This window comes from Aeromonas sp. 5HA1 (genome assembly GCF_029237245.1).
Classification (GTDB): domain Bacteria; phylum Pseudomonadota; class Gammaproteobacteria; order Enterobacterales; family Aeromonadaceae; genus Aeromonas; species Aeromonas salmonicida.
Window position 1 is genome coordinate 1 of sequence record NZ_JAACFW010000025.1, and the last position, 57671, is coordinate 57671.

Genomic DNA, 57671 nt, shown 5'->3' on the forward strand with positions numbered 1-57671 from the left:
TGCTGGCGTGAAGGAAGTCGAGGGCCTGTTCGATACGCATAAAAAATCCGAAACCAAATCAACAGGTTTCGGATTTTTACACATCAGCAGGATCGGTCAATGGATCCTTAACTGATCGGCATTAGCCCATTGGGCTCCTTCGTTTTTGGGGGTGGCAATTCCCCTGTCCGCTGTCTCTTGGTCCATCCCTCTCAAGTTGGCGGTTAGCTCACCGCCAAAGGTCGGGCGGTGAGCCTCGCGGAACTGCCATGGGGCTACCCTGGCCCTGTCTCCCCGAGTCTGGGATTGAGGGAGAGGATGCGGGTCTTGCTGACTCTGTGGCGATAGATCTCCCGCAGATAGAGCAGTGCCTTTTTCACCGACTCGCGGCTGAGGCGAATGTCGTTGATGGAGACGAACTTCTCTTTCTCGCGGATAAGCTCCCGGTACTTCTTCTCGTACATGGGCTTGATGGCGTACCAGTTGGTATCGAGGATCTTGGCCGGGTTTTCGAACTCGTTGAGCATGCTGTCGAGCAGCTCTTCGTTCCACTCCTCGTTGCAGATCATCTCGATCACCACCTTGTCGAGGTGATCGTCGAAGCGATAGTGATCCTTGGCAAAGCAGCGCTTGATAAAGGCCACTATCAGGGTCAGGAAGTCATCGCTCAGGCAGGGGCTCTTGACGATCAGGGTGGTGAGGGAGATGTTGGCCGACGCACCTATGACCAGGGCATAACGCTTGAGGGTGGTATTGGGAAAGAGCCCGTTGAGGTGAGACTTGAGCCGGTTGAGATCCATATAGGAGAGCTTGTACTCCTTGGGCAGGGAGATGATCGACACCACAGAGGAGCAGTTCTTGAAGAAGTGCAGCTCGTTGAGGTGGGCCGGGTCATGGCCGCTTTTCACATAGTCGTCCAGATACTCCCGATAGTTGCCCGCTTCGATGGGCAGCAGGCTGATCCCCTCTATGGCCTGGGTCATCTTGTTGAAGTGGGGCAGCTCGATGGATCGAATGAAGAGGTCGTCCACATTGAGCCCGCCCTCCTTGTCAAACATGCCGCCGGGGGGCGAGATAGACTCGGCATAAGCCACCGCCACCGGCCCCGCCAGACTCATGAAGAGGTCATTGGCATCGAGGCGAATGGTCTCGCTGATGTCGATGCCCGCCCGGCGAAAGTAGTTCTCGTCGTAGTCGGTGGTGACGGCCTGGGCGGTGAGAATGTTGAAGATCTGCTGGGAGATGTACTGGTTGGCGTACTTCTCCATGGTGTTGACGTCAACATGCTGGATCTCGCCATCGTCGCTCTCTTCGGCGTAGCGCATGATGTCGTTGGAGATCAGCATCATGGCATTCCAGGGTCTGATCCGCTTGAGCATGCTGGCATCGCACGCCTGCTCGTTGTCGAAGTGATAGGAGAAGTCCCACTCCTCGGCCAGGTATTTGCACAACAGGCGCCCGGCGTTGATGTGCAGCGCTTCTGAAATCTCGATGCCCCGATCACAGATATTGGGCAGTATGCAGATGCCGCTGGTGAAGATGGGATCGAACATGAAGTGCTCCCCGAGGGAGAGGTGTTCCTCCTCTTCTGACGGGGGCGAAAAGGTCTTGCTCATGTAGGAGTACTGCTGGGCCAGCCCGAATTCGGAGGCCATGCCGGAGCCGGTGCCGCCCCCGGCACTGAAGATGTAGAAATAGAGGCGTGACTGGTTGGCCTTGATGCCGCAGGAGTCCACCAGATAGGTATGGATCGCCTGCCACTCGGAGTTGGCGAAGTAGTGGGGGCTCTTGTTGAGAATGATCTTGGCCAGATACTGACCCAGGATGGGGGCGTTCCCCGCACCCCCGGCATGGATCTCCGACAAGTCCATCACCCGCATCTTGGCGTAGTCGCGCAAGGAGCCACCTTCGCCGCTGCGATTGGAGTGGCGGATGCGGCCATCTATGTCCTTGTCCAGGTCTCCCAGCATCACCATGGGTTCGATCAGAAAGACAGGGCGGGCGCCATTGCTGGGCAGTCGCAGGTTGCGGCGGATCCAGCTCAAGGGGCCAAACTCTTTCTCCCGCTTGCGCTGCTCCTCGCTGTTGAACTCGTTCATGTAAAAGCTGCGGGCGTTGTAAACCAGCGAGGCCACATCCTGGGCGATGTTGGAGCCGCAGCGCCCCAGCCCCACCAGGCAGACGGACGGAAAATTATGCGGCACTGTGGTGCCGGTTTCGTTATCCCCCGGGGCGGTGGGGAATACAGCACTGCGAAGCTGCTCAAGATTGTCGAGAATGCGGGCCAGGTCCCCCTCTGTGTAGTAGAGATAGCGGTTGCCGGCGCTTTGCTCATCATCCGTGCTGGTGGGCAGCAGATCAGTATGCTCTGTCATGAAACAAGATCCCTCTTTGGCGGCGAATGTATATAAATCAGCAGCTTTTGCACTGCCTGGTAACTCTAGATGATAAAAAGCGAGGGGGCGGTGAGAGGGTAGTGAGAGTTGTCACTGTGTGATCATGGGCACAGCAACTGGCCGCAAATCCGTCAGTTCATTTGCCAAGCGTGCAGCAAGGGTTGGGCTGACTGGGAGAGTGACCTGCCATCCATCGGCTGGTAACAACTGCAGATTGGGCCACAGCGCAGCCAGTGTCTGAAAATGGTGGCAACAGCGCTCAACTGCGCGCCAGTAGCGCACCAGATAGCCCCGCTCGGCGGGGTGGTCTGTCTCACCATGACGATGGCAGCATCTGTATGCTGTTTTAACTCGCTGTAAAGTCCCACGTTGACCTTGTCGTACCGAACAACCAAACGTGTACGAAGTTGTACTTTTGATGCTCTTGGTGCTGGTTGCGATAGAAAGGTGTAGAGGGGTTCACTTTTAGGGGGATTGATCATTTTGGGCGTTGTTTCCCAAATCGATGCTGCTGAGTGGAACTAATTGAAGGGATGGTGATCTGATCACCACCATCCCCTTCAAGTCTGCATCATGGGCAAGTCGCTTCACCCCATCACCCACTAGCCTCAATACACAAGCATCTGATTAACCGTGGCTCTCTCACCTTCTGGGTTGATGCAGATGCCATGGACAACTGGTTCTACCACGACCATCACGGGCGACGGGGCTGCGGCCAGCTCTAGGCTGCGTTCTTAAAGTGATGAAGATATAATCTCACATCTTCTCAACAGCTTAAGACCTATGCAGTGTCCCGTCGTTACCAGTTGACCGATGCACAATGGGGGCTTATCGAGCCCCTTTTTCCATACCACCGCATAAGCGGACGCCCTACTCGTGAGCCACGCCAAGTGCTTGATGGCATTCTCTGGATACTTCACACCGGTGCACCTTGGCGAGATCTGCCAGAACGTTTCGGCCCATGGAACTCGGTCTACAACTCCTTTCGACGTTGGCAAAGCACAGGCCGCATCGATGCCATCCTTGCGGCGCTGCAACTGCATCTCAATGAGGAAGGGCTTATCGACTTCGACCTGTGGTGCATTGACGGCTCCAATGTCAGGGCATCCAAAGATGCTGCCGGAGCGCGTAAAAAACACTCTTGTGAATCAAGCGCTTGGTCGCTCGCGTGGAGGTTTTGGCAGCAAAATTCACTTGGTCACTGATGGTAATGGTTTACCGCTGGGGTTCTGCCTTTCACCGGGGCAATCAGCGGAAATCAGATATGCGACAAGTGCGCTGGCCATGGCAAGGATACCGACCTCATCAGGCCGTTATCGCACGCGTCCAGCGCATCTTGCCGCAGATAAGGCCTATAGCAGCAGGGCTTTGCGGGCCGAACTCCGGCGCAGAAGGATAAAAGCAGTCATCCCGCAGCGCAGCGACCAGCAGCGGCACCATAAGGGACGTCCTCTGGTATTAGACAAAGCTCGTTATCGCAGGCGAAATGTGGTCGAGCGGTGCTTCGGATGGCTGAAGAAGTTTCGCCGATTCTCAACGAGATATGAAAAGCTGGCGGGAAGTTTTGCTGCTTTTATCAAGCTGGCTTTCTGCCTTCGTTACTTACGGGAGCTATTGGTGGACAGAAAACCAGCATTTTGAGAACACAGCCTAGACCATCTCTACCTTCATGATACTCAAAGGGATTCTCAGCCTCACGCTGCGAGTAACTCAGGGGCTACTTGATTCCCTGTTCGAGCTGATGAATGTGCGCGCCGGACTATAGCTGTGTCAGCAAGCGGGCCCGCACTGTGAAGGTGGCCTATCGGCAGCAACCGAAAGGGAGTATCACCGACCTGGTTATCAACTCGACGGGTCTGAAGGTGTTTGGCGAAGGAGAGTGGAAATACCCTCATTCAGCACATTAGTAATCATAGATACAGTAAATACGCTCGAATTTTCCTAAAGCTAAATCGTCTCGATGAATAATATAATTTAACTCACTATGGCGGACTTTAAGCAGTACCAGATAATATTCGGTATTGCCACCTAAAGCAGAAGCAGCATGGAATTCGGGGGCTTCATGCTGACTAAAACCATAGTCATTAATACTAGCAAACCCATCATAATAGGGCAGTGGCTGTTCGGGGATGACCAATCTCTGCCTGTTGGATAACGACTTATTGGATAATGCCGCCCATTGTGCTTGAGTGACAATCTGACCGGGGATCAACCCCAAATTACACATTTCCATTTTGTCAGGGAAGTAAAACTGATCCTGCCACTCGGGTGCCAATCCGTCATATCCCATATCCTCGATGGTTTCTATCACCATAGCTTGTTGTGGCTGTGACAGCCCTTGCAAACGAGTCTCAACTAACCGTAATAAATGCGGGTTTTGGCTGCTAATCATGTGAGGGGCAATCATCTTTATGCTTTCAACCCCTTGAAGCTGATAGCGGTCTCGTAGTTCTCACACATATGAGCATCAAACTTAAGCTTGGGCATAGTTTGTCCAGTGTTAAGTTTCTGATCTTCAGTGACATAATAGACATGACCTTTCAGCACTTCCGAAAAACGCCACTGTTCCAAAAAGAAAAGTAATCGTCCCTCTCGAGGTAAGTAGGATTGTAACTCCTTCAGTTCACTACAATTGAGCTGCGCAATAAATTGCATGGGAACATGAAAGGATTGCGCTGCCTCATCCCAATGGTAATCCTCTTCAGCCCAATCTTCCCGCCAACAGTTTAAGATATGTTCACGCTCGAATTCCTCAGCGTAAACATCAAGCATCTCCTCCCGTCCGACCAGAGTGATAGGATAATCCATTCCCACCGGTAAATCCGGCAACCCACCCAGCCGACTGTTGCCTAACTGCGCATAGTCTTCGACGACACAGGGATAGAGATCGATACTACTGCGAATAAACGCCGATAGGGCGTGGGCAAGGTTGCGGTCTTTAAACTGCGCTAGCTTTTTCTCTAATTGTTGCCGACGGATGGGGTAGCTTTCTGCTAGTAAGATATCCATCTTTATTTCATTATTCCAAATATTTATATTGTGTCTGTCAATTACGTGGTGTTGTTAAAAATAGATGGTTGCCAAGTTATCTTGTGTCATGAAGTATAGGCTTCAATGCTGAGCACTGATTATTGCAACAAAGACACCGGATTGAGGCCGGTGTCAGGTGATAGTCAGAGCTATATAGCTGGTTTCTTCCAAGACCTAAAGTGAAGGATGGTTCATTTCTGCAACATCCCACCCGAAGTAATTGCAGCGTTTCAGTTCGGTAATGCCATATAACCGCCCCATGATTCGCGATGGGCCTTGAATGGAATATTCAGTGGTGTAGAAAATATATACTGCCAATAGATAGTCGTTGATCAGCTCATCCAGCGAAGAAAACTGCTCCTGTACATGAGTACACAGGGTTTTCTTCAGTTCATCCCATTCTTGCATCGTTAAAAATCCGCAGGAAATGCCACTTCTCATCAGCATGGCCGCACGCTGTAGATTAAATGCAGCTGAGATATTAACTGATTTTTTGGAGGCAAATAACTCTATACCGCACCGCTTGGTCAGTGCTGACAGGTGGTCCAGTTGCGAGGCATAGAGCGTTGCGTCTTCACGGCCAAAGTTTCTTGGATCAAGGAGTTCAATTAATGTACTGTCAAGGTCTTTTTTGTTATCTATGTTATAGCTGACACTCAATGAGATTTTCAGAGAATCTATCATCTCTGAATTATGGATGTCGTACTCCTCGATACCATTGATATAGTTTTTACCCGTTTTTTTTCCATTACCAACATCCGAAATAGAATATAGACCGCCAAGCTTAACCAGCAAAATATCCATTTCATCTCTGCAGGGATGTGCTATTTTGTGGTTGATGCTGTCTTTAATATTATTGTCATATGCCTTGGCCGTTGAGAGCGCTCGCTGCTTTAGAAGAGTTCTCCCAAGGGCAAAGATGCCAAGAAATAAAACAAAGCCAACAAATATATTTCCAACCAGTGCCATGCTCATCACAGCATCATAAACATCTCGGCTTGTATGGGCTTTCAATAGACCAGGCAGGAAAATCCAGATAATTATTACCACAGAGATCAGCGCAAACGTGCGTAGAAGCACTTCAATATCTTTATAGAAAAACTTTATCATTATTGTATCCCATGATTTTATTCTTGTTGCCTTAAGCATCAAGTGCTGGCTTATTAATATAAGAGTCTGATAAGAATTTTTATAATGTGTCATTACTCAGCAAGGCTTCTTTTGAAGCCGCGTGGCTTATAATACTCAATCTAGGTTAATAATGTCAATGAAGCTTGTTTGATACCCTTAGTGACTTGAACACAGGGGGCGATTCCGTGGACTAGCCAATGATCTGAGTAGGTTGTCCTTTTGACTGAAGGGGTGTAGTGGTCAACTAAATCCAGACACTTGGTTAGGCCGATCCTCGGCTTTTGCTGGCGGTATCCCGTCATTGTGTTGATGTGGACGCCGCCAGTTGTAGTAATCCATCAGGTAATAACTGATATCCCGCTTCGCTTCCCGCAGGCTCATGTATCCCGTTGCCGGGAGCCACTCTGACTTCAGGCTTCTGAACAACCGCTCCATCGGGGCGTTATCCCAGCAGTTACCGCGCCGACCATGCTCTGGGTCATGCGATAGCGCCACAGTCGTTGCCGAAATGCCCTGCTGCCATATTGACTGCCCTGGTCGGAGTGAAACAGCACACCAGAGGGGCAACCCCGCTGCTGATAGGCCATCTCCAGTGCTTTGATTGCCAGCTCTGCATCAGGCTTGTCAGACATCGCCCAGCCCACGACTCGCCGGGTATGAAGGTCAAGCACCACTGCTAAGTAATGCCAACGAGCACTTGTCCAGACGTAGGTGATATCGCCACACCACACCTGATTGGGTTGCGGAACATCAAATTCGCGGGCCAGCAGATTCGGAATATCCGGTCGTTCAGAGCATGCAACTTTATAACGGTGTGCGCCCGGCTGTTTGGACGCCAGCCCAGCTTCCTTCATCAGGTTACGGACTTTGAATCGGCCAATCTGATACCCCAGCTCTCGCATCATCGACATCAAGGCGCGGCTGCCTGCGGAATCCCGGCTCTCTTTGAACAAACGGCGCAACTCGCTTCGTTGTTTCATCCGCTCACGGTTAATCGTCCGCTTGCGGGCTAAATAGTCGTAAAAACAGGACTTGGGAACATCAAAAGCGCAGCAGACCAGGGTGATGGGGGCTTGCTCCCTTAATCGGTCTATCAGCGCGTACGTGTGAACTCGTCCGCCATCAAGAGAGCAGTAGCCTTTTTTAGTATGTCCTTTTCGCGCTCGAGCCGGTTGATACGGGCTTCCAGCTCCTGGATTTTCTGCTGCTCCGGAGTCAGCGCTTTGCTGATTGGGGTAGTGCCACAGCGTTCGGATTGAAGCTGCTGAACCCAGCGGCGAAGTACGGTTTCACCGACATCCAGCGAACGGCTTGCTTCGGGAACAGAATACCCCTGGTCGAGCACCAAGGATGCGGCTTCGAGTTTGAATTCGGCAGTAAATGAGCAACGTAATCTTGTCATTGAACACCTCAGGTCATGGTGGCGACTGTACCACCTAAAATGGTGTCCGGGATGATTAGACCACTACAAAGATGCCGGGAGCGGCAGCAAGCAGGAAAGAGAAAGGGAGCCGGTCAGGCTCCCTTTGATGCGGCGATGCAACGATGGCTGCTATGCGTAAGGCGGATACGCAGCCGGATCACTCACGGCTAATGGCATGTGACCCATGCCGCCCCTTATCGATTGGTCGCCGCCTTCATCCCTTCCACAAACTCTTTCAGACGAGTGAGCATATGCTCAGGGTTCTTGTGGTGGGTCTCGATGATCTTGACCACGGCGGAGCCGGAGATGGCACCGGCGGCGCCAGCGGCGATCGCTTCACGCACCTGAGCCGGTTCGCTGATGCCAAAGCCGAGCAGGGCGGGGGGGGCCTTGAACTCGCGCAGGGTATTGATCAGGCCATCCACCGGCATACCGGCCTTGGTCTCGGCACCGGTGACGCCAGCGCGGCTCACCAGATAGGTGTAACCACTGCCCAGCTCCGCCACCTGTTTCAGGGTCTCGGCGTCGCCATTGGGCGGGGCGATAAAGATGCTGTCGATACCAAACTTGTCGGCGGCCGCCTTGTAGGGGGCGCACATCTGCACCGGCACGTCGGCGACCAGCACCGAATCCACGCCCGCCTGCTGGCACTTCTCATAAAAACCGTCGATCTGGCGCACATAGACCAGATTGGCGTAAACCAGCAGGCCAATGGGCAGTTGCGGGTACTTGGCGCGGATGCGGCCGAGCAGCTCGAAGCAGTCGTCAGGGGTGGTGTGGCTCTCGAAGGTGCGCAGGGCGGCGCCCTGAATGGTGGGGCCGTCCGCTACCGGATCGGAGAAGGGAATGCCGAGTTCGAGGGCATCAGCGCCCCCTGCGACCAGCGCATCGACGATGGCCAGGGAGAGTTCGGGGGTGGGGTCACCCAGCATCACGAACGGCACAAAGGCGCCCTGATTGACCGCATCCAGACGGGAGAAAAGTTGTGCGTAACGGTTCATGACAAGGTTCCTTCTTTCTCGAAAATGTCAGCGACGGTGAAGATATCTTTGTCGCCACGGCCGGAGAGGTTGACGATGAGCACCTGCTCTTTCTCCGGTTCACTGCGGGCCATCTTGAGGGCGTGAGCCAGGGCGTGGGAGGACTCCAGCGCCGGGATAATCCCCTCTGATTTGGCCAGCTCCTGGAAGGCGTCCAGCGCCTCCTTGTCGGTGATGGAGACATACTCGGCGCGGCCGATGGAGGCCAGATGGGCGTGCTGCGGGCCGACGGAGGGGAAGTCGAGCCCCGCCGAAACGGAGTAGGACTCCTGAATTTGGCCCTGCTTGTCCTGCATCAGGTAGGAGTGCATACCAAAGAAGACCCCCTTGCTGCCGTGACCCAGCGGCGCACCGTGCTCGCCGCTCTCGATGCCATGACCACCCGGCTCGACCCCGATCAGGCGCACCTCTTTGTTGTCGATAAAGTCGGCAAACATGCCGATGGCGTTGGAGCCGCCGCCGACGCAGGCGATCACCGCATCAGGCAGCCGCTCCTCTTTCTTGAAGCACTGGGCCTTGGCCTCTTCGCCGATCATCTTCTGGAACTCCCGCACGATAGTGGGGAAGGGGTGCGGACCGGCGGCGGTGCCCAGCAGGTAGTGGGCGGAGTCGTAGTTGGCAGCCCAGTCACGCAGCGCCTCGTTGCAGGCATCTTTGAGGGTGGATGAGCCGGAGTGCACCGGGATCACGGTGGCCCCCATCAACTTCATGCGAAATACGTTGGGCTTCTGGCGCTCGCAATCCTTGGCACCCATGTAGACCCGGCACTTGAGGCCGAGCAGGGCACAGGCCAGTGCGGTGGCGACGCCATGTTGACCGGCGCCGGTCTCGGCGATGATCTCGGTTTTGCCCATCCGCTTGGCCAGCAGCGCCTGACCCAGCACCTGATTGGTCTTGTGGGCGCCGCCGTGCAGCAGGTCTTCACGCTTGAGGTAGAGGCGGGTCTTGGTGCCCTTGGTCAAATTGCGGGTCAGGGTGAGCGGGGTCGGGCGACCGGCATACTCGGTCAGCAGCTCCTGAAATTCGGCGATAAAGGCCGGGTCTTCCTGGGCATCGACGAAGGCTTTTTCCAGCTGAAGCAGGGCGGGGATGAGGATTTGGGGCACATACATGCCGCCAAATTCACCAAAAAACGGGTTGAGCAGGGTCATGGTTTCTTCCTTATACCTTGAGTCAAAAACGGAATATCAAAAACGATACAGAGATCCAGTGGCCGCCTTAGAGCGCGCGCAGGGCGGCGAAGGCGGCGGCGAGTTTGTGGCCATCTTTCTGGCCCGGGGCACTCTCTACCCCGGAGTTGAAATCAAGGCCGAGGCAGCCGACCTCTGCCGCCTGCAGGGCGTTATCGGGGTTCAGGCCGCCCGCCAGCATCAGTTTGCTCTTGTCGAGCGTGGCCAGCATGCGCCAGTCGAACGCCTGACCTGTGCCGCCGCTCTGGCTGCCTACTTTCGTATCGAGCAGCAGCCGATCCGCCGGATAGTCGAGGGCGGGCAGCGGCTCGCCACTTGTGATGCCGACTGCCTTCCAGACTTGGCAGGTCGCCGGCAACAGCGGACGCAGGTTGTCGATATAGGCGGCATCTTCATCCCCATGCAGTTGCACCGCGGCCAGTCCCAGCGCCTCCACCGTTTTGGCGATGGTCTCTTGCTGGGCATTGCGAAACACCCCCACATAGGAGAGCGGCGCACCCGCCATCACGGTACGGGCGGTGGGAATGTCCACGTAGCGCGGGCTTTTGGAAACAAAGATCAGGCCGCCAAACACGGCGCCTGCCTGATGGGCAGCGGCGGCATCGTCGGCGCGGGTTAGGCCGCATACCTTGTTCTGGCCCAGTACCAGCTTGCGTACCGCGGCCTCCAGATCGGCTTCCTCCATCAGGGAGGAGCCCACCAGGAAGCCCTTGGCATGGTGGCGAAGGTCGGCGACCTGGGGGCGATCCTTGATGCCCGATTCGCTGATCACTACCCGATCGGCGGGAATGTCTCTGGCAAGCTGCTTGGTGCGGTTGAGATCCACGCTGAGGTCGCGCAGATCCCGGTTGTTGATGCCGATCACTGGCGCGCCAAGAGCGATGGCGCGGGCCAGCTCCTCTTCATTGCTCACCTCGGTCAGTACCCCGAGGCCCAACTCCTTGGCCACCGCAAACAGGGCGCGATAGCCCTCGTCGGTGAGTACCGAGAGCATCAACAGGATGGCATCCGCCTGATAGTGGCGGGCCAGATAGAGCTGATAGGGGTCAATCATGAAATCCTTGCAGAGCACCGGCTGCTGAACGCGGCTGCGCACGCGCGGCAAAAAGGCGAAATCCCCCTGAAAGAATTTCTCGTCGGTCAGCACAGAGATGGCGGTGGCGTATTTGCCATAGATATCGGCGATGGCCTCCGGGCTGAAATCGTCGCGGATCAGTCCCTTGGAGGGGGAGGCCTTCTTGCACTCCAGAATAAAGCGGGTGGAACCGGCCTTGAGCGCACCGACAAAATCCCGATCGCTTGCTACCAGTTCACTCTGGAAGCTCTCCAGCGGCTGAGCCAGCTTGCGGGCGGCGACCCATTCCTGCTTGGCCGCCACTATCTTGCCGAGAATGGTCTGGTTGATGGAGGCCATGTTCAGGAAGGCATGGGGGGCAATAAGGTCTGACATCTCGTTATCCTTGCGAAACTGGGTACTGCCCTGCGGGCGATCTGAGCTAGTGCCTGAGTGAGTGCCGTGCTGGTTAGTGGCTGACATCATGCCTCCTGATGGCTCAGGGTAGCGAGGCGAGCGGCGAGCTCGGCTGCCTTGCCGCTCGCCAGCACCGCCAGCACCTGGGCCGCCGCGCTCTTGAGATCGGCGGCTTTGCCCGCCATCAGCAGCAGGGGGGCCACATTGGCTGCGATGGCAGCGTTGTGCGCTGGAGTGCCTTGTCCTGCCAGAATGGCGGCGGTGATGGCGCGGTTCTCTTCGGGCTCGCCCCCCTGAATGGAGCTCACCGGATAGGTCTCGAGGCCAAAGTCAGCCGGGGTGATCATGAATTCGCGGATCTCGCCGTCACGGATCTGGGCCACCTGGGTCGGGCCGTGGATGGCAATCTCGTCGAGCCCGGCGCCGTGAACCACCATACCGGTTTTCAGCCCCAGTGCCAGCAGGGTTTCTGCGATGGGGCGCACCAGCTCGGGGGCATAGACCCCCATCAGCTGATAGGTTGGGCGAGCGGGGTTGATGAGCGGCCCCAGCACGTTGAACAGGGTGCGGGTCTTGAGGGCCTGACGCACCGGCATGGCGTGGCGCACGCCAGCGTGGTACTGGGGGGCGAACAGGAAGCAGATGCCAAGCTCGTCCAGGCAATGGCGTGCTTGCGCCGGGCTCATGTCGAGCTTGATGCCCATCTTGTCGAGCAGATCGCTTGAACCCGACTTGCTCGATACCGAACGGTTGCCGTGCTTGGCCACTTTCAGGCCGCAGGCGGCGGCGACCAGCGCCGAGGTGGTGGAGACGTTGATGGTGTTGAGGCCATCGCCACCGGTACCGACTATGTCGCAGAACTCATAATCCGGACGCGGGAAGTCGCGCGCCTCCGCCAGCAGGGCTTCGGCGGCGCCAGCGATCTCCTCCGGTGTCTCCCCCTTGATCTTGAGGGCGGTCAATAAACTGGCGAGCACTATGGGATCCACTTCGCCACGAACCACTTGCCCGAAGGCGTCACGGGTGCTTTCACGGCTCAGAGACTGACCCTGATAGAGGGTGTTGAGATGATGATGCATAGGGTCTTCCTTACCGCACACTGCTAACTGGACGGGTGATATGGGCGAGCGCCTGGGTCAGCAGACGGGCCCCTTCCGAGGTCATGATGGATTCCGGGTGGAACTGGAAGCCCAGCACCCTGTCGTCCTGCTGCTCTATGGCCATGGGCATGCCCTGATAGTGGGCAATCACAGTCAGCTCTTCCGGCACATAGGTGGCGACCAGCGAGTGGTAGCGGGCCACCGGCAGCGGGCTCGGCAGACCGGCAAAGGCGCCGAGGCCGTTGTGCTCGATGAGCGAGCGCTTGCCGTGGACGATTTCACCCGCCGCCCCGACGGTGCCGCCGTAGGCTTCGCACAGGGCCTGATGGCCGAGGCAGATGCCGAGGATGGGCACCTGACCGCGGGCCAGCTTGATCAGATCAATCAGGCAACCCGCCTCGTGGGGGGCACCCGGCCCTGGGGAGAGCACCAGCACCGCATCCCCTTCGCAGGCGGCAATTTCGCTCATGATGCGGCTCGCCGGCAGGCTGTTGCGGTAGATCCGCACCGGATAGCCGAGGGAGCGGAACTGATCCACGAGGTTGTAGGTAAAGGAATCGAAGTTATCGAGCAAGAAGATGTTAGTCATGATGCTGCTCCTTCGAAGTGCGGAACTGATCGGCCGGGGCGCTGTAGGTAAAAGAGTCGAAGTTATCGAGCAGGAAAATGTTAGTCATGGCTCACGTCCTTATGTTGCTCCTGCTGGGCGCTCAGGGCTTGCAATGAGGTGCCATGGCTGGCGGCGATGGCGGCCAGCACGGCGGCCGCCTTGGCGCGGGTTTCATCCGCTTCGGCCTGGGGTTTGGAGTCGTAGACCACACCGGCACCGGCCTGCACATGAGCCACGCCATCTTTGACAAAGGCCGAGCGAATGACGATGCAGGTATCCATCTCCCCCGCGCCATTGATGTAGCCGACGGCGCCGCCGTAGCTGCCGCGGCGCTTGCCCTCCACCATGCGAATGAGCTCGCTGGCGCGGATCTTGGGGGCGCCGGTGAGGGTGCCCATGTTCATGCAGGCCTGATAGGCGTGCAGGGCATCAAGGTCGGAGCGCAATGTGCCTACCACCTTGGAGACCAGGTGCATCACGTGGCTGTAGCGATCCACCTTGAGCAGCTCCTTGACGTAGCGGGTGCCGGGCTCCGAGATGCGGGCTATGTCGTTGCGGCCCAGATCCACCAGCATCAGGTGTTCGGCCACCTCTTTTTCATCCTGGCGCAGCTCCAGCTCGATGCGGCCATCCAGATCCCGGTTGATGCTGCCATCCGGGTTGAAGCCGCGGCGGCGGGTACCGGCGATGGGGTACATCTCGACGTCGCGGCTGGCGGCGCAGAACTTGACCGCGCTCTCCGGCGAGGCGCCAAACAGGGTGAAGTTCTTATCCTGCACGTAGAACATGTAGGGGCTGGGGTTGGTCTGCTTGAGGCGGCGATAGGCGGCCAGCGGGCTCGGGCAGGGCAGCGAGAAGCAGCGGGACGGCACCACCTGGAAGATGTCGCCACGGCGGATAAAGCCCTTGAGCTTCTCCACCTCGGCGCAGAACTGTTTGTCGCTCTTGTCCACACTCATGCCGCCGGTCAGGGCCGCAGTGGTTTGCGCCGGGATCCGGGCTTGCTGGCAGGCCAGTTTGAAGTCGGTGAGTCGCTCGGTGAGACGGGCATATCTGTCGTCCACATGGCTCTCGTCACTGTCGCCGCCAAAGATGCAGGCCAGCAGCTGGGTAGAGCGCTCGATATGGTCGATGGTGATCAGGGTCTCGGCCACATAGAAGCAGTAGTCGGGGCAGTTGTTGCTCCCCTCCGGCACCTCTGGCAGATCCTCGAAAGAGGCGATCAGGTCGTAGGCGAAGCTGCCCGCCATAAACAGTGCTTCTTTACCCAGCTGGCACTGCAGCTCCTGTTGCAGGGTGCGCAGCACGTCCAGCACGCTAGTCCCCTTGAGGCGGCTGTCTTCATCCAGTGCCCGATCGGAGGCGGGGAAGTCGAGCTGCAACTCGCCATCCACCAGCGTCTGGCTGATGACGGCGGGCAGACGCTCGGCCAGCAGGCTCTGCAACTGGGTGCCGTTGTCGTTCAGGGTGCGAACCCGCACGGTACGGCCACGGCATTCGATGCGCAGGCAGGCATCGACCAGCAGCAGGCTCTGCTTGCCGGCCTTGGAGTCGATCTCGACCGATTCCAGCAGCAGGTTGTTGGGGCGCCCCTGGCAGAGCTGGGTATAGAGCGCCAGCGGGTCAGCCACATAGGGGGCATTGAGCTTGAGGGTATCGAATTCACCCAGGGGCAAGCGAGTCGTATTGACGGTCATAGTGCGTTCCCTTGCGTGTGATGCGTTTTACCGATGTTCATGACATTGAATTCCTTGAAAATTAAATTGGTTTAGGCGGTTTCAGTAGGGTTGCCATCGCCATGTCAGTGTTCTTGTCTGAATTCTCGGTTTCATCACAGGTCCATTTGCCGGATAATAAAAAAGCCCGCTGGGGTCAGCGGGCTTTTTCTTTGGGTTCTTAATTTGCTGTCAGATTACAGATACAGCAACGACCACACGCCCGCATGTCAGGGAGTGTGCCACCACCAGATGGTCAGGATGGAAGTCGTTTGCATGATAAAGTCCTGTAAAAAGATGTTTGCAATGAAGTGCCTACAGAAAACGATAAAGCCGCGGCCAAGTCAAGTCGCTTTTTTGCCTATCTATCCCGATGGGGACCTGACCATGAGAGCGGAATAACCTGATGAGATTCGATCTTCACTGCCATACCACTGCCTCCGACGGTGTGCTGAGCCCCGCCGATCTGGTGCGTCGTGCCGCCGAAAAACAGGTCGAGGTGTTAGCAGTTACTGACCACGATACCCTTGACGGGCTTGATGAAGTGCGTCGTACCATCGAAGCCGAGCAACTGCCGCTGCGACTGGTGAGCGGGGTCGAGATCTCCACCGGCTGGGAGCACCACGAGATCCATGTGGTGGCGCTGGGGGTGGATGAAAAAAATCCGCAGCTGGTGGCGTTTTTGGCGGGTCAACGGGCTCGCCGCGAGACGCGCGCACTGGAAATAGGGCGCCGTCTGGAGAAGTGCCTCATCCCCGGCACCTATGAAGAGGCCAAGGCACTGGCCGGTGATGCTGCCGTGACCCGGGCCCATTTTGCCCGTGTGCTGGTGGCGCGCGGTGTGGCAGACAACATGCAGAAGGTATTCAAAAAGTACCTGAGCCGTGGCAATAAAGGGTATGCCCCGGCCGAATGGCCCGAGATGAGCGAGGCCATCACCGCCATTCACGCTGCCGGTGGGTTGGCGGTACTGGCTCACCCCAGCCGTTACGATCTCACCGCCAAGTGGATCAAGCGGCTGCTGGTGGCCTTCAAGGCGGCCGGTGGCGATGCCATGGAGGTGTCACTTCCCCAGCAGAGTCCGCAGGAGCGGGCCAACCTGGGCCAGTGGGCCAAGGATCACGACCTCTATATTTCGGTGGGGTCTGATTTTCATTTTCCGTCCAGCTGGACCGAGCTGGGCCGCCACCTCTGGCTGCCAAAAGAAGGCATGCCGCTCTGGCTGGCCTATCCGGACCACTTTGGTCTCACCACCGATCAGCACGCCGCCCTGCTAGCCAGTCGCTAGCACGGGGGCTGCCGGCTGGCCCTCTCTTGCATGGGAGGGTAAACCGGCGTCAAACAGGTTAAGGTCGCGTCATGGGTCTGGAACCCGTGACCATACGAGCGGGCAGGCATTGCCGCCCCCATTGCGAGAACGAGCTATGAGTCAGCATTTTTACGTACACCCGGAAAACCCCCAGGCCCGCCTGATCGGTCAGGCGGTGCAGATCATCCAGAACGGCGGCGTCATTGCCTATCCGACTGATTCCGGCTATGCGCTCGGTTGCCAGATGGGTGACAAGGGCGCGCTGGAGCGCATCTGCCGCATCCGTCGCATTGACCCCACCCACGATTTCACCCTGGTGTGCCGGGATCTCTCCGAGATCTCTACCTATGCTAAGGTGGACAACACGGCGTTTCGTCTGGTCAAGGGCAACACCCCTGGGCCCTACACCTTCATTTTCAAGGCGACCAAGGAAGTGCCGCGCCGCCTGATGAACGAGAAGAAGAAGACCATCGGCATCCGGGTGCCGGCCAACAACATAGCGCTGGCCCTGCTGGAAGTGCTCGGTGAGCCGCTGCTCTCCACCACCCTGATACTGCCGGGTTCAGAGATGGCGGAGTTTGATCCGGAAGAGATCTTCGACAAGCTGGGCAAACAGCTGGATCTGGTGGTCAACGGTGGCTATCTGGGCGAGCAGCCCACAACCGTGGTGGACTTCTCCGACGACGAGACAGTGCTGCGTCGTCGCGGTGCCGGGGATCCCACGCCGTTTGAGTGATACTGCCGACCCGGCACCTGTGATGGCCACGCCAGCACAGGTCACCATGGGGGAGGGGCTTGCCCCATCCCCCATCGCGAAAGTGCTGGGGCAGCCCTACCATGAGCTGCCCCAGGATTTGTTTATTCCGCCCGATGCGCTGGAAGTGTTTCTCGATACCTTCGAAGGGCCCCTCGATCTGCTGCTCTATCTCATTCGGCGCCAGCAGCTGGATATCCTGAACCTGCCCATCCTGCAGATCACCGCCCAGTACATGGACTACGTGGAGCTGATGCAGGGGCTCAATCTGGAGCTGGCGGCTGAATATCTGCTGATGGCGGCCTGGCTCGCGGAGATCAAATCCCGTCTTTTGCTGCCCAAGGCCCCCGAGCTTGAGGACGAAGAGGAGGGAGAAGATCCCCGCGTCACCCTTATTCGTCGACTGCAAGAATATGAGCGCTTCAAGGTGGGGGGCGAGCGCCTCAATGCCTTGCCACGAGTGGAGCGGGAGATTTATATCGCCGCCGCCCTGCCGCCGGATTTCGGCTCTCTCAAGCCACTGACTCCCGATGTTTCACTGGTTGAGCTCGCCCTTTACATGCAAAGTGTGGTAAAACGCGCGACTCATTTCGAACATCACCAGATCCGCCGTGAGCAGATCCCGACCCGGGTGCGCATGGCGGAGATCTTGGCCATGCTCTCTCTGGGCCAGACATTGCGGCTGGAACAGGTACTCAAAATGGAAGAGGGACGCATGGGGGTGCTGGTGACGTTTCTGGCGCTGCTGGAGCTGTGCAAGGAGTCCCTGATCTGGATCCTGCAGGCTGAACCCCTGGGTCCTATCCATTTTGCCCTGGCGAGCCAAGAGGAGACCGGGGAGCGTGAACATGCGCACTGAGTTGTTTTCTTTGTCATTTCCTCGCAGCCAACTTGCCGGGGGTTGCGTGCATTTCCCGTTGCCCAGCCAGCCCGACGTCGTGAGCAAGGAGGGCAACCGTGGCGCTGCCTGCTGAACGACTCAAGACGCTGGTCGAAGCTGCGATTTTTATTGCCGGGCGCCCCTTGACCGTGAGCGAGCTGAAAAGCGGTGTGCTGGCGGATTACCCCGTCACCGGCCGCTATATTCAGCTGCTGCTGGCCGAATTGCGACAGGATTACAGCGAGCGGGGAGTGGAGCTTAAAGAAGTTGCCTCCGGCTGGCGCTTTCAGGCGCGCCAGGAGTATGCCGAGGAGCTCTCAAGGCTCTGGAGCGAACGGGCTCCCCGTTATTCGCGCGCCGTGATGGAGACGCTGACGCTGATTGCGTATCGGCAGCCCATCACCCGGGCCGAGATCGAAGCCATCCGCGGAGTGGCGGTGTCGAGCCAGATAGTGAATACCCTGAAAGACCGTGGCTGGGTGCGCAGTGTCGGTCACAAGGAGGTGGTGGGTCGCCCCGAGCTGCTCGCCACCACCCGGGAGTTTCTGGATTATTTCAATCTGCAGAGCCTGGATCAGCTCCCCGAGCTGGATCCTGAACTGCAAACCCCCCTGGCCGTTATGCCGGCTGAGGGCCGTGAAACCTGATCCATGTCGTTGGCATTTGCCAAGGCGCGGGCCAGGTCTCTTAATGATTAAAGTGGTGCCGGATTGCCCTGACGGGATCTGGCACAGTAGTCAACGTTGCCCGTTATGCTGGCGGGCAGCGATCAACAATCAGGTAACCCCGATGAGTGAAAAACTGCAAAAAGTGTTGGCCCGCGCGGGTCACGGCTCCCGTCGTGAGATGGAGGCCCTGATCACCGCAGGTCGGGTCAGTGTGGATGGCAAGGTCGCCACACTGGGAGATCGCGTCGAAGTGAACGCCGTGATCCGTGTCGATGGCCATACGGTCAAGACCCGTGCCGAGGAAGAGATGATCTGCCGCGTGCTGGCGTATCACAAGCCCGAAGGGGAGATGTGTACCCGTCACGATCCGGAAGGTCGTCCGACCGTGTTCGATCGTCTGCCCAAGCTGGACAGTGCCCGCTGGATCGCGGTAGGCCGTCTAGACGTCAATACCTCAGGCCTGTTGCTGTTCACCACAGACGGTGAACTGGCCAATCGCCTGATGCACCCGAGCCACGAAGTGGAGCGCGAATACGCGGTGCGCGTGTTTGGCGAGATCACCGAAGCCATGTTGCAGCGCCTGCGCAAAGGCGTGCAGCTGGAAGATGGCATGGCCAAGTTCAACAAGATCAAACCGGCCGGCGGTGAAGGTCTGAACCAGTGGTTCAACGTCACCCTGACCGAAGGTCGCAACCGTGAAGTGCGCCGCCTGTGGGAATCCCAGGAAGTGCAGGTGAGCCGCCTGATGCGGGTGCGCTACGGCGACGTCACCCTGGATCGTGGCATCCCCCGCGGTGGCTGGCAGGAGCTGAAACTGCCGGAAGTGAACTACCTGCGCGGCCTGGTCAACATGCCGCCGGAGACCGAATCCAAGGTCGACCTGCAGCAGGATGGCAAGAGCACCCGCCACAAGCAGGCTGCCCAGATCCGTCGTGCCGTCAAGCGTCACAAGGACATGCAGGGCATGGAGCCGCGCGCCCGCAGCACCACGGCCCGTCGCAAGCCGACTTCCTCTACCCGCAACTCGGGTACCGGCAGTAAGTAAGCATTGCGCTGAGCCTCATGGGTTCATGCAAGGAAAGGCCCGCCTCTCAGGCGGGCCTTTTTGTTGCTGCTGTTTGCCGCTTATTATTCCAATCCCCTCCTTGCTGAATTAAACCACCCGGCGGACCCGCTGGGGGAGAGGGGCAAGGTTGCTCTGCCAGAGCGGGCTTGTTAGCCTTTGCGGCACTGATACAGGAGATAATAATGAGCAAGGTATTGGATGAGCTGCTGGCCCTGCTGGCGCTCGAGAAAATCGAGGAGGGCCTGTTTCGGGGCCAGAGCCAGGATCTCGGTCTGCGGGCCGTGTTTGGCGGACAGGTAATGGGGCAGGCCTTGTCAGCCGCCAAACAGACGGTGGCCGCCGATCGTCAGGTGCACAGTTTTCACTCCTACTTCTTGCGCCCCGGTGATGCCAATCGTCCCATCATCTACGACGTGGAGAATATCCGCGACGGTCAGACCGTCTCTACCCGCCGGGTCAAGGCGATCCAGGGTGGCAAGCCCATCTTCTATCTCAACGCCTCGTTCCAGGTCGAGGCCGAAGGGTTCGAGCATCAGATCAGCATGCCGGCGGGGATCACCCCACCCGAGCAGCTCAAGAGCGAACTGGAGCTGGTGCGTCCCTACGAGCATCAGATCCCGCCCGCTCTGCGTGACAAGATCATGTGCGAGAAACCCATCGAGATCCGCCCTGTGACCCTGGTCGACCCGATCCGTCCGGATGTGCACGAGCCGCTGCGCCATGTCTGGTTCAAGGCCAATGGCCAGATGCCGGATGATCAGCGGGTCCACAAGTACCTGCTGGCCTATGCCTCCGATTTCCACTTCCTGTTTACCGCCCTGCAGCCCCATGGCGTCTCTTACTGGGAGCCGGACATGCAGGTGGCCACCATAGATCACTCCATGTGGTTCCACCGGGACTTCAGGCTGGATGACTGGCTGCTCTACGTGGTGGACAGCCCCAGTGCCAGCGCAGGTCGTGGTCTGGTACGCGGCCAGTTCTTTACCCGCGATGGGGTGCTGGTGGCGAGCACGGCGCAGGAAGGGGTGATCCGCCGACGCGGTTGACCTCAGATGCCAGCCATAAAAAACGGGAGCCAGTGGCTCCCGTTTTGTTTTCCGAACCGGCAATCAGGCCGTTTCACGCTCGGGGGCGAGCTGCGCTTCCCCACCCTGGGCGAAACGGTCGGCCCACAGGGCGATGACGCCGTCACCTGTGACATTGCAGGCGGTGCCGAAGCTGTCCTGCGCCAGGTAGAGGGCGATCATCAGGGCGATGGAGGCTTCCCCGAAACCCAGCATGGAGGTGAGCAGACCCAGGGCCGACATGACGCCGCCACCCGGTGCGCCCGGTGCGGCTATCATGATCACCCCCAGCATCATGATGAAGGGCAGCATGGTGCCATAGCCGGGAATGGCCAGGTGCTCGGAGAGGAACATGACGGCGGTGGTGCAGGTCACCAGGGTGATGGTGGAGCCACACAGGTGGATGGTGGCGCACAGCGGCACTGTGAAGTTGGCGATGCCATGGCTCACGCCGTTGTTCTTGCTGGCCTGCAGCGCAACCGGAATGGTGGCGGCACTGGACATGGTGCCGAGAGCGGTGAAGTAGGCGGGCAGCATGTTCTTGATAAGCATGAGGGGTGAGCGACCGAGCGCCAGACCCGTGCCGACGAACAGCACGCTGAGCCAGAACCAGTGCATGACGATGGCCATCACCAGCACCACGCCGAAGGTCTTGAGGGTGGCGAAGACGGTGCCCTCCACCGTCATCTCGACGAAGACACCGGCGATGTAGAGTGGCAGCAGCGGAATGATCACGCGGGCCAGCAGGCGGTCTATGATGTCACGGCCCTGATCGGCGACGCGGCGCAGGTCGGTGGCCTGGGTGGCGCTGATGCCGATGCCGAACACGAAGGCGGCGGCCAGGGCAGACATGACCCCGAACAGCGGCGGTATCTCCAGACTGATGTAGGAGCTGAGCTTGACGGCGGTTTCCGTGGTGGGCTCGGCGGCTGTGGTCAGCAGCGGGATCAGATGGCTTGCCACTGTGAAGGCGAACAGACCTGCCAGTATGGTGGAGCAATATGAGAGAGCCACCGTCTTGCCCAGCAGCTTGCCGGAGTTCTTCGGCAGGCTGGCGATACCGCTCATGATGAAGAACAGAATGATGAGCGGAATGGTGAAGGTGATCAGCTGACCTATGACTGTCTTGGCCGTAAACAGCAGGCGTGCAACCCATTCCGGGGCGTAGAGACCGAGCAAGAGACCGGCAAGAATACCGGCAACCAGTTTGAGGACAAGTTTCATAAGGAAATCCAGGTGTTAGTGTCTGATTTGTTATTTAATTCTAATTTTAATGCCGCTTTTTAACACAAGTGCCGCATCTTGTCTCCCAACACCTGGTTAACTCAGAGTTAAATATTGTTAACTGGATGATGAATTGCGGGGGATGGGCCCCTTGAAGCGACGGCGGCGATATTGATTCGTGGTGGGGGCGAGATCGGGTAGGCGGATCAGCAGGGCATGCAGCCAGCGGCCGTGCTTGGCATCCTCGCTGCACCAGCTCTGATGCAGCTCAAACGGCAGGGGGGCGATCAGTTGTTGCAGGCGGGCTTCATCGAGCCGGGTCTGCAGCGGGTATTCGTCCTGTGAGGAGGCCACTGGGTTGCCGGATTTTCCCTCGTCATAAGGGAAGGAGCAGTAGAGCGGCGCCCGGGGTTTGAGCAGGCTGGCGAGATGCATCAGGGCGGGGGCAAGCTCCTCCTCGACCAGGCAGGGCAGGGAGCCGCTGGCCCAGATGCCGTCAAAGGGCAGGACGTTGTGCATCTGATCGAAGCAGCAGACACGCACCGGCTGGCCGCAGCGGCGCGAGGCCAGCTTCGCTTGGGCCAGGCTGGCATCAAAGGCGGTGACCATGAACCCCTGCTGCCGGAAAAAGAGCAGATCCTCGCCCGCTCCGCAGCCCGCTTCCAGCAGATGGGCGCCTGCCGCCAGCTGTTTCAGAAAACGCTGACGGGCTGACAGTGTGCTTGAATCCACCACAGATGGCAGACTGGGGGAGGCATCATGACTGGGCAGTGGCGATATGGACATGGCAGGCACCTTCTTTCGGGGGCGCTACTCTAGCAAATTTGGCGGCGCGCTACCAAAGGCTCAGGTAAGCAAAATAATACCGTCTGGGTGGACACTGATCCGTGACGCTGTGACTCCCTCCTGGCTGAGCAAGAAGCTGGGCAAGATCCCGTTGCGCCTTGCCAGCAAGGAATGCGGGCCAGCTCGGGGCTGACCCATGCAGATCAGGTACGGCGGGTGGCCGGGCCGTTTGGCAGGGCTATCAGGGTAAACAGGCTGTCGAGCAGGAAATCGGCCTCGCGGGTCAGGTTGATACGCTCAGGGAAGTGCAGCCAGTTGATGATGTAGCCATCCAGGGTGCAGTGCAGCAGGGTGGCGGCGCGCTGGGTATCCAGCGTCTTGGGGAGTTGACCCTGGCGGATGGCATTGGTCAGGGTGATCTCAAGATCCCGGAAAAAGTTGGCGGCCTGGCCGCGCATATGTTCGCGCAGGGAGATGGCTTCCCCTTCCAATGATTCCAGATTGAACATGATGGTGAACATCTGCTGATGGGCAGGATTGGTACTGATCTTTACCAGCACCTCCTTGAGGAAGCTGCGCAGTTTGCCGAGGGGGTTGGGCTCCTGCTCGGCAACGCAGGCATCGAGCTGGTGGGAGAGCGGCTGGCACAGCTCCTCCCACAAGGAGACGAACAGCTCTTCTTTATTTTTGAAGTGCCAGTAGATGGCGCCACGGGTCAGGTCGGCGGCCCTGGCAATATCGGTCAGGCTGGTCTTGGCCAAGCCATGTGAACAGAACAGATTAAGGGCCGTACTCATGATGTGGCAGCGGGTCTGCTGCGCCTCTTCTTTGGTTCTTCTGGCCATCGATATCTGCGCCTTGTAAAAGTAAAAAAGTCACTTACATACATTTATGAATGTATGTATATTGCCTCATCTTTCCGATTTTACCAACAGGGACCTGTAAACCCTGTGGTTATTCATTGACTGACAAAGGTTAAGGTTCTCCATGCATAAACATATTCTCGCACGTTCGGTTGGCCTTGCCCTGCTGGCAGGTGGTCTGCTGGCAGCTTGTGGCGAACAGGGCGGTGCCCAGCAAGGGCCGGGTGACATGCCACCTGCCGCCGTGGATGTGGTGACCCTGCACACGGCACCACTGCAACTCACGTCTGAGCTGACCGGTCGCAGCGCGCCGCTGCGGGTCGCCGAGGTGCGTCCCCAGGTGAGTGGCATCATTCTCAAGCGTCTGTTTACCGAAGGCAGCGACGTCAAGGCCGGGCAACTGCTCTATCAGATCGACCCTGCGGTTTATCAGGCCAACGTGGCCAGTGCCAAGGCCAATCTGGCCAAGGCGCAGGCCAACGAGCAGAGCGCTCGCCTCAAGGCCAAGCGTTATGCCGAACTGGTGAAGGTGAAAGCCATCAGCAGCCAGGAGTATGACGACGCCGATGCCGCCTGGAAGCAGCAGCTGGCCGAGATAGGCGCAGCCAAGGCGGCCTTGCAGAGTGCCAACATCAATCTGGCCTATACCCGCATCACGGCCCCCATCAGCGGTCGCATCGGCAAGTCCGCGGTGACCGAGGGTGCTCTGGTGACAGCCCAGCAGGCTGACAGCCTTACCTCCATCCAGCAGCTCGATCCCATGTATGTGGATGTGCGTCAGTCCACCGCCGACCTGCTGCGCCTCAAGCGCCAGATCGCCGATGGCAAGCTCGTTCAGGACGAGAACAAGGGCGCCAAGGTGCGCTTCCAGCTGGAAGATGGCAGCAGCTACAGCGAAGAGGGCTCATTGCAGTTCTCCGACGTGACAGTGGATGAGACCACCGGCATGGTGACCCTGCGGGTGATAGTGCCGAACCCGCATCAACTGTTGCTGCCCGGCATGTTCATGCGCGCCACTCTGCAAGAGGGCGAGCGTGCAAAAGGGCTGCTGGTACCGCAAACCGCCGTGACCCGCACCCCCAAGGGAGGCGCTACCGTCATGGTGGTGACGGCGGACAACAAGGTCGAGCTGCGCGAGGTGCAGGTGAGCCGCATCGTTGGCAGTGACTGGGTGGTGGAGTCCGGTCTCAAGACGGGTGAGCGGGTGATCGTCGCCGGTCTGCAAAAAGTACAACCCGGGGCTGTCGTCGCGCCCACTGAACAGGCGGCCACCGCGCCGTCTGAACAGACCCCGGCCAACAAGTAGGATGGAGTAGTCGCCTCATGGCACGATTTTTCATAGACAGACCCATTTTCGCCTGGGTAATTGCCCTGGTGATCATGCTGGCAGGGAGCCTGGCCATCATAGGCCTGCCGATCGCCCAGTATCCCAGCATTGCACCGCCCGCCGTGGGCATCTCTGCAAGCTATCCGGGAGCTTCTGCCAAGACGGTAGAAGACTCTGTGACCCAGATCATCGAGCAGAACATGACGGGGCTGGATCACCTGCTTTACATGTCTTCTCAATCTGATTCCTCCGGCAATGTGTCGGTGACCCTCACCTTCCAGGCGGGGACAGATCCCGATATCGCCCAGGTGCAGGTGCAGAACAAGCTGCAGCAGGCGATGTCTCTGTTGCCGCAAGAGGTTCAGCAGCAGGGGATCCGGGTTCAGAAGACCTCCAGCAGCTTCCTGATGGTGGCGGCCTTCATCTCCGGTGACGGCAGCATGAACAACGATGACTTGGCCGACTATGTGGTGGCCAACATCAAGGAGCCGCTGAGCCGTCTGGACGGGGTAGGGGACATCACACTGTTCGGCAGCCAGTACTCCATGCGTGTCTGGCTCGATCCGAACAAGCTCACCCGGGTACAGATGACCCCGATTGATGTGCAGAACGCCATCAAGGCACAGAATGCCCAGGTGGCGTTTGGCAAGGTGGGGGGCACGCCCTCGGTCGAAAGTCAGCAGTTTACTGCCACCATCATGGGGCAGACCCGTCTCTCTAGCGTGGAGGAGTTCAACAACATCCTGCTGCGGGTGAATCAGGACGGCTCCAAGGTACGCTTGCAGGATGTGGCCCGGGTTGAGCTGGGGGGCGAAAACTACGACGCCGATGCGCTCTACAACGGCCAGTCTACCGCGGCGGTTGCCATCAAGCTGGCGACCGGTGCCAACGCCCTCGATACCGCAGAGAAGATACGCGGCAAGCTGGACGAGCTCTCCGCCTACTTCCCGGCCAACATGAAGGTGGTCTATCCGTACGACACTACCCCCTTCGTGCAGATCTCCATCGAGGAGGTGGTACAGACCCTGATCGAGGCGATCTTCCTGGTGTTCTGCGTCATGTATCTGTTCTTGCAGAACTTCCGTGCCACCCTGATCCCGACCATAGCCGTGCCGGTTGTGTTGCTTGGGACCTTTGGCGTCATGTCGGCGTTCGGCTTCTCCATCAACACCCTGACCATGTTCGGTCTGGTGCTGGCCATCGGCCTGCTGGTGGATGATGCCATTGTGGTGGTGGAGAACGTGGAACGGCTGATGAGCGAGGAGGATCTCTCCCCGCTGGAAGCGACCCGCAAGTCCATGACCCAGATCACCGGTGCCCTGGTGGGGATCGCCCTGGTGCTCTCTGCGGTCTTTGTGCCCATGGCCTTCTTTGGTGGTTCGACCGGTGCCATCTATCGCCAGTTCTCTCTCACCATCGTCTCGGCCATGGTGTTGTCTGTGCTGGTGGCCCTGATCCTGACGCCGGCACTGTGTGCCACCCTGCTCAAGCCCATCAAGCATGGGGAGTTCGGTGCCCAGCGTGGCTTCTTCGGCTGGTTCAACCGGGCCTTTGATTCTGGTGCCAACCGCTACCAGAGCGGTGTGCGCAAGGTGATCAAGCAGGGCGCCCGTTACAGCATCATCTATGTCGCCATGTTGGCGGTGCTGGCCGTGCTGTTTATGCGCATGCCCACCTCCTTCCTGCCGGAAGAGGATCAGGGGGTCATCATGTCCATGGTGCAACTGCCGGTCGGTGCTACCAAGCAGCGCACTGAAGTGGTACTGGCGGACATGCGCGATTACTTCCTGAAAAACGAGAAGGACAACGTCGACTCTGTGCTGACGGTGGCGGGCTTCAGCTTCGCCGGTAGCGGTCAGAACAGCGGCATGGCGTTTATCAAGCTGAAAGACTGGAAAGAGCGCAGCAGCCCGGATCGCAGCGCCAATGCCATCATAGGCCGCGCCATGGGTTATCTGTTCAGCATCAAGGAAGCCCAGGTGTTCGCCTTCAACCTGCCTCCCATTCCTGAACTGGGCACGGCCACCGGCTTTGACTTCTACCTGCAAGATCGCGCAGGACTGGGTCATGACAAGCTGATGGCGGCGCGCAACCAGTTGCTTGGCATGGCGGCGCAGGATCCCAACCTGGTGCGGGTGCGCCCGAACGGGATGGAAGACACGCCCCAGCTCGACGTCAAGATTGACTACGAGAAGGCGCTGGCCCAGGGGCTCTCCATCAGCGACATCAACAGCACCCTCTCTACGGCCTGGGGCTCTTCTTACGTGAACGACTTCGTCGACCGGGGTCGGGTCAAGAAGGTCTACCTGCAGGCGGATGCCCCCTTCCGGATGAACCCGGAAGATCTCAAGCTGTGGTATGTGCGCAACAGCACAGGCCAGATGGTGCCCTTCTCCGCCTTTGCCAGCACTGAGTGGAGCTTCGGTTCGCCCCGTCTGGAACGCTATAACGGCGTCTCGGCGATGGAGATAGTGGGTGAAGCCGCGCCAGGCAAGAGTACCGGTGACGCCATGGCAGCCATCGAGCAGATAGTGAAGCAGTTGCCGGAAGGGATAGGTATCGAGTGGACCGGCCTCTCCTTGCAGGAGCGGCAAGCGGGTTCCCAGGCGCCGGCCTTGTACGCCATCTCCCTGCTGGTGGTGTTCCTCTGTCTGGCGGCGCTGTACGAGAGCTGGAGCATTCCCTTCTCCGTCATGCTGGTGGTACCGCTCGGAGTCTTGGGGGCCATATTGGCAGCGACCATGCGGGGCTTGGAGAACGACGTCTACTTCCAGGTGGGCTTGCTCACCACCATAGGGTTGTCGGCCAAGAACGCGATACTTATCGTCGAGTTTGCCAAGGAGCTGTACGACAAGGGAATGGGCTTGGGTGAAGCCGTGGTTGAGGCTGCGCGTCTGCGTCTGCGTCCCATCCTGATGACCTCCCTCGCCTTTATCCTGGGTGTGTTGCCGCTGGTCATCAGCTCGGGTGCCGGTGCCAGCAGCCGTAACGCCATCGGGACCGGCGTGATGGGGGGGATGATCAGTGCGACCGTGCTGGCCATCTTCTTCGTGCCGCTGTTCTTCGTGCTGGTGACTCGCCACTTCACCAAGCACAATTCACAGGAAGAGCAGGCTGCGCTTGCCAAGGAGACCCATCATGACTAAGACGCTGGTCGCCTTGAGCGTGACACTGCTGCTGGGGGCCTGTTCCATGGCCCCTGACTATCAAAGACCCGAATTGCCCCAAGGCGCCTCCTGGCAGAGCAATCAGACAGCAGGGGAGGCGGCCGTCTCCCCCTGGCAGCAACAGTTTCTCGACCCGACGCTGCAAAGGCTCATCGACACCGCACTGGAGAATAACCGGGATCTGCGGATCGCGGCTCTCAACGTCGAGGCGTATGAAGCCAGGTACCGTATTCAGCGGGCGGCGCAACTGCCGACCCTGGCAGCGAACGGCTCGGGCACCCGCCAGCAGGGATCCGACGATCTCAGCAGCACGGGGCAGGGGACTATCAGCAGCCAGTACGATGCCAATCTCGGCATCACCGCCTATGAGCTGGACCTGTTTGGCCGGATCCAGAGCCTCAAAGATCAGGCTCTGGAGACCTACCTTGCCGAGATTGAGACCCGGCGCAGCACCCAGATTGCACTGATAGCGTCGGTGGCCAATGCCTATCTCACCTTGCTGGCGGATCAGGAGTTGCTGGCGCTGAGCGAGGCGACTCTGTCGACCGAGCAGGAGAGTTATGGCCTGACCGAGCACAAGTATCGCCTGGGCGCCGCCTCAGAGATGGAGCTTGCCCAGGGGCGTACCGCACTGGAAAGCGCCCGGGTCAGCCTGGCCCAGTACCAACGCCAGGTGAAGCAGGATCGCAATGGCCTGGCACTGCTCCTTGGCACCCAAGTTCCTGTGCTGGACAGCCAGCCGGTGACCCTGGCCGAGGTAAAACTGGCGGCGATCCCGGTGGGTGCGCCTTCGAGCTTGCTGCAACAGCGCCCGGATATTCTGGCCGCCGAGCACAGTCTGAAGGCGGCCAATGCCAATATAGGCGCGGCGCGCGCCGCCTTCTTCCCCTCCATCTCGCTCACCGCGACGGCGGGGACGGCCAGCAACCAGCTGAGCGGCCTGTTTGACGGAGGAACCGGCACCTGGTCGTTTATCCCCCAGATCAACCTGCCCATCTTCGACGGTGGGAAACGTATCGCCGATCTTGATGTGGCTGAAGTGAGCACCCGGCAGGCGGTGGCGAGCTACGAGAAGAGCATCCAGACCGCCTTCAAGGAGGTTGCGGATACCCTCGGTGCCCAGGCGGACTATCAGCAGCAGTTGCAGGCACAACAGGCTCTGGTCGAAGCCAACCAGACCTATTTCAAGCTGGCGGAGTTCCGTTATGAGCAAGGTGTGGACAGTTACCTGACCCGGCTCGATGCCCAGCGTTCGTTGTTCAGTGCCAAGCAGGGCCTGATCAGCACCCGTCTGGCCCAGCTGACCAACCAGGTGGCGCTCTACAAGGCCATTGGTGGTGGTTGGCAAGCCCCCGGCACGACGACGGAGCAGCAGTAGCGATTACCTCCCACTTTGGGTTATCGTATAGCCACAGGGCGAACCATCCGGTTCGTCCTGTTTTTTTGAGCAAGATCATATGCATATGGCACCTTGATGACATAATGCGTCGTGCTTTATCGAGTTGGGACCCCGGTTTCCGATGTCCAGCTCATTGAGTAGTATGTGAATGGGCTGCAACACCGCAAAATGGTACTTGAACAGTGTTCGGAAGATAGATAAGACCCTTTCAGGACCATACATATTAGTGCTTGTCGCAAGACCTGGTGAGTAAAAAATTCATTTTTGCGTTTAAGATCAAAGAAATAGTAACTAAACAAACCGCAATAGTCATTGCCTTGTCTACGCAATGCGTTGAGTGGCCATAAAGCGACCATTAATGATGTCGCGACGAGGTTTGGTCACGATCTGACGGTGCAACAGGCTGCGAAAGACGTTAGAATCCCGAGCTGTTATCTAAGCGGCTTGGCTCGATAAATAAGTTTGAGAGTCAGCCCTTCATTGAATAGTCATAAGCAAGTAGTTGGCATGTATAGCAGCCGCTACCTCACAAGCTGGAGGACATGATGGCCAACAGCGCACACAATCTGGTTAAAAGCAGCGAACTGGGGGCTGTAACTCAGGGGCGGTAGCCAATGCGTTTTTCTGGATTAGTGTGAGATATCTGCCTGTAAGGCATACTTGACATCAGTTCTAATTTTGCTATTTGAGAACTTTAAATATAATTTTTTTATTATTTTTCAAGAGTATACCTATGAAAATCCTTGTCACTGGTGGCGCTGGCTTTATCGGGTCGGCGGTTGTTCGTCATATTATTCGAAACACGCAGGATGCCGTGGTCAATCTCGACAAACTCACCTATGCGGGGAATCTGGAGTCCCTGGCCGATGTGGCTGCCAGTGAGCGTTATGTTTTCGAGCAGGTGGATATTTGCAACCGTGGTGAATTGGAGCGGGTGTTTGCTCTGCATCAACCGGATGCGGTGATGCATTTGGCGGCCGAGAGCCATGTCGATCGCTCCATCACGGGGCCTGCCGATTTCATCGAAACCAATATTATTGGCACCTATATGTTGCTGGAAGCGGCGCGCGCTTACTGGAACGAATTGAACGATACACGCAAAGCGGCTTTCCGCTTCCACCACATCTCCACCGACGAGGTGTATGGCGATCTGCCCCATCCGGATGAGGTGAGTGCCGGTCATCCCTTGTGGAATAAGCCACTGCCGCTCTTTACCGAAACCACTCCTTACGCCCCCAGCAGCCCCTATTCGGCCTCCAAGGCCTCCAGCGACCATCTGGTCCGCGCCTGGCGCCGAACTTACGGCTTACCGACCCTGGTCACCAATTGCTCCAACAACTATGGCCCCTACCACTTCCCCGAGAAGCTGATCCCGTTGGTGATCCTCAACGCCCTGGATGGTAAGCCGCTGCCGGTCTATGGCAAGGGCGACCAGATCCGCGACTGGCTCTATGTGGAAGATCACGCTCGCGCGCTCTACAACGTGGTGACCACTGGCTTGGTGGGGGAAACCTACAACATCGGCGGTCACAACGAGAAGCAGAACCTGGAGGTGGTCCACACCATCTGCGATCTGCTTGACGAGATGGTGCCGAAGGCGGGCTCCTATCGTGAGCAAATCACCTATGTGGCGGATCGCCCCGGCCACGATCGCCGCTATGCCATCGATGCCAGCAAGATGAGCGCCGACCTCGATTGGCAGCCACAAGAGACCTTTGAATCCGGTATTCGCAAAACCGTGCGGTGGTATCTGGATAACCAGCAGTGGGTTAATAACGTCAAGAGCGGTGCCTACCAATCCTGGATTGAACAGAATTACGGGGAGCGTGCCTGATGCATATTTTGCTGTTTGGCAAAAACGGCCAGGTAGGCTGGGAGCTGCAGCGTGCACTGGCGCCGTTGGGGCGCATCACTGCCGTTGATTTTGGCTCGACTGACTATTGTGGCGATTTCAGCAATCCGGCCGGCGTGGCCGAAACGGTACGTCTGGTCAAACCGGATGTGATTGTCAACGCAGCTGCCCATACCGCGGTCGACAAGGCAGAAAGCGAACGGGAGTTTGCCGAGTTGCTCAACGCGACCAGCGTGGCTGCGATCGCCAACGAGGCTGAACTGCTTGGCGCCTGGTTGGTGCATTACTCCACCGACTATGTGTTCGATGGCTCTGGTGAGCGCTCCTGGGTGGAAACCGATGTGACCGCACCGCTCAATGTCTACGGTGAAACCAAGCTGGCTGGTGAACAAGGCGCCGCTCTTTGCTCTCGTCACCTGATCTTCCGCACCAGCTGGGTCTATGCCGCCCGTGGCGCCAACTTTGCCAAAACCATGCTGCGTTTTGGCAAAGAGCGTAGCGAGATGTCAGTCATCAATGACCAGTTCGGCGCTCCGACCGGTGCAGAGTTGCTGGCCGATTGCACCGCTCATGCGATCCGCGTGGCGCAGCAGAAACCCGAGGTCGCCGGGCTTTACCACCTGATCGCCTCCGGTACTACCACCTGGTTTGACTACGCCCGGCTGGTGTTTGCCAAAGCCAGAGAGGCCGGGATTGAACTGACGGTGACGCAACTCAATGCGGTGCCGACCAGCGCCTTCCCGACCCCGGCCAAACGCCCTCATAACTCCCGCCTTGATACCAGCAAATTCCAGCGCACCTTTAATCTGGTGCTGCCGGACTGGACGGTCGGTGTGGAGCGGATGTTGACCGAGATCCTGGGCAAGTAAATCCCTGGTCAGGGATGTACTGAACGCACCCCTGGCTGGCAGGGATAAAACAGAAAGGTGTGGCCTCAAGCCACCCTTTTCTTTTGTAATTTAAAAATAAGAAACAAGTATCATGACCAAACGTAAAGGCATTATTCTGGCCGGTGGCTCTGGCACCCGTCTCTATCCGGTCACCATGGCGGTGAGCAAGCAGTTACTGCCTATCTACGACAAACCGATGATCTACTACCCGCTCAGCACCCTGATGCTGGCTGGAATCCGCGATATCTTGATCATCAGTACACCACAAGATACCCCCCGCTTTGAACAATTGCTGGGTGACGGCAGTCAATGGGGCTTGAATCTGCAATACAAGGTACAACCAAGCCCGGATGGGCTTGCCCAAGCCTTTATCCTGGGTGAAGAGTTCATCGGTTCAGACCCCTGTACTCTTGTGCTGGGCGACAACATCTTTTACGGCCATGACCTGCAGAAACAGCTGGAGGCGGCTGCGGCCAAAGAGAGCGGCGCCACCGTATTTGCCTATCACGTGCATGACCCTGAGCGTTATGGGGTGGTGGAATTTGATAAGCAGGGCACCGCTATTTCACTGGAAGAGAAGCCGTTGGAGCCCAAGAGTAACTATGCGGTGACTGGACTCTATTTCTACGACAACAGCGTAGTGGAGATCGCCAAGAGCCTGAAGCCGTCACTGCGTGGTGAGCTTGAGATCACTGATGTGAATCGTATCTATCTGGAGCAAGGTAATCTGTCAGTAGCCATCATGGGCCGTGGTTATGCCTGGCTTGATACCGGTACCCATGAAAGTTTGATTGAAGCGAGTAACTTTATTCAGACCATCGAGACGCGTCAGGGATTGAAGGTCGCTTGCCCCGAAGAGATCGCATATCGCAAAAAATTTATTAACGCTGATCAGGTTCGAGTTCTTGCTACACCGTTAGCGAAGAATGCATATGGCCAGTATCTGCTTAAAATGGTCGCTAAAGCCTAACTTGTTTTAGAGGGAATGAAACATGCCCTCAAATATATGTGTCGTCGGATTTAGGATATAGATATGAATGTAATTAATACCTCGATACCTGAAGTTCTTATTTTTGAGCCCCAAGTGTTTGGTGACGAACGTGGCTTTTTCTTTGAAAGTTTTAACTATCAGAAATTTGAAGAAGCTGTTGGTCATCAAGTGAAATTTATACAAGATAATCATTCTAGATCTAGCCAAGGGGTACTCCGTGGTCTTCATTACCAGCTACCTCCACATGCTCAAGGTAAATTAGTCCGTTGTATCGTAGGTGAGGTTTTTGATGTGGCCGTCGATATTCGTGAAGAATCACCTACTTTTGGTCAGTGGGTTGGCGTTACTCTATCAGCAGAAAATAAACGTCAGCTATGGATCCCTGAAGGATTTGCTCATGGCTTTTTGACACTAAGCACTGCTGCTGAAATTTTATATAAAACTACTAACTACTATCAGCCAAGCCATGAGCGTTCCATAATATGGAGCGATAATGTTTTAGCCATAAAATGGCCTTTTGAAAAAAATATTATACTATCTAAAAAAGATAGTATGGCACCCCATTTTATTGATTTTTTAAAAAAGGGGGAATGATGTTACTTGAAAGGAAATATATTAATATATTAAAGTCTGTTGTATCGAGAGAAATCAGTGCTAAATATAAAGGTACTGTTTTTGGTGCAGTATGGAATATAATTAATCCATTGTTTATGTTACTTATATACTCAACAGTTTTTCTGCATGTATTTAAAGCTAGGTGGGAAATTGGTAATAATGAGTATGCCGATTACGCGTTGATGCTCTTTATAGGGATTATTACACACATTTTCATGTCCGAGGTATTGAGTGGTGCTACAGCTGTAATCAGGAACAATAGTCACATTGTAAAGAAAATTGTTTTTCCATTGGAAATACTTCCTGTCACGGTAGTTTTGGTAGCTGCGTTAAATTTTATGATAGGTATAGTGTTAACGCTCATATACTCAATCTCGATGGGGTATATAAATGCACCATTGAATCTATTGTTTATTCCTATAATAATTGGTGTTTATGTGACAACGCTCTTAGCATTATCGTACTTTTTTTCATCAATATCTGTTTATGTGAGAGATGTTCAACAAGTTATTCCTGTCGTTAGTCTTGTGTTGTTATTTACTAGTACTGTTTTCTTTTCTATTAGAACAGCTCCTGATTCATTAGGAGCTATATTATACATTAATCCAATAAGTATAATTGCAGATGCGTTAAGAGAATCTATATATACAGAGTCGGTGTCTTGGCATCGTTTATTATCTCTCTTTTTAATATCATCGGTAATGCTAGTTTTTTTCTACAAGATTTACAACAAGCTCAAACTTGGTTTCACAGATGTTTTGTAATTTGGAGAGTTAGATGAGAATTGGTGAGATCCTCGTTAGTCGCGGGTGTATCAAACACAATGATATAGAGGAGATTGTTGCCTTACAGATTAGTAATGAGTCGTCAAAACATAAGTTTGGCGAAGTGTGTGTCGCGCACGGTTACTGCTCTGAAGCGGAAGTTATCTCTGCACTTTCAGAACAGCTTGGGCTTTATCAGTTAGATAGCTTTGTCGAGAAAAAAATAGGACAGTTAGATAATCTTCAAACCGAACTTATCGATGACTTTTTTAATAGCGAGTGGTGGAGACAACGACAGGCATATCCACTACTGGTTGAAAATGGTTCCATATATATTGCACAACTCGATATATGGGATTCATTTATTTCAGATTCTATAAGACAGCTATACGATATAAAAACAATCCCTGTTCTTATCTCTAATTATGAGCTTAGGACACTATTTTCGGGGGTCCAAGAGACCACAACGAATTTCAAAGCCAGTGATAACGGGATGCATGATACATCTTCTGCGCCTGTTGTCAGGTTTGTGAATGAATGTATTCAGAATGCAATAAGAAAAAAAGCGTCAGATATCCATTTTGAAATAAATAAAGATAGTTTTTTAGTTCGCTTTAGGATTGATGGTGTTTTAACAATAGTCGATAAGCCTGGGATATCGCAACATGCTGCTGTGATATCAAGAATAAAGTTAATGTCTAGTCTTGATATATCTGAACGACGATTACCTCAAGATGGACGCATGCGTGTTCGGTTGTCCGGTGCCTATGTTGATATTCGTGTAGCAACAACGCCAACTGTACATGGTGAGAATGCCGTATTACGACTGCTAAGTGGTAATGTTGATAAGTCAGCTGAGCGTCGATTAAATATGTTCAGCGATCAGCTTGATATAATTAATACTATAATAAGTCAGCGCAATGGGATTTTCTTAATAACTGGTCCTACTGGTAGTGGTAAAACGACCTCACTATATACATTACTCAGTCAAGTTAATGATGAAGACAAAAAAATAATTACTGTTGAGGATCCTGTTGAATATCAGATGCAAGGATTAACTCAAATTCAGGTAAATAGTGATATAGGTTTAGATTTTGCTACGATTCTTAGATCTGCTCTTCGTCAAGATCCAGATATTATGCTAATTGGTGAAATGCGTGATAAAGAAACAGCGCAGATTGCTATCCAATCAGCGCTAACAGGTCACTTTGTTTTTTCCACGTTACATACTAATGATGCACCCAGTAGCTTCATTCGTTTGAAGGACATTGGTATCCCAGATTACTTAATAAAGTCAACAATTGTAGGGGTAATGGGACAGCGTCTGGTTAGAAGACTCTGCTCAGAGTGTGCTGTGATTGAGCCATTAGCTCATACTAAATTAGGCGTTAATTGGCAAGGATTTAAGAAGAAATGGGGGCATCTGCTTCCAGAAATAGTTAGCTTTAAATCTGCTTGTGGTTGTGAAAAATGCAACTTTACTGGTTACAGTGGTCGACTTGCCGTATTTGAATTGATGCAATGGTCTAGCCAAACTGATGTTGAAATCTCTATTACTGCTCTCAATGCAATTGCTAATGAGCAGGGTATGAGAACACTTAAAGAAGATGCTATTCTTCGAGCTGCTCATGGTGAAACGACAATAGAGGAAGTACTGAGGGTTATTGGATGATATATTTCAAATATATTGTCAGAACTGACAGCGGTCAGTTACTTAACGGATGGCTTAGGGCTTCATCGAAAGAGAATGCACACAAGATACTGGATATGAAAGGCCATTGTGTGGTTCTGCTTGAGAAACATACCGGTATTATGAAGGTCATTGTGTCAAGAGAGGCGCTAATGACAACCCTACGAGAACTAGCCACGTTGCGAAAAAGTGGTATGCAATTGGATGAATGTATTGATTCTCTTGTCGATACAACATCAGATAAACACTTGAATCCAGCATTATCTAGAATGAAAATGGACATATCTTCGGGGGCTTCATTATCTGATACAGTTGCATCATTACCTGATATATTTCCTTATTATGTTTCACCAATGCTAAGGCTTGGGGAAGAAAATGGTAACATATACGATGCTTTGATAAATATTGCAGAGCGTATCGAGAGGGAAGAAAAAATTCTCTCTGAAGTTAAAACTGCTCTTACATACCCATGTTTTTTGTTAATTGTTTGTGTTTCAGTAATATTTTTCTTATTTATCTATGTTATCCCTAACTTCAAATCAATGATTACTGATGAAGCTGCTGCTGCTGGTGGGAGTTTGGTCACTCTAATTGCATTCTCAGACTTTATAAATAATAATTTATTATTGATTCTTGGTAGTATAACGATACTTTTTAGTTATCTTCTCTATAGTTTTAAATATGGAAAACTGGCATCTCTATTACTGGAGTTTGTTTTAAAAATCCCGTTTCTGGCTATGCTCTTCAACGCATGGACTATCGTCCAATTTAGCGGCAGTATGCAAAAACTACTGGAGTCTGGTGTCGAATTAGTTGATGCAGTGGAGCTATCATCTAATGCCATGTCTGGGGATAAAGGACGTAGAGATATCCAGCGAGTTATTGAGAGAGTGAAAGAAGGTGAGAGGTTAGCTGATGCCTTAGCAATGTATCATGTCTTCCCACTAGTAGTTATACGACTTATTAAAACTGGTGAAAAAGGGTCCTCATTACCAATTTGCTTTAAAGAAATCAATGCTCTCTATGAACGTCGGCTTTCTAAAGGGATAAAGCAAATACTTGCTATATTGGAGCCACTTGTTATTGTTATAATGGGAGCTATTGTAGGCTCAATTATGATCGTTTTAATCTCTGGTATAATTTCTGTAAATGATATTGGATGGTGATATGTTTGTAAAATCAAAAAATAAAGGGTTCACTTTAATAGAACTTTTAGTTGTGTTGGTGCTAATATCATTGCTTGCTGGTTTGGTTGGGCCTCGATTATTTCAAAAGGTCGGATCATCAAAAACAAAAGTAGCAGAAGCTCAGATTGAGCTCCTTGTTTCAGCGTTAAATACATATCGATTAGATATAGGTGATTATCCATCAACAGAAGAGGGACTCTCAGCTTTAAGTCGATCACCCGACGGTGTTTTGAACTGGGATGGCCCATACCTTTCAAAAGACTTACCAAATGATCCTTGGGGTCGCCCATATCATTATGAATTGAAATCTGATGGTGATTTCGCAATTTATAGTTTAGGAAAAGATAATCGTAAAGGTGGGGAAGGAGAAGATCAGGATATTGGTAGATTTTAATGAAGAATTATGGCTTTACTATGATTGAGCTCTTGATAGTCATTACCTTATCTGTATTGTTAACAGCTATAGTGGCCCCAAACTTATGGGGCCAACTTATATCCTACAGAGAGAAAACTAACATTGAATCTTTCTTGTCAGATGTAAAAAGTAGTATGCTGAAAAATAGAAAACATGGTGGGGGTTTTGTTCTTTCACGCCATTCGGACACTGCTACTGCCTTAGCAAAAAAACATAATATTGAGATAGTTAATGATCAGAGTGTCACATTTCGGGCTGATAAAGTATGTTCAGGTGGCGACATCCTTATTAAAACGCCCAATGAGCGCTATTGGCGTCTATCTTTTTCTCCCCTGGATTGTAAACTCGATTTGATCTATGTACCAAAAAAATAAAGGTTTCACGCTTATTGAAGTTTTGGTAGCTCTAACAATACTGATATCAGTGATTACAATTATGTTTAGAGTTGTCAATGAGAGTACATTTAGAGTATCACGAGTTGAACGAATTCAAGAGCGAGTATATTTTGAAGAGAACATCTATAATTCATTAGTAGATATTAATCCATTAAAGCTTCAGTCTGGCATTGGTGAGATCGGAGGGGCATCATATGAATGGATGGCAGAGCCAGTAAGTGCTTTGTTTCCTATCCGTGCAGATGATGCGACGCAGGCTGGATATGATCTTCAAATGTTCAAAATCACGGTAACATACAAGCTGCTATCTAACGCGACTTATTCTTTCTCATTTGAACTGATTGGCTGGAATGAAAAGTAAAAATATTGAATCAGGTTTTACACTAGTAGAATTACTAGTGACGATATTGATATTTTCATTCTCAATATCGATTATGTTGGCAGGACTAGATCAGGGACGGTTAGCATGGTCAACGTTAAATAAGAAAGTAGAGTCTGTTTCAAATCTTCAGGATAGGTATAATTGGCTTTCTATGCTTTTTTCTGATGCTACAGCTACCCAATTTAGTAATGAGTATGGTGAAGCTGTACCATTTTTTTATGGTGATAAAGACAGTGTAAAGTTATTATCCAATTCACCTATATTAAATGGCCCTGGTAACTACTCATCTATAGTTATCTGGTTTGAAAAAAGTGATAATGGCTATAGTCTTTTTTATACAGAAAAAAGCAATGCAGACCCATATTATAACAATGATGAAGTTGACAAAGACTTTAGAAAATTAGAGTTAATTAAATTAATTAACACCTATGAGATAAGATATCTTGCACCAATACACATCCCACTCGATGGTACCTCTATACCCATAGAGGATAAGATATTCTTTCGCTATAACCCTGCATGGCTGGATTTTTTTTATAGCAAAAAAGAAACTTCGATGCCAATGTTAGTAAATATAAAAATGTCATTTTTAAATAAAAGGAATATTGACTGGTACTTTCCAGTCACTGCTTATAGTACTAGTAGTCATATAGATGATGAGGTATATAAAAAGTGAGGCATAACTCGGGCATGATATTACCCATGACCCTTATGATCATGACAATACTTATTAGTATCACCATGATGATGATTGTGCGTACAGAAGGTATGGTAAGTGAACAAGTATATGAGAGAAACAAGTGGGATGCACGTTTAAGAATTAATGATGCAGAGCATAGGTTATTTCTTTCAATGTTGGTTGGTGAGCAAGAGCCAGGAGGGTTTTCGTTAGGTGATACTTATATCCCAATCGACGGACATCCGTTAAAATTAAAGAATGATGTTACAGTTCGTATTCAAGACCAAGCTGGACTACTAAGCTTGCGATACTATGATCATGATAAAATGTCAAGAGTGCTAAGTAGCTATAAGATACAAGATACAAAGCGTATTGCAGATGAGATATTTAATTGGCAAGATAAATTCAATAAATACAAGTATGGTAGAGGTGCTCCATTTCGAACATTGGATGAAGTAATGATGGTTGCTGGGATATCTCATGCGGTATTTAATAATGAGTATGGAGATGGATTAAGAGATTATATTACTCTGCTAGGGTCATCATGGACTAATTATGCAGCTATTCCAGACTCACTATTGTCACGCGGAATATATGACTTCACATCTGGTGACTTAGATAAAATAAAGAAATCAAAACGTGATAGAAAGTGGGCAAGTTTATCAGCTATTTTGAAAGAAAATAGTCTTGGGAATGAAGGGCTTGAATTGACACAAAGCTCAAGATATTATATTTATTACGAATATAATGGATTTCGTGGTCGAGGGGAATATCAGATAAGAACGTCTAGCCGATTTCCTCCCAGACGTAGCCTATGGTATTTTCCTGACTATGAAAGATTGTGGGTAGCTCATGATTAATAAGTTAAATAAAATTGCTAAAGAATTACTATCTATTCGCCTGGTATGGCCTACTGACAAAAAGTCATCTCCTGAAAAACTTGATAAGTCAACGCGTGCTAGGCGTTTTGAGCGTATTGTAGGTTTGGTCCCGCAAGAAGTTTGCTTATTTAAATTGCTTGAATATGAAATAGGGCTTGTTTCCAGGTCCCACATCGATGAGTGCGTAAAAAATGAGTTGTCATCCTTGTCTAGCTGGCCTAATACAGAGCATTATTATCTAGTATCTAAAGGAAATGATAAGTGGCGAGTCGCAGTGTGGTTTTGGAATAGAGAGGACATTAACTTTCATGTTAATGTTACTCACAAAATTCCAGCAATAGCTTATTATGGCAGTGCTTTAACAACCTCGCCAGCGCTACTTTGTTATGAAGAGAAAGGGCGTTTGTATGGCTGTCATATAGCTAAGAGGGGTGAAGTTCATGAGTTCTATCCATTAGCCCCCCCCCTTTATCAGCGCTGGTTTGAAGATCTTGTTTCAAAAGGGTACCCTTTATTGACTAATAATAGTGGTGTTCATTATGATGGACAGCTGTTGAATAAAATTAATAAAATCGCTCCTCCTCAGAATGTTTTTCAAGCTGGTAAAGTGTCAAGTTTTTTTGATTTATCATCTCCTTGGGATTTTCATAGAGAAATACTCTATATATTTTTGGCTGGCTTGATATTTATAGGTTCCGACTTCGCATTGTTACAGATTAAATCCAGTAGATTGGATGGTCAGTATTCAGAGTTAGTAGCTAACACCGCAGATCTGGTGAATCTACGTACTAACATGGCAGAAAGAAGTAAGATTCTTGAGAAAATGCTAGTTATCAAGAAAGAGCAGCGTACAGTTGTTGATCTATTAGAACTATTAATTAAGCAACTTCCCGAAGATGTGATACTAACTGAATTTTCCTATGAGGAACGTCGTGCCATCATTCAGGGGGTTGTACGTGACAGTGTCAAACTGATGGACACTCTGGGAGCACAAAAAGAAGTTGAAAGGGTTAGGTTGCTAGGGGATGTGACGCCTAGAGATGATGGTTCTCAATTATTTAAAGCTGAAATTTTACTGGTGAAATAACATGGCATTTGAATTTGACCTACAAAGTTATGATAAGGAGAAATTACGTGAAGAGTTTCGCAGCCCATTGATCCAATGGGCATCGCTTATCATTGTTGTCACTATGTTGTTCTTCTTAATTTATGAGCCGTATCTTACCTATCGTCAAGGCTATAAAGATATGATGCTTACTACTATTTCAAAGATTGAGCGATTACAAAAGCTAAAAGATAACAGAGCAGTTTTAGAAAATAATGTAAGGTTAGTAAATGAGAAGTATCTTCGACTAAATACAGGCTTGCTAGATAGTAAAAATTATAATCGAGGTGTCGCTGAACAAGTTGGAATAATCGAACAAATATTTAGAGCGAAAAAAATTTCTTTTAATAGTCGTCGCTTTCTGGAACCGCAATTCTCTCCTTGGTTAGGAGAAGCAGTCGTTAGTCAGTGGGGATTCAATGGCAACTCACAAGATGTAATGGACTTTATCTATGCTCTTGCCGTGACAAATAAAATCATAGTGCCAGAAAAGTTATCAATTACTTTAAAGAGTGGTCAGCATGCAGAAATAGCGGCCACGCTGGTGTCTTATCGAAAAATACCAGTAACTGAACTACGCTTTAAGAGTCGTAGTGGAGGTGAGCAAGAATGACTTGGTATAGAGCTAAGTACCTATTGATATTTAGTGGGTTGCTCTCGATCAATGCTGGATATAACTGGTTAATATTAACCCCTGAGCTGTCAACGGCACCTCTTGAGAAGATATCATTTGCTACTTCAGCATTAAATTCACTACCAGGGAAATCTTCAGGAAACTTATTTACTCCTGCTCGTATTCGTTTGGATGAAAAGACAAAGGACTCCACCACCACCAGTGTTGTTTCAAAGGCCCCGGTTCGTTTATTAGCCATTGTTCAAAGAGGAACGCAGCGAGAGGCGGTATTCTACAGTAATGAACGTATAGTGGTTAAAGAGGGAGATAATATACCTGACTTGGGTAAAGTGATCAGCATCTTGCAACGGCATGTTGAAGTACAGCAAAATGGCTCCACTCATACGTTTGAAATCTTTCCTATTCCTGAACATCGTTAACGTGTTTTGTCTTGACTACATATAAAAGAGGTTGTTGATAATGAGCTATATTGCTCGTCGTTTTTCCCTGACGCTTGTGTGCAGTGCTGTTTTGGCCGGATGTGTAGCTCCTCCCGCAGCCGAGCTTAAGCCTGTAGTTCCCAGCCCTCATGGCAAAGATAGCGTAACGACCATCTGGACAGAGAAGCCGGGAGCCATAGCACCACAACCAAAACCACGTGGGATAACTGAAACGGTACGTTCTGCACCATTGCTTAGAGCACAGGACAGAGATTCTGAAAGTGCAGCCAAGCTAACGCTGCCCATAGAGCCCCTGAGCTTGAGCACGGATCAAATGCCTTTGAATAATTTTATCAATTTGGCGTTGGGTGAAGTCCTGGATCTCAACTACATAGTTGACCAAGCCTTGCAAGCTAAAACTGATCCTGTGACACTTCGTGTCAGTAAACCTGTACCTGCTCGTCGTCTACTGGGTTTGATTGAAGAAGTACTGCAGGTCAATGGGGTCGCATTGGCTCTCGAAGATGGAGTTATCAAAGTTATCCCTGCAGAAAAAACCCGTAATACCGTGCCCACGCTAGTATCCGGAGCCATACAACCAGCCTTGCGTTATGGCAAGGTTGTTGAAATTATCCCAGTTTATTACCTACCACTTGGTCAGGCTATCACTATTGCTGAACGCATGGTGCGTGATAGTGATGGTACAGTACTGATGCAAAATAATCTTAATGCAATTATGGTTGTTGCAAAAAAAGAAGAGATTGACCGTCTCCATCAACTGCTTGCAGAGGTTGATGTGCCTAACCGGGTGGCGTCTCATCTGACAGTATTGCAACCCTCTTACTTATCCCTTGAAGAATTAACGGCTGACTTGGTTAAGGCTCTCGATGCTGCTGGAGTACCCGTTACGATAGGTAAAGGCATGAATGGTGTTGTATTAGTTCCTATGTCTAATAACACACTATTAGTGACTGCCAGTACACGTGCTTGGCTAGACTACACAAGAGATTGGGCAAAACGTCTTGATAAGCCAAGGCCGACAGGAGGAAGCGATGGCGTTTATGCTTATTTCTTGAAAAACACTAAAGTGGCTGATACTTGGCCTGTGGTGTCATCGATCTTCGGAAATGGTGAAACAAATACCCAACAAAAAGAGCCGGGAGTTGATTTACTAGCCGAGGCAGAAAAAGCACGTGAAGCGCAGAATAGTACTGGTACCGCGCGAGCTTCAGACCGTGAACTGAGCAGTGAACCAGGTAACAGAGGTCGGGTGATTCCGAAGAGTAATAACGTTCAAACAATGAGCGTTATGACAGATCAGTATCGCGTGGTTGTTGATGCAAAGCGCAATGCAATTATTTTTAGCGGCCGCTACGGTGATTATCAACGCTTGATTGAGTTATTACAATTTGTTGATCAGCGACCACGTCAGGTTTTATTGCAAGCAGTGATCGCAGAGGTCAAGTTGACCAATGACAGTAGCTTGGGCTTTGAGTGGAATGTGAATAAAGGGGACATAACCGGCGGTACGTCGGGATTGATTCAACAGACTGGCAACTTGAATCTAGCGGGTGTTTTTGGTGACGTGACGGCCAAATTTGCGGCAGCATTGAGTGAAGGTAATGCCAAGGTACTTTCAAGTCCTCGGCTTGTAGTACTAGATCAAGAAACCGCAAGTATCAAGATCGGTGATCAAATTGTAGTTAAAACTGGCGAAATCAGTAATGGAAGCTCAGGAAATGACCCACAGGTGACGACGAGCTATAAATACATAGATACTGGACTTTCCCTCGAGATCACGCCGTCAATCAACGACGATGGGCTCATTGAGATGATAATTTCACAAGAGATCAGCTCTGTTTCTGCTGGTGGCGGTGATACCCCGCCGATCAATCGTAGGGCTGTACAGAGTAAACTTCTGGCCGACTCAGGTAAAACAGTCTACTTGGGGGGGTTGCTGAGCCAAAGCAATACGAATAATGAGGAAAAAGTACCCCTGTTGGGAGATATTCCACTTTTGGGTAATTTGTTTAAATATCAGACAAAAAAAACCGAAAAAACGGAGTTGGTACTGTTAATCACCCCCTATGTGATCACTTCGAAAGAAGAGGCCGAATTTTATACTGATCAATTCCGTACCTTGAGTGGTTGGGATCCGATGCCCAAACGTTCTCAATCTGACGCAGGACTAGATTGATGACCATCTTCGGTCATCTGGCGTCGTGACTTGGCACAAAAATCGGCGATTAGCGGTCGATTTTTGTGCGCTTGGTTCAGGAAGACGATGAAAGGCGATCTTTGTCACAGATTAGTAATTGACATGCCTGAGTCTGATGGCTAAGAATATGCGAGCGCACTTCGGAGCGCGGTGAAACTGTTGTATCTCACAGGACATGAGCATCAGTAGTTTCCCATTTTTTGCGGGAAAATAGCGGTGTTTGTGCTCGGTGCTCACAGTGCACCGAAGGTTGATCAACGGATAGGTTCAACCCTATTTGTATATAATCAATAAACTTCCTTAAGGAAAAAAGTATGTTTAAGAAGACCTTAGTGGCAGCCGCCATCGTGGCATGTGTATCCACCCCTGCCTTTGCCAAAGTAAACTTCGATTTCACTAACGCTGCATGGAACAGCCCTACCGTTCTAGCTACAGTTACCAAGCAAACCGTTCTGGATCTGACTACTGCTGCTGTAGGTCAAGATCTGCTCATGACCATTGACAACCCAGCGGCTCCTGACAATGAGCTGCGCAGCAATGGTGCTCTGGTTATTCGTATTAACGGTGACGCCTCTTTCAACAACTCTGAAATCCGTCAGTGGCTGAGCAACGCAGCTGTAGATGGCGTGTTCAACAACTTGGAAGTTAAAGATGGCGCTGGCGCCGTGCTGAACACCAAGGCAGAAGTTATCAAGTTCTTCAAACTGACTTCTGATGGTCAGAAAGAAACTCTTGATTACACCATCGACGAAAATGGTAAGCGCCTGCGTATTGCTCTGTCTGAGACTGCTGATGCACTGGCTGCCAACTCCCAGATCAACTTGCTCATGAGCAAAGCTACCAACGCCTTCAAACTGCAAAAGGGTAGCCTGAGCACTGTTACCTTGGATGTAGGCGTGATTCAAAATGCTTCCTATACTTCTGACCCGCAAGTGACCAAGCCGCTGTTTAAAATGGACAAGCTGTTTGCCCTGGAAAGTGTAACTCAGGGTAAGGCAACCGCACTGGTCAGCGAGAAGTTCCTGAAATATGCAACTCCTGCAGGTACTGTTGTAACTGATGCTGATATCGCGGCTTCAGCTAAGCTGAAAAACCTGACCTCCAACCAGAACATCCAGAAAGCTCAAGTTAAGTTGACCTTGGAAGGTGATTTCGCTGCCTTCTCCAAGAACACTGACGGTGTTCTGTTGCAGAAAGATGGTACCCCAAGTGGTTGGAAAGTCACTGGTAACGTGGCCGAACGTCTGCTCGGCGCCAACGGTGTTGTTGCTGGCCAAGGCGAAGAAGCTATCCCGGCATTCCTGTATGCTAAGCCGACTAACGAAACAGCTATCGAAGCTCAGCGTCTGACTCTAAAAGCAGTTCAAGATGGCACCTCTGCTACTTTTGAAACTTTTGAAGATACCTTGGCTGATCTGTTCATCATCACCCGTGATGGCCTGAAGTTCGATACCATCACCACCGGTACAACTTCTGCCAACACCATCCACATCCGTGATATCTCCGATATCCTGCCGGAAGCGGGCGGTAAGATCTATGTCACCATCGTGCAGTACGGTGAGCACGGCGTGAATGGTAAAGCACCTGGCGAAGTTCTGGTCAAGCGTTCTGTACTGTCTACCACTCTGCCGAGTGGTGGTGCAGTAACCCTGAAGCCGTCTGAAGTTGCTGCTGAAGTTGGTGCTGACATGGTTGCTGGACGCCAGGCTCGCTTCGTGTTTGAAGTTGAAACTAACCGTGGTGAAGTAGCTGTTAAGAAATCCAATGCCGAAGGCGTGGATATCCAGAACGGTACCAAGGGTGTTGAAGACTTGGTAGATTTCACTCTGTAAGAGCGAATTTAGTCGATAAAGGGCGCCTCGGCGCCCTTTTTAATTAAGGTAAAATTAAGTAGTTTCATTTGTGCCCTCACTCTTCAATCTCTTCAGTTAGCACGTAGACAACCTCTGCCGTTGCTCGTGACCACAGCCCTTATTTCGGTTGTCATTTATTGTTATACTCTGTCACCTCGTTAGCTACCTTGTGATTTCTCTATGTCCGAGCCTGTACTTGCCGTTAGCGGTGTCAATAAATCATTTCCCATCTATCGTTCCCCTTGGCAAGCGCTATGGCATGCACTCAATCCAAAGGCTAATGTCAAGGTTTTTCAAGCATTAAGTGATGTTGAACTGACGGTATATCGCGGGGAGACAATCGGAATTGTGGGCCACAATGGGGCGGGCAAGTCGACCTTGCTACAGCTGATCACCGGTGTCATGCAACCTGATTGTGGCCAGATCACACGTGCAGGGCGTGTAGTGGGCCTGTTAGAACTTGGTTCTGGTTTTAACCCTGAATTTACTGGACGGGAAAATATTTTTTTTAATGGCGCTATCTTGGGAATGTCACAGCGAGAGATGAGCGATCGTTTGGAACGGATCCTTTCTTTCGCTGCCATAGGTGATTTTATTGATCAACCTGTTAAAACCTACTCTTCTGGGATGATGGTACGCCTCGCTTTTTCAGTCATCATCAATACTGATCCTGACGTATTGATCATTGATGAAGCATTGGCAGTGGGAGATGATGCATTTCAACGTAAATGCTATGCCAGGCTAAAGCAGTTGCAGTCACAAGGCGTAACGATTCTGCTGGTATCCCATGCAGCAGGCAGCGTGATTGAGCTATGTGACCGTGCAGTATTACTGGACCGAGGTGAGGTGCTGCTTCAAGGGGAGCCCAAAGCAGTGGTACACAACTATCACAAGCTGCTCCATATGGAAGGCGATGAGCGTGCCCGCTTTCGTTATCACTTGCGCCAGACTGGCCGTGGAGACAGTTATATTAGTGACGAATCTACCTCGGAGCCCAAAATTAAGTCTGCCCCCGGCATTTTATCAGCAGACCTTCAGCCTCAGTCTACAGTTTGGTATGAGAGTAAAGGTGCCGTTCTTAGCGATGTACACATTGAAAGCTTGGAGGGAGAAGCCGTTAATATTCTCAATTCTGGTCAACGCTATCGTTATTGCTTTGAAGCCTATTTTGAGCAAGAAGCTTTTGAAGTCGGCTTTGGTATGATGATTAAAACTCGTTCCGGCGTTGATCTTGGTGGAGCAACCTCAACTCGTAACCACGAACATCGCTTGGCTTATGTTGCTGCGGGCAGTTCTCTAACAGTATCGTATGATTTTGAATGTGCTCTACGAAATGGCACTTATTTCTTGAATTGTGGTTGTTCTGGTCTTATAGATGGAGAACGCACATTTTTGCATCGTGGTGTCGATGTCGCCATGTTTCAAGTCATTTGTGAAAGTGTAGATTCTACAGGTCTGATTGATTTTTCACCTTGCATTAATGTCCACCAGAAATGAGCTTGGTTATGATGGAAAAAATTAATCTTTTTATTATTGGTACCCAAAAAGGTGGGACTACTGCATTAGCTGATTTTTTGGGAAAACATCCTGATATTTACATAGTAGATGGTAAAGAAGCCCATGTTTTTGATAATCCTTTTTTACAGGATGCAGGAATAGATAATATTCAGTGTGCGTACAAACCATTTCTGAAGGCTTATCACGGGCAGTCTGTTCGGTGTGATGCTACACCAGTTTATATGTATTTTCCCGAGATACCAGCCAGACTTAGTCATTATAATGAAGATGCAAAAATCATTATCATATTACGTGATCCCGCTGAACGGGCATTGTCACAATATCATATGGAGCGTCGTCGTGGTGATGAACACCTCCCATACCCTCTTGCTCTGTGTGCAGAAAATAGTCGTTTAAAAAAAGATAATCACCCGTACCTGATTGGCTCAGCCCATAGATTATTTTCTTATCGTACTCGCGGGCATTACTGTAAGCAGTTGGCCAGAATTTTCTCGCTATTTTCGCCCTATCAGGTGTTAGTGCTAACGAACCGTGAACTTCGTCAATTTCATGATGAAACGTTGGATAAAGTGACGAATTTTCTCGGCATAGAGAAGCTCATGGTTGCACAAGAATCTGTATTTAGTGGTAATTATCAGCCTACACTTACGGAGCGCATCTCAACGTGGCTACTAAAGCTATATTTTCTGCCAGAAAAGGTTAGATTACGTTATCGCTACAATATTAAACTGTAATGATGTCATATATGAGTATATTGCAGCATGTTTTTGGACTGGTGCTCTACTATCACCATGTAATTTGATATAGGTTTAATAATAAGATGAAAAATAAAGAGCTTTGGGTCGTGCTAGGTATGCACCGCAGCGGAACGAGCGCGATGAGTAAGGCGTTAGCTGTATTAGGTGCAAGGCATGGAAACTATGTAACTGCAGCAGCAGAGGATAACCCAAAGGGTTTCTGGGAAGATGCGGAAATTGTTGCTTTTAATGATGGATTATTAGGCTCACTAGGAATGGGGTGGTTTGATTTAGCCGAAATCCCTCAGGGGTTATTTGATCTCCCTTATTGGCACCAAAAAAGAGCACAGGCTAGATTATTGATGCAAGCAAGGCTGGCTGACTGCTCATGCTTTGCATTAAAAGATCCTCGGCTTTGTCGATTGTTACCTTTTTGGCAGTCAGTCTGGTCTGATCTTGATGTTCGTGTTCGCTATGTCGTTAGTTTACGCGAGCCCGGTGGCGTTATGCAGTCGCTGTTGACTCGTAACCAGTTTTATCCTGGTTACTCAGCAGCACTTTGGCTACGTTATTTGTTCGATATCGTGAATGGACTAGGTAGCAATAATACTGCATTGGTAGTTGACTACTCCGCTTTGCTATCTGCCCCTGCCGAGCAGCTTATGCGTATGTCTACCTATCTTGAACGTTCGTGTGATGTTCATAAGCTTACAGAGTTTGTTAGTGAATTTCTGGATAGAGAGCTGAACCATGGCGCTATAGCTGGAGATAGTCCACTCTGTGATTTAGCAGAATATTGTTATCGCCAAATTTGTTCATTAGAGCAGATCAGTAACCGTACTGCTGCAATGCTTGCTCCCTGCTTACCTGCATTTTCTGCATTGACACAGGCCATGCGTGAAGATTCGCGTTACATTGATGGGCTTCATAATAGCAAGACATGGCATCAATTGGGAGAACGACACGAACAGACTCTATTCGATTTGAATAGCCAAATCGTTCGCATCGATGCAGAGATATTCGAGTATAATAAGCAGCTTAGAGGTGAAATTAATCGACTCGATGCTACTGCTTTAGTAAGAGATGAGGCTCAACGTGAGCATGAACGCTGGCTGAAGCAGTTATCAACGCATCTTGCAGAGCAACAGAAAAACTATAGTCATCTACATCTGGAGCTGCAGCAACAGTTAGCTGAGCTACAGTCTGACTATTCAGATTCAATTGCTGAGCAGAAGTCGCAACTTCAACAGTTGGCTACAGCACAAACGGCAGCGCTGCAACATCTATATGCATCAGTGTTCTGGAAGCGGCGCCTAGCAAAACGCTATATAGCGGCCCTGTATCGCCGAACAAAGCCAATAGTAAGACCATTTTTACCATTAATACCGACATTCATAGCACAGCGTATTAGGGCTTTGCTTGATAATTACTTGTTGAATAAACCTGTAATATCACCTTCTGCTATGCCTGTATATTCCGAATACATAGCATCGGATACGGCTGATTTTAAACTTAATCCACTAGTGAATGTTGCCCGTCACGCGCCTACTAATGGCCTCGATATTATCGTTTTCCCTGTTATTGATTGGGCCTTTAGAATCCAGCGACCACAGCACTTGGCAAGAGAGCTTGCCGCACTTGGTCATCGGGTCTTTTATTTAACCACTACTTTTCATCACTCAAAACAACCAGGGTTTGTTTTACAAGATAATCCAGCTCCGAATGTATTTATTTGTCAACTGAATTTAGCTGGTATACATCCAGTTATTTATCAAACATTGCCGGATAGTAGAGTACTTGAAAATCTATATCAGTCTGTGGAGATCCTGCGTCAGCAGCTCAATATTAAACGTTCAGTTGCATTAATTGATTTACCATTCTGGCATTTAGTTGCAGCTGCTATACCTGCTTGTCAATTAGTTTATGATTGCATGGATCATCATGCAGGATTTTCTACTAATAGTGAGGAAATGCATCAGCAAGAATGTAAATTATTGCACTCTGCAGATTTGGTTATTACAACAGCAGCAAGATTGTCTGAGCATATTTCACGTGAGCGTGAAAATACTGTTGTTCGTAATGCTGCCGAGGTTAGTTTTTTCTCTAAAAAAACAGAGCAATATTTGTATCACTCTGATAGACCAGTCGTTGGATATTATGGTGCTATTTCTGAGTGGTTTGATATTGATCTAGTTATAACTGCTGCAAAAAATTATCCTCAATGGGATTTTGTGTTAGTAGGTAATACCTTTGGGTGTGATACAAAAAATGCTGAGAAAATTGAGAATATTCACTTTATAGGAGAAGTCCCATATAGTGACCTGCTGGGTTATTTGAACGCATTTGATATTTGCACCATTCCTTTCAAGCTCGTTGAGCTCACAATGTGCACAAATCCTGTAAAGGTTTATGAGTATTTGGCCGCAGGTAAGCCAGTCGTTGCAACGGCAATGCCCGAGGTGCAGCTTATTGAGGAGCTGCTACATATTGCTCATTCTTCAGAGGACTTCATCACCAAACTCGATTTGGCAATGAAGGAGGTGGGTAATGAGGCCTTATCTCAAGAGCGTAGTGACTGGGCGAAGCAGCATGACTGGGCTAGCCGCGCATATCAGCTTTCACATTTAGTATCAGAAATCACACCAAAAGTTAGTGTTATTGTGTTGACCTATAATAACTTAGATATGACGAAAGCCTGTCTTGATAGTATTGAAAGATTCACTCATTATCCAAATCTGGAGTTGATTATTGTCGACAATGCTTCATCTGATAATACTCCCGAGTTTTTGAGGGAATATGCAGAAAGTAAAGGGAATGTTACTGTCTGTTTGAATGATGAAAATCTTGGCTTTTCTGCTGGTAATAATGTAGGTTTGAAGATTGCTACTGGAGATTACTTGGTCATTCTGAATAATGATACTTATGTAACCGAAGGATGGTTAGATGGGTTGATTAGGGCTCTTAAACGTAATCCTGAATTAGGCTTAGTTGGGCCCGTGACTAATAATATTGGTAATGAAGCGAAGATAAATGTCAACTATAACGATATGCTAGAGATGGCAGTCATGGCTCGTAAATATACTTATCAGCACATAGGTAAATTATATCTAGTGGATTGTGCTGCTTTCTTCTGCGTGATGTTTTCGCGTAAGGTATATGAAGACGTTGGTCTTATGGAGGAGGCGTTTGGTGTTGGATTCTTTGAGGATGATGATTATTGCAACAGAGTGAGGGCTGCAGGTTATCAGATTGCTGTTGTTGAAGATGTTTTTGTTCATCATCATCTTTCGGCAAGTTTTGATAAACTTAAAGTAGAAGTTAAGCAGGCGTTATTTGAAAAAAACAAAGTGATATATGAGAAAAAATGGGGGGATTGGGTTCCTCATAAATATCGTCCAGGTGTGCATTAATCGAGGGTTGTATGAAAAAGAAGATTATGTGTGTAATAGGTACTCGACCTGAAGCGATCAAAATGGCTCCGGTTATTAAAGCTTTTCAAAAGGCTGATGATTTTTTAGTATCAGTACTTGCGACTGCTCAGCATCGTGATCTACTTGATCAAGCCTTTACTCTTTTTGATATTCATGCTGATTATGATCTTAACGTTATGACTCCTGGGCAAACTTTGCCAGAATTGACCGCCAAATTAATGGTTAGCATTGACCAGACTCTTTCTGAAGCAAAACCAGATATGGTCATTGCTCAAGGTGATACAACAACAGTGTTCGTTACAGCACTGGCCTGTTTTTATAGAAAAGTTCCCTTTGCTCATCTTGAAGCTGGCTTACGTACACATGATTTATATTCGCCGTTTCCTGAAGAAGCTAATCGAATATTAGCAGGGAATTTAGCTGCATTACATTTCGCACCTACGCAAATTTCTCAGCAAAACTTATTGAATGAGGGGATGAATCCCAAGTCAATATTCGTTACAGGAAATACAGTAATTGATGCTTTACTTGAAACCGCTAAAAAAGATTTCTCTTTGGGTGTTCAATTACCTGATGATAAAAGAGTAGTATTGGTAACATCGCATCGTAGAGAGAACTTTGGTCAGCCAATAATTAATATATGTCAGTCAATATTGGCACTGGTAGAGAAGTATTCTGACATTGTAATTGTATTTCCTGTGCATCCTAATCCTAATATTAGGATGGTGACAGAACAGTATCTTATAAATCATGATCGGATTAAGTTGGTACCACCTTTTGATTATGGTCCATTTGTTACTGCAATGAAGAGAGCATATATTATCTTGACTGACTCGGGCGGTGTTCAAGAAGAAGCTCCTGCTCTGGGTAAGCCTGTACTTGTATTACGGCAGGATACTGAGCGACCAGAGGCGGTGACTGAAGGGGGCGTTAAATTAGTTGGAACGGAGAAAGAGGATATTTTTAGAGAGGTGTCTCAGCTGTTGGATGATCCGATTGAATATGAAAATATGGCTAAAGGTTCTTCACCTTACGGTGATGGTCATGCAAGTGAACGTATAGTGAAAATAGTCCGTGATTACTTTGGATCTTCATTAGCATGAAGATGGTTTATCTTTCACCGGTGCCCTGGCTGAGTATCAGTCAGCGGCCCCACTTCTTCGTGCAAGAAGCGTTAAAACAAAAATTTAATGAGGTGCTTTGGGTTGATCCATACCCAGGCCGTTTACCTGGACTCCAGGATTTTATTCCTGGGCGACATACGGCTGAGCCTACAGGGATTACCACACTTGCAGGCTTACAGGTTTTGAATGCCGGCGTAATTATTCCTATTGAACCATTTGGATTGCTTTTTGATGTAGTTAACTACATTTCATTGTCAAAAATACTCCAGCATATCGTTGATTTTATAGATTGTGATGACTGTATTTTGGTTTTTGGAAAACCGAGCCGGTTAGCACTCTCCCTGATCAAGAAATTACGATGGAATACTATCTGGTTTGATGCAATGGATAACTATCCAGCATTTTATAACTCTCTTTCTAAAATTAGAATGCAACAGTTAGAGAATGAAGTCGTATCGTATTCAAATAAATTAACTTGCTCTAGTTATCGATTAGCAGAAAAATTTTCAAAAAATAATTCGGTATTGGTTATACAAAATGCTACGGCTCCTTATATCGAGTCAATAGGGGAAGGTAAACCAGCTAACGATGGCTTTTTATATATTGGCACAATAGCAAGCTGGATCGATTGGACTTGGATTATAAAGTTAGCGAATGAAAATAAAAGTAAAATAATTGCTATGTATGGCCCAATTAAAACAAGAGTGCCAGCTTTACCAAGTAACGTAGTTTTGTTTGATCCTATACCCCATGGTAATGTGAAGGAACTATTAGAATCTTACTCGACTGCGATCATACCTTTTAAAGATAATGAAATTACAAAGTACGTTGATCCAGTAAAGTTTTATGAATATCAAGCTGCAGGTTTAGATATAATCTCAACAATATTTGGTGAGATGAACTGGCATTTTGAGATGTGCAAGTCCCTTGGTCAGCAATGTGATATAGATGAAGCTAATAACTGTATTTATTTTCATAATAGTGGCGATGCAATAATTCATACCTGGTCTACCCGTCTTAAGGGAGTCTTTAATGAAATTTGATTTTTCATCTGATGCCAGGGCATCATGTTTAATCTTTATTATGGGTATTTTTTTAGCCTAGGTATTATTATGAATCCAGGGTATTTCAGTCATGATGAAATATCTTGGGGCTTAAAAGCTCTTGACTCAAATAACTTTAATTTCTCGCATGTTTCATCTTATGATGATTTTCATTATCGTTCTCTTAACTTTAATCTATGGTTACTTTTATCTCATTATTTTTTGATTTTCCACAGCTCTTTCATCTTATTATATTATCTTGGGAGTTAGCTAATTCAATATTTTTTATTTAGTATTGATCCGATTGAATTTTGAGCGAAGCTCAGCATTGATCGCCGCTATAGTTAGTACTATTATGCCTAGCATAGTATTTGTTAATGGTTGGATAGGTACGATTGCTGATATAGCTTGGTTATTCTTTTGTTTAATATCATTTTTAACATATATTATTTTTAGAGGCGTGATAGGATATTTTTCTTCTTTGTTGCTATTTATTATGGCATTAATGTTCAAAGAGACGGCAGTCGTTTACCCCGGGATTGTATTTATTTATCTTGTGTATGAACGCTTTAGTAGCAAGCGTACACTTGCATACTTTTTTAGTAACAGCTGTTACTTTTATTTTATATTTATTTTGTTAGGGGTAGTGTTGTTTTCTTATATTTCTTGGCATTTTTTTGAGAAGCCGGTAATGCATTTTAGTAAAAATCTATTAAATAAGAAGAATGAAAAACTATAATAACTTGAAATTGAGTTAATTATTTGGTTTTTTGGAGGCGGGGCTTTACTCAGATCAAGTATCCTATAGTAGGGGCTCTTTATTTTTACTAAGCTTTTTTGTAGAGGTTTTTATCTAGGCACTATTTTCTGCCGTGTATCTATGTGGATACCAGCGGGGAGTATCACGAGATGCTATTATGTCGTGAAAAACTGGTAAATAAGGTTGTTGCTTGGTGGGCTCACCTCAGCTGAATAAAATACGCTTAACCATAGATTGCTATCCGCTGATGAGGACTATTGGATTGTAAGCCGGCACTCTTGCCCTACACTATTGCAGAAGTACTCCAGACTGCCCTTATGGAGAAAAAGATAATTGAGGTATAATGTTAATGTTTAAAAGCAGGTGTGTTTATATTTTTGCTGCTAATAAAGTAAATCTATAATTACATTTTCTTACCTCTGGATAGTGTTGACGATAGTAACAGTACACTTATCGCTCGCTTGCTACATCAGTCATATCTAATTTACGAAGTTTTAGGTTATTTAGTATGATTCTTGTAAAGATAGCACATGTTTAGTGAGTTAAAGATATTATGGACCTGATATGACCTTTTCTGCTTGGTATGTACTTGCAACGTTCATCATTTCATTAGTCGCATTAGCTAAGTGGCAAGGTAAAGCTGAACCTATCTTTGGTATAACTTTGCTAGCACTCTACTTACCTGGTTTTATCACTAATGAAGCATTACTTGCCAGTGCATCAAATAGTGGTTTATTGACGTTGGTATTATTGATATGTGCAGCATTTGTATTGGAGCGGACTATATTACTCCAACGGTTTGCCGCATGGATGCTCTCTGCTGATTTTAACAAGAGCTGGTGGCGAGTGATGATGTGCAGTATTCTGAGCTCTTCATTGTTAAATAATACAGCGGTTGTTTCAATGCTCATCGGTCCTTTGCGAGAAGCTAGGCGGCATCCTACACGACGTTTGATTTTACCGATGACTTATGCAGTATCTATGGGCGGAATGCTCACGCTGGTCGGGACATCGACTAACCTTATAGTCAATACTATGGTGATTGAGGTAGGTTTACCTGCACTCGATCTTCTTGACTTTTTACCCGTTGGTGCGATTGCAGCTTTGGTTGGGTTGGGGTGGCTGTGGTTAGCAAGAAACTTACTACCCTCCAGACCTTTATATGTTAAAGGAGAAGAAGAACATTATTTAGTTGAAGCTCGTCTAGCGAAATCATCTACCTTGGTTGGTAAGACTATTGCTCAAGCAGGATTACGTCACCTAAGCCAGTTATTTTTAGTTGAAATAGTACGTAAAGATAGAACTATATGCCCGGTGTCACCAGCTACTATATTGGTCGCAGGGGATAGGTTGCTATTTTCTGGTGAACCTACTGCGATTGGTATGCTTGGGCGTTTTCCCGGATTAGTTAGTTATGCTCGCCGTCAAGGGATTAGTGATAAGCAATTGACAGAGGTATTATTGTTACCAGATTCTCCTCTTTGTGGGGGGAAGTTAAGAGACTCTGATTTTCGTGCTAAATTTGATGCAGCTGTGATTGCGATCAAGCGAGATGGTCTTGCGCTTTCAGGTTCATTAGGTGAGCAAGTGCTAACTGCCGGCGATTTTATTATTTTGGCTACAGGTCCTGATTTTTCTGGCCGGAGTAACTTGTCAAAAAATTTCATTGTTATTAAGGGAGCAAAGCCATCTGTTGTATTAACACCTCTAGTCGAATGGTTAATGATTATGGGTTTTATACTATCCGTTGGATTATCGGCACTCGGAGTAATTTCTCTATTTAAAGCAATGGTTTTTTATTTCTCCGGACTGTTATTAAGTGGGGCCTTGAGTCTAAATGAAATTAGGCGACGTTTTCCACTTGGTTTATGGCTAATTGTGATGGCTGCCTTGGCCCTAGCAAAGGCAATGGAGAGTAGTGGTTTAATGGCAAGTTTTTCGAGAATAGTCAGTTATAACTTGGCTGATATTTCTCCAAGATTATCCTTATTAATATTATTAATAGTTACTTGGCTTGTGACAGAGTTAGTAACCAATAATGCTACAGCCGCGATGATGACACCTATAGCACTTGCTTTGGCAAAAGGAATGGGTGTATCTGAAATGCCGTTTGTAATGGCGGTAGCTTATGCTGCCAGTTGTAGTTTTATTAACCCATTCTCATATCAGACTAATCTTATGGCATTGCGTGCAGGGGAGTATTGCATATTAGATTATGTTAAAATGGGATTGCCGCTATCTATTTTTTATATTTCTGTTCTCTTTTTCTCTATTCCTGTGTTTTTTCCATTCTAGGAATAGGTAAACGGTAATCTTGCATGGTAAAATCACTCCATTTTTAATTTAAAGAAAAGATATAAAAATTTGTAGACTACGATTGCTGACTCAAATAAGTCAACAGTTACTAATATGGTTGAAGTGAACTTGTTATATTCTGGGGCTCATAACTTTGCTCTTGATGGTAACAAGAGCAGTTATTGTCTCAAAGGTGGTCTT

46 protein-coding genes and 3 pseudogenes are annotated in these 57671 nt (G+C 50.4%); 35 read left to right on the forward strand and 14 right to left on the reverse strand.

The window, feature by feature from the left end; all coding sequences use genetic code 11:
- Positions 1-254: 254 nt before the first annotated feature.
- The gene (locus GWQ27_RS18730; RefSeq protein WP_021141219.1) at positions 255-2354 is read right to left on the reverse strand and encodes a hypothetical protein; all 2100 of its coding nucleotides are present in this window, start codon (positions 2352-2354) and stop codon (positions 255-257) included.
- A 594-nt stretch (positions 2355-2948) separates the two neighbouring features.
- Between GWQ27_RS18730 and GWQ27_RS18735 the strand changes: the two are divergent.
- The 3 genes and pseudogenes from GWQ27_RS18735 to GWQ27_RS18745 all read left to right on the forward strand — a co-directional run.
- Positions 2949-3085 (forward strand): annotated as a pseudogene (locus GWQ27_RS18735) (IS5/IS1182 family transposase); the annotation flags it as partial.
- A 78-nt stretch (positions 3086-3163) separates the two neighbouring features.
- A protein-coding gene (locus GWQ27_RS18740; RefSeq protein WP_275908024.1) for an IS5 family transposase occupies positions 3164-4016 on the forward strand; the annotation gives its coding sequence in 2 pieces (ribosomal slippage) (positions 3164-3507 and positions 3506-4016; 855 coding nt in all).
- A gap of 13 nt (positions 4017-4029) precedes the next feature.
- A pseudogene (locus GWQ27_RS18745) lies at positions 4030-4261 on the forward strand (transposase); the annotation flags it as partial.
- Between the two features lie 17 nt (positions 4262-4278).
- On the opposite strand, the gene GWQ27_RS18750 reads toward GWQ27_RS18745, so the two are convergent.
- The 10 genes and pseudogenes from GWQ27_RS18750 to GWQ27_RS18795 all read right to left on the reverse strand — a co-directional run bounded on the left by GWQ27_RS18750 (position 4279) and on the right by GWQ27_RS18795 (position 15067).
- Positions 4279-4782: a hypothetical protein gene (locus tag GWQ27_RS18750; RefSeq protein WP_275908025.1), complete on the reverse strand. Its 504-nt coding sequence runs from the start codon at positions 4780-4782 to the stop codon at positions 4279-4281.
- Between the two features lie 2 nt (positions 4783-4784).
- Complete coding sequence (locus GWQ27_RS18755) at positions 4785-5384, reverse strand: DUF1963 domain-containing protein (RefSeq protein ID WP_275908026.1); 600 nt, start codon at positions 5382-5384, stop codon at positions 4785-4787.
- Positions 5385-5579: 195 nt separating this feature from the next.
- Positions 5580-6515 carry a DUF1266 domain-containing protein gene (locus GWQ27_RS18760; RefSeq protein WP_275908027.1) on the reverse strand — a complete coding sequence of 312 codons (936 nt, stop codon included), beginning with the start codon at positions 6513-6515 and terminating at the stop codon, positions 5580-5582.
- 261 nt (positions 6516-6776) lie between these two features.
- Positions 6777-7938, reverse strand: a pseudogene (locus GWQ27_RS18765) (IS3-like element ISAs6 family transposase).
- A 215-nt stretch (positions 7939-8153) separates the two neighbouring features.
- Positions 8154-8960 (reverse strand): tryptophan synthase subunit alpha, encoded by an 807-nt coding sequence (trpA, locus tag GWQ27_RS18770; RefSeq protein ID WP_275908028.1) that lies wholly within the window; start codon positions 8958-8960, stop codon positions 8154-8156.
- The gene (gene trpB, locus GWQ27_RS18775; RefSeq protein WP_068977078.1) at positions 8957-10150 is read right to left on the reverse strand and encodes a tryptophan synthase subunit beta; all 1194 of its coding nucleotides are present in this window, start codon (positions 10148-10150) and stop codon (positions 8957-8959) included. Before trpB ends, trpA begins: the two co-directional genes overlap by 4 nt.
- Positions 10151-10217: 67 nt before the next feature.
- Entirely contained in the window at positions 10218-11726 is a 1509-nt protein-coding gene (gene trpCF, locus GWQ27_RS18780; RefSeq protein ID WP_275908029.1) for a bifunctional indole-3-glycerol-phosphate synthase TrpC/phosphoribosylanthranilate isomerase TrpF, read from the reverse strand.
- Positions 11726-12739 carry an anthranilate phosphoribosyltransferase gene (gene trpD, locus GWQ27_RS18785; RefSeq protein WP_275908030.1) on the reverse strand — a complete coding sequence of 338 codons (1014 nt, stop codon included), beginning with the start codon at positions 12737-12739 and terminating at the stop codon, positions 11726-11728. Before trpD ends, trpCF begins: the two co-directional genes overlap by 1 nt.
- A 10-nt stretch (positions 12740-12749) precedes the next feature.
- On the reverse strand, positions 12750-13349 hold the full coding sequence (locus tag GWQ27_RS18790) for an aminodeoxychorismate/anthranilate synthase component II (protein ID WP_275908031.1): 600 nt from the start codon (positions 13347-13349) through the stop codon (positions 12750-12752).
- 80 nt (positions 13350-13429) lie between these two features.
- Complete coding sequence (locus GWQ27_RS18795; protein WP_275908032.1) at positions 13430-15067, reverse strand: anthranilate synthase component 1; 1638 nt, start codon at positions 15065-15067, stop codon at positions 13430-13432.
- Between the two features lie 424 nt (positions 15068-15491).
- On the opposite strand from GWQ27_RS18795, the gene GWQ27_RS18800 reads away from it, so the two are divergent.
- The 6 genes from GWQ27_RS18800 to tesB all read left to right on the forward strand — a co-directional run bounded on the left by GWQ27_RS18800 (position 15492) and on the right by tesB (position 20808).
- Entirely contained in the window at positions 15492-16373 is an 882-nt protein-coding gene (locus GWQ27_RS18800) for a PHP domain-containing protein (RefSeq protein ID WP_099993930.1), read from the forward strand.
- Positions 16374-16509: 136 nt separating this feature from the next.
- On the forward strand, positions 16510-17130 hold the full coding sequence (locus GWQ27_RS18805) for an L-threonylcarbamoyladenylate synthase (protein WP_275908033.1): 621 nt from the start codon (positions 16510-16512) through the stop codon (positions 17128-17130).
- The gene (locus GWQ27_RS18810; RefSeq protein WP_275908034.1) at positions 17123-18007 is read left to right on the forward strand and encodes a ScpA family protein; all 885 of its coding nucleotides are present in this window, start codon (positions 17123-17125) and stop codon (positions 18005-18007) included. Before GWQ27_RS18805 ends, GWQ27_RS18810 begins: the two co-directional genes overlap by 8 nt.
- A 98-nt stretch (positions 18008-18105) precedes the next feature.
- Positions 18106-18675 carry an SMC-Scp complex subunit ScpB gene (gene scpB, locus GWQ27_RS18815; protein WP_021139994.1) on the forward strand — a complete coding sequence of 190 codons (570 nt, stop codon included), beginning with the start codon at positions 18106-18108 and terminating at the stop codon, positions 18673-18675.
- Between the two features lie 142 nt (positions 18676-18817).
- A complete protein-coding gene (rluB, locus tag GWQ27_RS18820; protein ID WP_021139995.1) occupies positions 18818-19741 on the forward strand; it encodes a 23S rRNA pseudouridine(2605) synthase RluB in 924 nt (307 codons plus the stop codon).
- A 203-nt stretch (positions 19742-19944) separates the two neighbouring features.
- Positions 19945-20808 carry an acyl-CoA thioesterase II gene (gene tesB, locus GWQ27_RS18825; protein WP_005319118.1) on the forward strand — a complete coding sequence of 288 codons (864 nt, stop codon included), beginning with the start codon at positions 19945-19947 and terminating at the stop codon, positions 20806-20808.
- A gap of 63 nt (positions 20809-20871) precedes the next feature.
- Here tesB and GWQ27_RS18830 read toward each other — a convergent pair whose 3' ends face one another.
- From GWQ27_RS18830 to GWQ27_RS18840, 3 genes are all read right to left on the reverse strand, one after another.
- Entirely contained in the window at positions 20872-22050 is a 1179-nt protein-coding gene (locus GWQ27_RS18830; protein WP_212539249.1) for a dicarboxylate/amino acid:cation symporter, read from the reverse strand.
- Positions 22051-22167: 117 nt separating this feature from the next.
- Complete coding sequence (locus GWQ27_RS18835) at positions 22168-22836, reverse strand: class I SAM-dependent methyltransferase (RefSeq protein WP_275908035.1); 669 nt, start codon at positions 22834-22836, stop codon at positions 22168-22170.
- 203 nt (positions 22837-23039) lie between these two features.
- A complete protein-coding gene (locus GWQ27_RS18840) occupies positions 23040-23681 on the reverse strand; it encodes a TetR family transcriptional regulator (RefSeq protein ID WP_275908036.1) in 642 nt (213 codons plus the stop codon).
- Positions 23682-23823: 142 nt separating this feature from the next.
- Here GWQ27_RS18840 and GWQ27_RS18845 point away from each other — a divergent pair, with 142 nt between their 5' ends.
- The 26 genes from GWQ27_RS18845 to GWQ27_RS18970 all read left to right on the forward strand — a co-directional run bounded on the left by GWQ27_RS18845 (position 23824) and on the right by GWQ27_RS18970 (position 57470).
- On the forward strand, positions 23824-25005 hold the full coding sequence (locus GWQ27_RS18845; RefSeq protein WP_058394242.1) for an efflux RND transporter periplasmic adaptor subunit: 1182 nt from the start codon (positions 23824-23826) through the stop codon (positions 25003-25005).
- A 17-nt stretch (positions 25006-25022) separates the two neighbouring features.
- Positions 25023-28172 carry an efflux RND transporter permease subunit gene (locus GWQ27_RS18850; protein ID WP_275908037.1) on the forward strand — a complete coding sequence of 1050 codons (3150 nt, stop codon included), beginning with the start codon at positions 25023-25025 and terminating at the stop codon, positions 28170-28172.
- Positions 28165-29571, forward strand: coding sequence for an efflux transporter outer membrane subunit (locus GWQ27_RS18855; protein WP_275908038.1), 1407 nt, complete (start codon positions 28165-28167; stop codon positions 29569-29571). The genes GWQ27_RS18850 and GWQ27_RS18855 overlap by 8 nt, the downstream gene beginning before the upstream one ends.
- Positions 29572-30325: 754 nt before the next feature.
- Entirely contained in the window at positions 30326-31426 is a 1101-nt protein-coding gene (gene rfbB, locus GWQ27_RS18860) for a dTDP-glucose 4,6-dehydratase (RefSeq protein ID WP_275908039.1), read from the forward strand.
- Positions 31426-32313, forward strand: coding sequence for a dTDP-4-dehydrorhamnose reductase (rfbD, locus tag GWQ27_RS18865; RefSeq protein WP_275908040.1), 888 nt, complete (start codon positions 31426-31428; stop codon positions 32311-32313). Before rfbB ends, rfbD begins: the two co-directional genes overlap by 1 nt.
- 112 nt (positions 32314-32425) lie before the next feature.
- Positions 32426-33304 (forward strand): glucose-1-phosphate thymidylyltransferase RfbA, encoded by an 879-nt coding sequence (gene rfbA, locus GWQ27_RS18870; protein ID WP_275908041.1) that lies wholly within the window; start codon positions 32426-32428, stop codon positions 33302-33304.
- Between the two features lie 63 nt (positions 33305-33367).
- Positions 33368-33919, forward strand: coding sequence for a dTDP-4-dehydrorhamnose 3,5-epimerase (gene rfbC / locus GWQ27_RS18875; protein WP_275908042.1), 552 nt, complete (start codon positions 33368-33370; stop codon positions 33917-33919).
- Positions 33916-34704, forward strand: a complete 789-nt coding sequence (locus tag GWQ27_RS18880) for an ABC transporter permease (RefSeq protein ID WP_275908043.1) — start codon at positions 33916-33918, stop codon at positions 34702-34704. The genes rfbC and GWQ27_RS18880 overlap by 4 nt, the downstream gene beginning before the upstream one ends.
- Positions 34705-34717: 13 nt before the next feature.
- On the forward strand, positions 34718-36376 hold the full coding sequence (locus GWQ27_RS18885; protein ID WP_275908044.1) for a GspE/PulE family protein: 1659 nt from the start codon (positions 34718-34720) through the stop codon (positions 36374-36376).
- A complete protein-coding gene (locus GWQ27_RS18890; RefSeq protein ID WP_275908045.1) occupies positions 36373-37560 on the forward strand; it encodes a type II secretion system F family protein in 1188 nt (395 codons plus the stop codon). Before GWQ27_RS18885 ends, GWQ27_RS18890 begins: the two co-directional genes overlap by 4 nt.
- The gene (gene gspG, locus GWQ27_RS18895) at positions 37544-37975 is read left to right on the forward strand and encodes a type II secretion system major pseudopilin GspG (RefSeq protein WP_005319076.1); all 432 of its coding nucleotides are present in this window, start codon (positions 37544-37546) and stop codon (positions 37973-37975) included. Before GWQ27_RS18890 ends, gspG begins: the two co-directional genes overlap by 17 nt.
- Positions 37975-38370, forward strand: coding sequence for a prepilin-type N-terminal cleavage/methylation domain-containing protein (locus tag GWQ27_RS18900; RefSeq protein WP_275908046.1), 396 nt, complete (start codon positions 37975-37977; stop codon positions 38368-38370). The genes gspG and GWQ27_RS18900 overlap by 1 nt, the downstream gene beginning before the upstream one ends.
- Complete coding sequence (locus tag GWQ27_RS18905; RefSeq protein WP_275908047.1) at positions 38354-38752, forward strand: prepilin-type N-terminal cleavage/methylation domain-containing protein; 399 nt, start codon at positions 38354-38356, stop codon at positions 38750-38752. Before GWQ27_RS18900 ends, GWQ27_RS18905 begins: the two co-directional genes overlap by 17 nt.
- Positions 38742-39449 (forward strand): prepilin-type N-terminal cleavage/methylation domain-containing protein, encoded by a 708-nt coding sequence (locus GWQ27_RS18910; RefSeq protein WP_265434456.1) that lies wholly within the window; start codon positions 38742-38744, stop codon positions 39447-39449. The genes GWQ27_RS18905 and GWQ27_RS18910 overlap by 11 nt, the downstream gene beginning before the upstream one ends.
- Before the next feature lie 26 nt (positions 39450-39475).
- Positions 39476-40312, forward strand: coding sequence for a hypothetical protein (locus GWQ27_RS18915; RefSeq protein WP_275908048.1), 837 nt, complete (start codon positions 39476-39478; stop codon positions 40310-40312).
- Positions 40305-41420, forward strand: a complete 1116-nt coding sequence (locus tag GWQ27_RS18920; RefSeq protein ID WP_275908049.1) for a PilN domain-containing protein — start codon at positions 40305-40307, stop codon at positions 41418-41420. The genes GWQ27_RS18915 and GWQ27_RS18920 overlap by 8 nt, the downstream gene beginning before the upstream one ends.
- 1 nt (position 41421) lies before the next feature.
- A complete protein-coding gene (locus GWQ27_RS18925) occupies positions 41422-42051 on the forward strand; it encodes a hypothetical protein (RefSeq protein ID WP_275908050.1) in 630 nt (209 codons plus the stop codon).
- Entirely contained in the window at positions 42048-42491 is a 444-nt protein-coding gene (locus GWQ27_RS18930; protein WP_275908051.1) for a hypothetical protein, read from the forward strand. Before GWQ27_RS18925 ends, GWQ27_RS18930 begins: the two co-directional genes overlap by 4 nt.
- A gap of 40 nt (positions 42492-42531) precedes the next feature.
- Positions 42532-44688 (forward strand): secretin, encoded by a 2157-nt coding sequence (locus GWQ27_RS18935; protein ID WP_275908052.1) that lies wholly within the window; start codon positions 42532-42534, stop codon positions 44686-44688.
- A gap of 335 nt (positions 44689-45023) precedes the next feature.
- Positions 45024-46541 carry an S-layer protein gene (locus tag GWQ27_RS18940; RefSeq protein WP_275908053.1) on the forward strand — a complete coding sequence of 506 codons (1518 nt, stop codon included), beginning with the start codon at positions 45024-45026 and terminating at the stop codon, positions 46539-46541.
- A 201-nt stretch (positions 46542-46742) separates the two neighbouring features.
- Positions 46743-48059, forward strand: a complete 1317-nt coding sequence (locus GWQ27_RS18945) for an ABC transporter ATP-binding protein (protein WP_275908054.1) — start codon at positions 46743-46745, stop codon at positions 48057-48059.
- Positions 48060-48067: 8 nt separating this feature from the next.
- Positions 48068-48814 (forward strand): sulfotransferase domain-containing protein, encoded by a 747-nt coding sequence (locus GWQ27_RS18950; RefSeq protein WP_275908055.1) that lies wholly within the window; start codon positions 48068-48070, stop codon positions 48812-48814.
- 86 nt (positions 48815-48900) lie between these two features.
- On the forward strand, positions 48901-52227 hold the full coding sequence (locus GWQ27_RS18955) for a glycosyltransferase (RefSeq protein WP_275908056.1): 3327 nt from the start codon (positions 48901-48903) through the stop codon (positions 52225-52227).
- Between the two features lie 11 nt (positions 52228-52238).
- Entirely contained in the window at positions 52239-53351 is a 1113-nt protein-coding gene (gene wecB / locus GWQ27_RS18960) for a UDP-N-acetylglucosamine 2-epimerase (non-hydrolyzing) (RefSeq protein WP_005319051.1), read from the forward strand.
- Positions 53348-54415 carry a glycosyl transferase gene (locus GWQ27_RS18965; protein WP_275908057.1) on the forward strand — a complete coding sequence of 356 codons (1068 nt, stop codon included), beginning with the start codon at positions 53348-53350 and terminating at the stop codon, positions 54413-54415. Before wecB ends, GWQ27_RS18965 begins: the two co-directional genes overlap by 4 nt.
- Positions 54416-55739: 1324 nt before the next feature.
- Complete coding sequence (locus GWQ27_RS18970; RefSeq protein ID WP_275908058.1) at positions 55740-57470, forward strand: SLC13 family permease; 1731 nt, start codon at positions 55740-55742, stop codon at positions 57468-57470.
- Positions 57471-57671: the final 201 nt, after the last annotated feature.

Excerpts from the sequence above, each read along its gene's own strand:
- GWQ27_RS18730 (WP_021141219.1), bottom strand. The coding sequence starts at position 2,354 with ATGACAGAGCATACTGATCTGCTGCCCACCAGCACGGATGATGAGCAA.
- GWQ27_RS18750 (WP_275908025.1), bottom strand. The coding sequence starts at position 4,782 with ATGATTGCCCCTCACATGATTAGCAGCCAAAACCCGCATTTATTACGG.
- GWQ27_RS18755 (WP_275908026.1), bottom strand. The coding sequence starts at position 5,384 with ATGGATATCTTACTAGCAGAAAGCTACCCCATCCGTCGGCAACAATTA.
- GWQ27_RS18760 (WP_275908027.1), bottom strand. The coding sequence starts at position 6,515 with ATGATAAAGTTTTTCTATAAAGATATTGAAGTGCTTCTACGCACGTTT.
- trpA (WP_275908028.1), bottom strand. The coding sequence starts at position 8,960 with ATGAACCGTTACGCACAACTTTTCTCCCGTCTGGATGCGGTCAATCAG.
- trpB (WP_068977078.1), bottom strand. The coding sequence starts at position 10,150 with ATGACCCTGCTCAACCCGTTTTTTGGTGAATTTGGCGGCATGTATGTG.
- trpCF (WP_275908029.1), bottom strand. The coding sequence starts at position 11,726 with ATGTCAGCCACTAACCAGCACGGCACTCACTCAGGCACTAGCTCAGAT.
- trpD (WP_275908030.1), bottom strand. The coding sequence starts at position 12,739 with ATGCATCATCATCTCAACACCCTCTATCAGGGTCAGTCTCTGAGCCGT.
- GWQ27_RS18790 (WP_275908031.1), bottom strand. The coding sequence starts at position 13,349 with ATGACTAACATCTTCTTGCTCGATAACTTCGATTCCTTTACCTACAAC.
- GWQ27_RS18795 (WP_275908032.1), bottom strand. The coding sequence starts at position 15,067 with ATGACCGTCAATACGACTCGCTTGCCCCTGGGTGAATTCGATACCCTC.
- GWQ27_RS18800 (WP_099993930.1), top strand. The coding sequence starts at position 15,492 with ATGAGATTCGATCTTCACTGCCATACCACTGCCTCCGACGGTGTGCTG.
- GWQ27_RS18805 (WP_275908033.1), top strand. The coding sequence starts at position 16,510 with ATGAGTCAGCATTTTTACGTACACCCGGAAAACCCCCAGGCCCGCCTG.
- rluB (WP_021139995.1), top strand. The coding sequence starts at position 18,818 with ATGAGTGAAAAACTGCAAAAAGTGTTGGCCCGCGCGGGTCACGGCTCC.
- tesB (WP_005319118.1), top strand. The coding sequence starts at position 19,945 with ATGAGCAAGGTATTGGATGAGCTGCTGGCCCTGCTGGCGCTCGAGAAA.
- GWQ27_RS18830 (WP_212539249.1), bottom strand. The coding sequence starts at position 22,050 with ATGAAACTTGTCCTCAAACTGGTTGCCGGTATTCTTGCCGGTCTCTTG.
- GWQ27_RS18835 (WP_275908035.1), bottom strand. The coding sequence starts at position 22,836 with ATGTCCATATCGCCACTGCCCAGTCATGATGCCTCCCCCAGTCTGCCA.
- GWQ27_RS18840 (WP_275908036.1), bottom strand. The coding sequence starts at position 23,681 with ATGGCCAGAAGAACCAAAGAAGAGGCGCAGCAGACCCGCTGCCACATC.
- GWQ27_RS18845 (WP_058394242.1), top strand. The coding sequence starts at position 23,824 with ATGCATAAACATATTCTCGCACGTTCGGTTGGCCTTGCCCTGCTGGCA.
- GWQ27_RS18850 (WP_275908037.1), top strand. The coding sequence starts at position 25,023 with ATGGCACGATTTTTCATAGACAGACCCATTTTCGCCTGGGTAATTGCC.
- GWQ27_RS18855 (WP_275908038.1), top strand. The coding sequence starts at position 28,165 with ATGACTAAGACGCTGGTCGCCTTGAGCGTGACACTGCTGCTGGGGGCC.
- rfbB (WP_275908039.1), top strand. The coding sequence starts at position 30,326 with ATGAAAATCCTTGTCACTGGTGGCGCTGGCTTTATCGGGTCGGCGGTT.
- rfbD (WP_275908040.1), top strand. The coding sequence starts at position 31,426 with ATGCATATTTTGCTGTTTGGCAAAAACGGCCAGGTAGGCTGGGAGCTG.
- rfbA (WP_275908041.1), top strand. The coding sequence starts at position 32,426 with ATGACCAAACGTAAAGGCATTATTCTGGCCGGTGGCTCTGGCACCCGT.
- rfbC (WP_275908042.1), top strand. The coding sequence starts at position 33,368 with ATGAATGTAATTAATACCTCGATACCTGAAGTTCTTATTTTTGAGCCC.
- GWQ27_RS18880 (WP_275908043.1), top strand. The coding sequence starts at position 33,916 with ATGATGTTACTTGAAAGGAAATATATTAATATATTAAAGTCTGTTGTA.
- GWQ27_RS18885 (WP_275908044.1), top strand. The coding sequence starts at position 34,718 with ATGAGAATTGGTGAGATCCTCGTTAGTCGCGGGTGTATCAAACACAAT.
- GWQ27_RS18890 (WP_275908045.1), top strand. The coding sequence starts at position 36,373 with ATGATATATTTCAAATATATTGTCAGAACTGACAGCGGTCAGTTACTT.
- gspG (WP_005319076.1), top strand. The coding sequence starts at position 37,544 with ATGATATTGGATGGTGATATGTTTGTAAAATCAAAAAATAAAGGGTTC.
- GWQ27_RS18900 (WP_275908046.1), top strand. The coding sequence starts at position 37,975 with ATGAAGAATTATGGCTTTACTATGATTGAGCTCTTGATAGTCATTACC.
- GWQ27_RS18905 (WP_275908047.1), top strand. The coding sequence starts at position 38,354 with ATGTACCAAAAAAATAAAGGTTTCACGCTTATTGAAGTTTTGGTAGCT.
- GWQ27_RS18910 (WP_265434456.1), top strand. The coding sequence starts at position 38,742 with ATGAAAAGTAAAAATATTGAATCAGGTTTTACACTAGTAGAATTACTA.
- GWQ27_RS18915 (WP_275908048.1), top strand. The coding sequence starts at position 39,476 with ATGACCCTTATGATCATGACAATACTTATTAGTATCACCATGATGATG.
- GWQ27_RS18920 (WP_275908049.1), top strand. The coding sequence starts at position 40,305 with ATGATTAATAAGTTAAATAAAATTGCTAAAGAATTACTATCTATTCGC.
- GWQ27_RS18925 (WP_275908050.1), top strand. The coding sequence starts at position 41,422 with ATGGCATTTGAATTTGACCTACAAAGTTATGATAAGGAGAAATTACGT.
- GWQ27_RS18930 (WP_275908051.1), top strand. The coding sequence starts at position 42,048 with ATGACTTGGTATAGAGCTAAGTACCTATTGATATTTAGTGGGTTGCTC.
- GWQ27_RS18935 (WP_275908052.1), top strand. The coding sequence starts at position 42,532 with ATGAGCTATATTGCTCGTCGTTTTTCCCTGACGCTTGTGTGCAGTGCT.
- GWQ27_RS18940 (WP_275908053.1), top strand. The coding sequence starts at position 45,024 with ATGTTTAAGAAGACCTTAGTGGCAGCCGCCATCGTGGCATGTGTATCC.
- GWQ27_RS18945 (WP_275908054.1), top strand. The coding sequence starts at position 46,743 with ATGTCCGAGCCTGTACTTGCCGTTAGCGGTGTCAATAAATCATTTCCC.
- GWQ27_RS18950 (WP_275908055.1), top strand. The coding sequence starts at position 48,068 with ATGATGGAAAAAATTAATCTTTTTATTATTGGTACCCAAAAAGGTGGG.
- GWQ27_RS18955 (WP_275908056.1), top strand. The coding sequence starts at position 48,901 with ATGAAAAATAAAGAGCTTTGGGTCGTGCTAGGTATGCACCGCAGCGGA.
- wecB (WP_005319051.1), top strand. The coding sequence starts at position 52,239 with ATGAAAAAGAAGATTATGTGTGTAATAGGTACTCGACCTGAAGCGATC.
- GWQ27_RS18965 (WP_275908057.1), top strand. The coding sequence starts at position 53,348 with ATGAAGATGGTTTATCTTTCACCGGTGCCCTGGCTGAGTATCAGTCAG.
- GWQ27_RS18970 (WP_275908058.1), top strand. The coding sequence starts at position 55,740 with ATGACCTTTTCTGCTTGGTATGTACTTGCAACGTTCATCATTTCATTA.